This window comes from Psychrobacter urativorans (assembly GCF_904846675.1).
In the GTDB taxonomy this organism is placed as follows: Bacteria; Pseudomonadota; Gammaproteobacteria; order Pseudomonadales; family Moraxellaceae; genus Psychrobacter; species Psychrobacter urativorans_B.
Map to the genome: position 1 here is coordinate 1 of NZ_CAJHBT010000024.1, position 45,526 is coordinate 45,526.

Annotated in this window: 35 protein-coding genes and 1 pseudogene; 11 read left to right on the plus strand and 25 right to left on the minus strand. The window is 43.2% G+C overall.

Going from position 1 to position 45,526, the window contains the following annotated elements:
* Window positions 1-262 precede the first annotated feature (262 nt).
* The gene (locus JMY06_RS10165) at window positions 263-601 is read right to left on the minus strand and encodes a RidA family protein (protein ID WP_201529856.1); all 339 of its coding nucleotides are present in this window, start codon (window positions 599-601) and stop codon (window positions 263-265) included.
* Between the two features lie 61 nt (window positions 602-662).
* Entirely contained in the window at window positions 663-1,922 is a 1,260-nt protein-coding gene (locus JMY06_RS10170; protein ID WP_201618169.1) for an NAD(P)/FAD-dependent oxidoreductase, read from the minus strand.
* A gap of 330 nt (window positions 1,923-2,252) precedes the next feature.
* On the opposite strand from JMY06_RS10170, the gene JMY06_RS10175 reads away from it, so the two are divergent.
* The gene (locus JMY06_RS10175) at window positions 2,253-2,597 is read left to right on the plus strand and encodes a DMT family transporter (protein ID WP_201529860.1); all 345 of its coding nucleotides are present in this window, start codon (window positions 2,253-2,255) and stop codon (window positions 2,595-2,597) included.
* 36 nt (window positions 2,598-2,633) lie between these two features.
* Here the strand turns inward: JMY06_RS10175 and JMY06_RS10180 are convergent, their stop codons facing one another.
* From JMY06_RS10180 to cobT, 10 genes are all read right to left on the minus strand, one after another.
* Window positions 2,634-4,871, minus strand: coding sequence for an ATP-dependent helicase (locus tag JMY06_RS10180; RefSeq protein WP_201618170.1), 2,238 nt, complete (start codon window positions 4,869-4,871; stop codon window positions 2,634-2,636).
* A gap of 80 nt (window positions 4,872-4,951) precedes the next feature.
* Window positions 4,952-5,800: a tetratricopeptide repeat protein gene (locus tag JMY06_RS10185; protein WP_201618171.1), complete on the minus strand. Its 849-nt coding sequence runs from the start codon at window positions 5,798-5,800 to the stop codon at window positions 4,952-4,954.
* A gap of 325 nt (window positions 5,801-6,125) precedes the next feature.
* Window positions 6,126-9,323, minus strand: coding sequence for a type I restriction endonuclease subunit R (locus JMY06_RS10190; RefSeq protein WP_201618172.1), 3,198 nt, complete (start codon window positions 9,321-9,323; stop codon window positions 6,126-6,128).
* Between the two features lie 18 nt (window positions 9,324-9,341).
* Window positions 9,342-10,340, minus strand: coding sequence for a virulence protein RhuM/Fic/DOC family protein (gene rhuM / locus JMY06_RS10195; protein WP_201618173.1), 999 nt, complete (start codon window positions 10,338-10,340; stop codon window positions 9,342-9,344).
* Window positions 10,341-11,756: a restriction endonuclease subunit S gene (locus JMY06_RS10200; protein ID WP_201618174.1), complete on the minus strand. Its 1,416-nt coding sequence runs from the start codon at window positions 11,754-11,756 to the stop codon at window positions 10,341-10,343.
* Window positions 11,746-13,335, minus strand: a complete 1,590-nt coding sequence (locus JMY06_RS10205) for a type I restriction-modification system subunit M (RefSeq protein ID WP_201618175.1) — start codon at window positions 13,333-13,335, stop codon at window positions 11,746-11,748. The genes JMY06_RS10200 and JMY06_RS10205 overlap by 11 nt, the downstream gene beginning before the upstream one ends.
* Window positions 13,336-13,755: 420 nt before the next feature.
* Entirely contained in the window at window positions 13,756-14,166 is a 411-nt protein-coding gene (locus tag JMY06_RS10210; protein ID WP_201528256.1) for a PACE efflux transporter, read from the minus strand.
* 262 nt (window positions 14,167-14,428) lie between these two features.
* Entirely contained in the window at window positions 14,429-15,001 is a 573-nt protein-coding gene (locus tag JMY06_RS10215) for a histidine phosphatase family protein (protein ID WP_201618176.1), read from the minus strand.
* A 49-nt stretch (window positions 15,002-15,050) separates the two neighbouring features.
* On the minus strand, window positions 15,051-15,905 hold the full coding sequence (gene cobS / locus JMY06_RS10220) for an adenosylcobinamide-GDP ribazoletransferase (RefSeq protein WP_201618177.1): 855 nt from the start codon (window positions 15,903-15,905) through the stop codon (window positions 15,051-15,053).
* A complete protein-coding gene (cobT, locus tag JMY06_RS10225; protein ID WP_201618178.1) occupies window positions 15,905-16,993 on the minus strand; it encodes a nicotinate-nucleotide--dimethylbenzimidazole phosphoribosyltransferase in 1,089 nt (362 codons plus the stop codon). Before cobT ends, cobS begins: the two co-directional genes overlap by 1 nt.
* A gap of 372 nt (window positions 16,994-17,365) precedes the next feature.
* Between cobT and JMY06_RS10230 the strand changes: the two genes are divergently transcribed.
* The 5 genes and pseudogenes from JMY06_RS10230 to JMY06_RS10245 all read left to right on the plus strand — a co-directional run bounded on the left by JMY06_RS10230 (window position 17,366) and on the right by JMY06_RS10245 (window position 21,470).
* On the plus strand, window positions 17,366-18,724 hold the full coding sequence (locus tag JMY06_RS10230; RefSeq protein WP_201528246.1) for a GntP family permease: 1,359 nt from the start codon (window positions 17,366-17,368) through the stop codon (window positions 18,722-18,724).
* Window positions 18,725-18,808: 84 nt separating this feature from the next.
* Window positions 18,809-19,957 (plus strand): glycerate kinase, encoded by a 1,149-nt coding sequence (locus tag JMY06_RS10235; protein WP_201618179.1) that lies wholly within the window; start codon window positions 18,809-18,811, stop codon window positions 19,955-19,957.
* A gap of 213 nt (window positions 19,958-20,170) precedes the next feature.
* A pseudogene (locus JMY06_RS10240) lies at window positions 20,171-20,338 on the plus strand (transposase); the annotation flags it as partial.
* 208 nt (window positions 20,339-20,546) lie between these two features.
* Entirely contained in the window at window positions 20,547-20,675 is a 129-nt protein-coding gene (locus tag JMY06_RS11915; RefSeq protein WP_265087890.1) for a hypothetical protein, read from the plus strand.
* A gap of 123 nt (window positions 20,676-20,798) precedes the next feature.
* Window positions 20,799-21,470, plus strand: a complete 672-nt coding sequence (locus JMY06_RS10245; protein ID WP_201618181.1) for an ATP-binding domain-containing protein — start codon at window positions 20,799-20,801, stop codon at window positions 21,468-21,470.
* Window positions 21,471-21,606: 136 nt separating this feature from the next.
* Here JMY06_RS10245 and JMY06_RS10250 read toward each other — a convergent pair whose 3' ends face one another.
* The 4 genes from JMY06_RS10250 to JMY06_RS10265 form a co-directional block, all read right to left on the minus strand.
* The gene (locus tag JMY06_RS10250; protein WP_201618182.1) at window positions 21,607-23,022 is read right to left on the minus strand and encodes a serine hydrolase domain-containing protein; all 1,416 of its coding nucleotides are present in this window, start codon (window positions 23,020-23,022) and stop codon (window positions 21,607-21,609) included.
* 166 nt (window positions 23,023-23,188) lie between these two features.
* A complete protein-coding gene (locus tag JMY06_RS10255; RefSeq protein ID WP_227672288.1) occupies window positions 23,189-23,680 on the minus strand; it encodes a beta-lactamase hydrolase domain-containing protein in 492 nt (163 codons plus the stop codon).
* Window positions 23,681-23,803: 123 nt separating this feature from the next.
* Window positions 23,804-24,721, minus strand: coding sequence for a MaoC family dehydratase (locus JMY06_RS10260; protein WP_201528232.1), 918 nt, complete (start codon window positions 24,719-24,721; stop codon window positions 23,804-23,806).
* A 455-nt stretch (window positions 24,722-25,176) separates the two neighbouring features.
* Window positions 25,177-26,577, minus strand: coding sequence for a 3-oxoacyl-ACP reductase (locus JMY06_RS10265; protein WP_201618184.1), 1,401 nt, complete (start codon window positions 26,575-26,577; stop codon window positions 25,177-25,179).
* Window positions 26,578-27,572: 995 nt separating this feature from the next.
* Here JMY06_RS10265 and JMY06_RS11920 point away from each other — a divergent pair.
* Window positions 27,573-29,216 (plus strand): acetyl-CoA C-acetyltransferase, encoded by a 1,644-nt coding sequence (locus JMY06_RS11920; RefSeq protein ID WP_201618194.1) that lies wholly within the window; start codon window positions 27,573-27,575, stop codon window positions 29,214-29,216.
* A gap of 167 nt (window positions 29,217-29,383) precedes the next feature.
* On the opposite strand, the gene JMY06_RS10275 is transcribed toward JMY06_RS11920, so the two are convergent.
* The 8 genes from JMY06_RS10275 to rsmG form a co-directional block, all read right to left on the minus strand.
* Complete coding sequence (locus tag JMY06_RS10275) at window positions 29,384-29,731, minus strand: PilZ domain-containing protein (protein ID WP_201528228.1); 348 nt, start codon at window positions 29,729-29,731, stop codon at window positions 29,384-29,386.
* Between the two features lie 125 nt (window positions 29,732-29,856).
* The gene (locus tag JMY06_RS10280; protein ID WP_227672289.1) at window positions 29,857-30,978 is read right to left on the minus strand and encodes a DNA polymerase III subunit delta'; all 1,122 of its coding nucleotides are present in this window, start codon (window positions 30,976-30,978) and stop codon (window positions 29,857-29,859) included.
* Window positions 30,979-31,083: 105 nt separating this feature from the next.
* Window positions 31,084-31,932 (minus strand): 3-deoxy-manno-octulosonate cytidylyltransferase, encoded by an 849-nt coding sequence (kdsB, locus tag JMY06_RS10285; protein ID WP_201618185.1) that lies wholly within the window; start codon window positions 31,930-31,932, stop codon window positions 31,084-31,086.
* Between the two features lie 53 nt (window positions 31,933-31,985).
* Window positions 31,986-33,101: a tetraacyldisaccharide 4'-kinase gene (gene lpxK / locus JMY06_RS10290; protein WP_201618186.1), complete on the minus strand. Its 1,116-nt coding sequence runs from the start codon at window positions 33,099-33,101 to the stop codon at window positions 31,986-31,988.
* Window positions 33,102-33,210: 109 nt separating this feature from the next.
* Entirely contained in the window at window positions 33,211-34,998 is a 1,788-nt protein-coding gene (msbA, locus tag JMY06_RS10295) for a lipid A export permease/ATP-binding protein MsbA (protein ID WP_201618187.1), read from the minus strand.
* A gap of 349 nt (window positions 34,999-35,347) precedes the next feature.
* Window positions 35,348-36,472: a ParB/RepB/Spo0J family partition protein gene (locus JMY06_RS10300; RefSeq protein ID WP_201618188.1), complete on the minus strand. Its 1,125-nt coding sequence runs from the start codon at window positions 36,470-36,472 to the stop codon at window positions 35,348-35,350.
* A 102-nt stretch (window positions 36,473-36,574) separates the two neighbouring features.
* Window positions 36,575-37,354 (minus strand): ParA family protein, encoded by a 780-nt coding sequence (locus JMY06_RS10305; RefSeq protein ID WP_201618189.1) that lies wholly within the window; start codon window positions 37,352-37,354, stop codon window positions 36,575-36,577.
* Window positions 37,355-37,387: 33 nt separating this feature from the next.
* Window positions 37,388-38,050, minus strand: a complete 663-nt coding sequence (gene rsmG / locus JMY06_RS10310) for a 16S rRNA (guanine(527)-N(7))-methyltransferase RsmG (protein WP_227672293.1) — start codon at window positions 38,048-38,050, stop codon at window positions 37,388-37,390.
* A gap of 373 nt (window positions 38,051-38,423) precedes the next feature.
* Between rsmG and JMY06_RS10315 the strand changes: the two genes are divergently transcribed.
* Genes JMY06_RS10315 through JMY06_RS10325 form a run of 3 tightly spaced genes read left to right on the plus strand, consistent with a single transcriptional unit; the run spans window position 38,424 to window position 43,000 of the window.
* On the plus strand, window positions 38,424-41,117 hold the full coding sequence (locus JMY06_RS10315; RefSeq protein ID WP_413786914.1) for an AAA family ATPase: 2,694 nt from the start codon (window positions 38,424-38,426) through the stop codon (window positions 41,115-41,117).
* Between the two features lie 58 nt (window positions 41,118-41,175).
* Window positions 41,176-42,291 carry a helix-turn-helix transcriptional regulator gene (locus JMY06_RS10320; RefSeq protein WP_201618191.1) on the plus strand — a complete coding sequence of 372 codons (1,116 nt, stop codon included), beginning with the start codon at window positions 41,176-41,178 and terminating at the stop codon, window positions 42,289-42,291.
* A 55-nt stretch (window positions 42,292-42,346) separates the two neighbouring features.
* A complete protein-coding gene (locus JMY06_RS10325; RefSeq protein WP_201618192.1) occupies window positions 42,347-43,000 on the plus strand; it encodes a TerD family protein in 654 nt (217 codons plus the stop codon).
* Between the two features lie 128 nt (window positions 43,001-43,128).
* Here JMY06_RS10325 and JMY06_RS10330 read toward each other — a convergent pair whose 3' ends face one another.
* Entirely contained in the window at window positions 43,129-44,109 is a 981-nt protein-coding gene (locus tag JMY06_RS10330; protein WP_201618193.1) for an ion transporter, read from the minus strand.
* A gap of 626 nt (window positions 44,110-44,735) precedes the next feature.
* On the opposite strand from JMY06_RS10330, the gene JMY06_RS10335 reads away from it, so the two are divergent.
* Window positions 44,736-45,368: an OmpW/AlkL family protein gene (locus tag JMY06_RS10335; protein WP_201618197.1), complete on the plus strand. Its 633-nt coding sequence runs from the start codon at window positions 44,736-44,738 to the stop codon at window positions 45,366-45,368.
* The last annotated feature ends 158 nt before the right edge of the window (window positions 45,369-45,526 follow it).

Genomic DNA, 45,526 nt, shown 5'->3' on the forward strand with positions numbered 1-45,526 from the left:
TCTTTGTTGTGGTAAACAAGAGTTTAAGGCGTTGCTTATTTTTTTCAACTATTCCCTAATTCTATACAGACCCTAATGTGTAAAAATTGATTCTATCAAAATAATTTTTGGGAACAGATGATCGACTGAGAAGGGCTAAGTATAGTTGAAGAAACCCTAAGCAGTGTAAGCAACTGCACTAAACACTACTAAGCAGCCCACAAAAAAAGGACACGATAGTTAATACCCTGTCCTTTTTATTTTCATGCAAGTCTTAAAACAGCTATTCAGCAGCGATGACCGTGATCTCTACCAACAGCTCAGGACGCGCTAAAGCTGACTCACCGCAAGCACGAGCTGGCGGCTGCATCCCTTCAAACCATTTATCCCAGACCTCATTCATCGCCGCGAAGTCCGACATACTTTTTACCCATACCGTTGCCGAAAGGATTTTTGATTTGTCACTACCGACTTCCTCTAACAAGCTTTGGACCTTCTCTAGGCAAGTTAAAGCTTGGGCTTTGATATCATCTTCAGCATTGCCAACTTGACCGGATAAATAAATAGTCTGGTTATGAATAACGATTTGACTCATACGTTGAGTACTATGTAGCTTTTGCATGATGGTTTATCCTTCTCTCTTTAACTTATTGCTTGATTAACTTTTTCAGATGAGTGAAAGATTATTTAGAAAAACGCTGTGCATTGAACGGAGTAACATCAACGGTTAATGGTTTATCGTGAATCAGCTCTTCAACAAGACGTCCGGTAATCGGCCCTAAGGTAAAGCCTTGATGGCTGTGACCAAAGGCAAACCATAATTTATCATGCTTGCCAGCCGCGCCAATCACGGGCTTCATGTCTGGCATACACGGACGCGAGCCTGCCCACGCCTCAGACTCTACGGCTTCATTTAATGGCAATATCTTTTTAGCAAGCTTCAGTACGGTTTTCAGCTGTCCAAAATTCTTTGGTGCATCCATAGTGGTCATTTCAGCCCCAGTCGTGATACGAATACCTTGCTGCATGGGCCCCATAACAAAGCCTTTATCCATATCAAACATGCTGTGATTGATGGTATTTTTACCATTGGTTTTAAAGTGCTGATGATAGCCGCGCATTGGGAATAATGGCAGATTATATCCTAACGGTTTGATTAACTCATTAGACCAAGGTCCAGCAGCTATTACCAAATCATCGCTATAATAGGTATCACTATCAGTGACTACTTTCCAGCCCCTACCATTACCACTATCATCAGGAGTTATTTCTTTAACATCACTTTCTTTTATCTCCCCTTGCATCTCTTCGAAGCTTTTGGCGTAAGCTTTTACAAGGGCGCTTGGGTTAGAGACTTGCCATGAGTTTAACCAGTGAATCGCACCGACAAAACCAGCAAAATTAGCATTCGGCTCAATCGCTTTTAATTCATCAACGGTCAATACTTTATGCTCGACACCCTGGTCACGGTCACTGATAGCAGCAGCAATAGCCGCTTTCAGAGTCTCTTCAGAACGATGTAGCTGCAGCCAGCCATCACGTCGAATCAACTCATCAGCGTTTGATGCGGTAATCATGGTCTGATGCTCACTGGTACAATGCGCAATCAGGGTCTGCCATTCTGCTTCTATTTGTTTGACCGAGGCTGGCGTAGAATACTTCCAATACTGGAGGAGCGCCTGATGATAACGCAGGATAGCCGGAATACGATAGCGAATATCAGTCCCGCGATTGGGCATGACTCTGACCAGCTCCGTCAGCTGCCGAGGAAAGGGATGCGTATGAATCGCTTCGCGCTGAATCAAGCCAGCATTACCGTACGAGGTCTCGAGTCCCGGCAGCTTCCTGTCTAACAACAAAACCTTAGAGTCGTTTTTTTGTAGATGCCAAGCAGTCGATGTACCGACCATACCCGCACCAATAACAATAACGTCGTAGCGCATAGCATATCCTTTTCACTGTAGGAATAAAAAACCAGTATATTAAGCCCTGATAGTAACGCGAACACGATAATTAATAAACCCATATCTAACAGATTTTTTTGTTATTGAATACTTTTGGTTATTAATATCGAGCGAGGATTTATTGAGAGGAATAGTTGCAATTATTATCCCGTTAATCTGCTGAATAAGAAGCTCAATTTAGGTCGGATTTTCTCAAACGCTCATGTTGTTTAGGATGCATATATCGTTATAATAAGCGGCTTATATTTAATCTGTTATATGCGACCTATTTATGTACAATGCTATAAGTTGGCGCTGGAGCTTTAATGTATGAACCCCATCCTTATTGGCTACGGCTTTTTAATGTTAGCCATTATTTGCGAAGTATTTGGCACGATGTTTTTGATGAAGTCTGAGCAGTTTACCCGTCTGGTACCAACACTTTTAATGACCGCATTATATATCGGCTCATTTTACTTTCTATCGCAAACCCTTAAGACCATTCCTTTAGGCATTGCTTACGCGATTTGGGGCGGTATCGGTATCGTATTAACCGCTATTATAAGTACGGTGGTCTTTAAACAAAGTATTGATACGCCAGCTATCGTTGGCATTGCTCTAATTATCAGCGGCGTGTTTGTAATTAATGTGTTTTCGCAGACAGTTGGGCATTAGGAATTGGTTTATTAAGGCTTAGTGCATCAAAGCCCATCACCACCAAACCGGCTCATCACTCTCGAACACAGACTTTCTAACCGTCTCGACCGCCACCTTATCTGCCGACAGCTCCGCGATAAATCTTGACGGCTTATCGAAGTAGCCTGAATAACTGGCAAAATAATCAGGCGCGGTTAAATACAGACCAGTCTTAGCGCGACTACAAGCCACATAGAACAGCTTACGCTCCTCTTCTAATTCCTCGAAGTCATCCAATGAGCGATGATGCGGGGTCATGCCATCGACCAAGGAATTCACAAACACTATTGGCCACTCCAATCCTTTGGCACTATGAATGGTCGAAATAGTTACTTTATCATTGTCATCGTTACTGCCATCATCAGACTTGCCTATAGCGGCAATAGAATCATTGGGCGGATCAAGCGCTAGGTTTTCTAAGAAGTTATCAAGGCTATTATATTCTTGGGCTAAGTTTTTAAGTACTCGAAAGTCCTCTGAGCGCTCACGCCAATTGTCTTCAATAAACTTGAGTATCGGGATATAAAAATCCAGAATATCATCAATAACTTGTTCAACAGAGTCTGCTTGGCTGGCTTTGGTCAAAACGGCATACAAAGGTTTTAGCTGTTCGCTCTTTTTAGCAAATGGCGCTGCCAATAACGGCTCAAAGGAATTATTATCAGCATTGATCGCTTGGGTGAGCTTAGTAGCAGTCACCGCTCCCACCCCTTTAAATAGGGTTAAGATACGATGCCATGAAATAGTGTCATTGGGGTTATAGAGTATTTTAACGAACGCCAACACGTCTTTGATATGTCGTCTTTCAATAAACTTGATGCCGCCAACGACGATGAAAGGAATATTGCGCTCCATAAACTCTAGCTGCAGATAATTTGATTGAAAAGAGGTACGACACAGTACCGCAAATTCGTTATAGTCATAATCCGGCTTTAACTCAATAATAGTATCAGCAATATACTTTGCCTCTTTACGCTCATCACTTAACCGACAAAATATGGGCTTTTGACCCTCAAACATTCCTTTAGATGCCGCCTCAGAATATAGCTGCTTTTGATAACCCAAAGTAATTTGTTCGGATAAAGCATTGATATAATCCAATATCGCTGGCGTACTGCGATAATTCTGTTCAAGCTTAATCAATTTAGCATCAGGGTAAGTTTCGCCAAACAATAAGATATTCTCATAATTGGCCCCGCGAAAAGCGTAAATACTTTGGTTGTCATCGCCAACTACCATTAGCGATACCGATTCAGGCTGGCAAATAAGGTCAATCAATTGCTTTTGCGGAATGTTGGTATCTTGATATTCATCAACCATGATATAGCGATAGGTCTGCTGTAACAGCTGGCGGAAGGTATCATTGGTCTTTAGATGACGCACCACTTGGCTGATAATATCGTCAAAGTCGTAGAGATGATTGGCGCGCTTATACTCATGAAAATCAATGGCCAACTGCTCAATAACAGGAATATGTACCGTCATATCGGGATAGTTACTTTCGATTAAATTACGAATATGAATACGCCGATTTCTAGAGGTTGAAATAATATTCTGCAGGGTTTTTTTACGGGGAAAGGCTTGGATATTGGTTTGGGTAGGATACTTTTTTTCTTTATTAACCAAGTCAATCGCATCTTCGGCATCGCCAGTATCCAAAATCGTAAAGCGTGGATTGATACCAAGCAGTCCTGAATACTGACGCAATAGCCTATTGCAGAATGAGTGAAAAGTACCGCTGGTGATATCGTTAAGTGCTTTGCTGTTTGGTAAATAGCTATTTGATAAAGTGCTGCCCGATAAAGTACCGTCAGTCGAGCTGCTATTCGAAAAAGAACTTACTAGCAACGTCTTAGCACGGTTCTTAATTTCATTAGCGGCTTTACGAGTAAAGGTCAGCAGTAAGATTTGACTGGGTGGCACCCCATTTTCTATCAAATAACTGGTGCGATAAGTCAAGGTTTTGGTCTTACCCGAACCGGCACCCGCAATCACTAATACCTTACCATCAACAGTCGTTGCGGCTAATAACTGATTGGGATTCAGCTCACGGGCATAATCTACAGTCAAATTTAAGTCATCAGCAAGTCGTTGATTCAGTAGCTTAGAATAAATACCAGTATCAGACTCAGCTTCAATCAAGTTCGCTTCTAACTTTTTAATCGCCTGCTCTAAGCGCTTAAGCTTGGGCTTAATCTCGTTATAATTATCAGGATAGTTATAATCGCGGGTATCAAAAATCGTTGCGGTCATTGCTGAGATTACCTATATTCTTATCGCCTAATACGCAGAAGCGAAAAATTCAATTCATTTAAAACAATATATTAATATTCTTACTGATTGACACTCTTCATAATGGCTATCATGGCATATTGCTTACAGGCTTCTTCTGCGCCGTTGTCACAAGATTGACCATACCACTCTAAAGCCTTGGCAGAATCTTGTTCGACGCCATCGCCATTTTCATACATAGTAGCCGTATTATATTGGGCTTCGGGATCGCCTTGATAAGCGGATGCTTGATACCACTCAAAGGCTTTGACAGCATTGTTCTGAACGCCCTCGCCTTTATGGTACATCAAGCCAAGATTATATTGCGCATCGGCATCACCGCGATTGGCCGCCTCTTGATACCACCCAAAGGCTTTGACCGAATCTTGCGGTACGCCATCGCCATTTAGATACATGGAACCGAGATTATATTGAGCTTCAACGCCGCCTTGCTCAGCGGCTTGTTGATACAAGTCATAGGCTTTGGCAAGGTCTTTGCTCACCCCTTGGCCATCATAGTACATCAGACCCAGATTAAATTGAGCATCAAGGTCTCCTTGCTTAGCAGACTTCTGATACCACTCAGCTGCCTTGCTATAGTCTTGTTCGACACCTACCCCATGTACATACATCCAGCCAACATTATATTGGGCTACGGCTTCGCCTTGCTTGGCCGCCTTTTGATACCACTCAAACGCTTTAGTCGCATCTTTTGGCACGCCGTCACCGATAAAGTAGGCCCGTCCAAGATTATATTGGGCTACGGCATCGCCTTGCTCTGCAAGCCATATTGACATCACAGAGTCTGTGTCTGTGGTGGCTCTCGTAAGGCTCGTTGCCCACGTTGATAGTGTCAGACCAAATAATAATCCTGCAATCATTACTTTATAAATAGAAGTCCGTTTCATCATAGTAGGCTCATTATCGGTAAGCGCATTATTTTTCCTTTTTATCATTAAATCGTGTTTGCTACTTAACCATGGCTCATAGCTCTGGCTCTCACATTAATTAGCTGCTAATGAGATGACCTATCATACAGTCAATCACCCTGATAAGATTAATGCTAAAAAAGTCCTAAAACTATTATTATTTTAGATATAAGCATGTTTCAAAAATGAACATTAAGAATAAAAATAAGAATGAGACTATGATAACCCATATAAGTCCTTTATTTTGTTTTCTTAAAATGCTGACTTAATATGCATTATATAGTTTTATCCCTGTTATAAATAATATCTATTGAGCCGCACGATTCTTCTTAAAGTTCTCCGCTTGCTCAAATATCTCTTCATAGACTTCACCTCGATCAATAGGCGGATAGCCCCATTCATCCAGCAATACCATCAGATCAAACTGTAATTCGGCTTTGATGTCCTCACGCTTGTTCCAGTCGATGTATTTGGCTTTGTCATCAATCACTTGTTTGACGGCTTTGGCCAGTTCCAGCAGCTTGTCTTCAGGGTAGGTAAAATCGTATTTATGCGCCAAAGATAGGAGAATGTCGTAAAACGCTTTTTCCTCAAAGTCGATGCCCATCTCTCCAAAGGATGCCATTTCAGCCCTTAGCTCATTATATAGCTTGATAATTTCATCCGAAAAGTCGCCAATCACTTCAGCCCGCAAGACGTCTTGTTCATCACGCTCATTGTATTTCTCAACCAAGGCGTTCATTTTTTTAGTGAAGTCGACACCCTTAACCTTATTGGTTTTTGCCATCTCACCAATGGCTTTGGATAGCAGTTGCTGGAGCAGTTGCAGCTTAGTATTGGGCTGCTTTATCACTTCTAATTTGGCAAGGTAGTCGTCATCAAACAGGTCAATCTCCCCGTCAGTGTCACCGCCAAGCTTAAATATTTCTTCCACGCCGTCACTGATTAAAGCGTCTTTGACCAAATCGCGTACCTTTTGGTTCATCTGCTCAACGTCAGGGGCACCGCCAGTGGTGATTTTAAAGAGAATGGTACGAACCGCAAGGTAGTAATGGATTTTGTCTTTATGGGCCTCACTCAGCTCATTACTGCCAACACAAATATCATAAGCCGATTTAAGACGTTTGGTTAAGTCCATAAAAGTCTTTTCAAACTTCTTGGTTCTTAAAGTGAAGTCAGCAGCGGCGTTTAGGCAATGCAGCTGCTGGGTAGGCGTACCCGTAAAGTAGAGACTGTCATCAAACTTATGGAATAGCGCGCCAAGTAAGCTCAAGTGGTCTTTGACTACCACTACTGACTCTCTGATGTCGTCGATATCTTGCTCTTGGCCACCGGTATAATGAGACAACGCCTGATTCATCTGTCGTTTGATGCCGATATAATCAACCACCAAGCCGTTTTCTTTGCCTTCAAACTTACGATTGACTCGTGAGATGGTCTGAATCAGGCTGTGCTTTTGTAGCGGCTTGTCGATGTACATGGTATCGAGAAAGGGTACGTCAAAGCCAGTCAGCCACATATCCACCACGATGGCGATTTTAAAGTTGGATTGCCCATTTTTAAACTGGCGGTCGAGCTCTTTACGATAGTCTTTATTGCCAAGCTTGTCCCACAAGGCTTTTTCATCGTCTTGGTTACGGGTCATAATCATTTTGACCTGCTCCATGGGCTTTACTTTTTTCTGATCCGTTAACGATAAGGTGCTGCCGTCCGCACACGCTTTGATTTCATCCCATTCAGGACGCAGCTTGATGACCTGTTTATAAAACTGATAGGCAACGCCGCGACTGCTACAGACAAACATGGCTTTGCCTTTTTGGGTAGCGCCTTCCTCAACTCGCGCTTCGTAGTGTTCTACAAAGTCTTTGGCAATGGCTTCAATACGGTCAGGGTCGCCTAAGATGGTCGACATACTGGCCATATCTTTTTTACTTTTTTCTATCTGATAGTCACTAGCCCCAACATCGCTACTGTCTTGATAGTATTTCTCCACCTCATCCAGCTGACGACCATCTAACAATACTTTGGCAGCGCGGCCCTCATAAATAATCCGTACCGTAATATCATCAAATACTGATTCAGTCATGGTGTAGCTGTCTACCACGGGGCCAAATACTTTAAGGGTGGCGTCTACTGGCGTTCCCGTAAAGCCGACATAGGTGGCATTGGGCAATGAGTCATGTAAATACTTGGCAAAGCCGTAGGTTTTCTTCACCCCATCATCGGTGACGGTGATTTTTTGGTCTAAGTTAATTTGGCTACGGTGCGCCTCATCAGAGATACAGATGACATTGGTGCGATTGGTTAGTAGCGCCAAGTCTTCGGTGAATTTATGAATGGTGGTCAGGAATACCCCGCCACTCTTGCGATTTTTGAGCTGTTCTCGCAAGTCGGCGCGACTCTCCACACTAACGATGATGTCATCGCCTATATAGGCTTTGGCATTGGTAAAGGTGCCTGATAACTGATCGTCCAAATCGGTACGGTCGGTGATTAAAATAATGGTCGGGCTACCAAGCTCAATATCTTTCATAAGCAAACGGGCTAGAAATAGCATGGTAAAACTTTTTCCGCAGCCGGTAGCGCCAAAGTAAGTACCGCCCTTGCCGTCACGTAGGCTATCGGTTTCATCTAGGTTGCCGTCAGCATCCAGCACTTTCATATGACGCTTGATGTTGGTAAATAGCTTGGTTGCTGCATAATACTGCGGATAACGGCAAACTATTTTTTCTGATTTACTTGAGGTGTCCGGTACATAAATAAAGTTACGGATAACTTCCAGCAAACGCGGTTTATAAAACAAGCCGCTAATCATGGTAAATAAGGAATTGATACCGTCTTTACCGAGCTTTTCTTCCCCTGTAATCTTGCGCCATGAGTAGTAGAACTCATAAGGGGCAAAGAATGAGCCCATCTTAGAGTTTGCTCCGTCACTAATCACGCATAGGGCGTTATATTTGAACAGCTCTGGAATATCACGCTGATAACGGGTATGCAGTTGGGTGTAGGCATCGAACATGGTGGCGTCTTCACGAATGGCGCTCTTAAACTCAAACACCACCAGCGGCAGACCATTGATATAAAGAATGCCATCAGGAATACGCAGCTCGTAGCCTTGTATCTCCATCTGATTAACCAAGCGATAATGATTGTTATCAATGGCGTCATAATCCAGCAGCTGGATGTATAAATCCTTTTGCAGATGGTCTTCACGCTTGAGTAGGAATCCATCCGCCACCCATTTCATAATGGCTTTGTTGCTGTCGTAGAGGTCGGATGCGGGCAGATAGTCCAGCTTATGAATGATGGATTCAATCTCATAATCAGTGATGAAATCCGCTTGATAACGAGTTGCCAAAAATTCACGCAAATCAGACTTAATCAGTACCTCATCAGGGCTGCGCGCGCATTCAAGCGTGAGCACCTCGCCATGAGTGTGCGGATAGCCCTCAACTCTCAATAACTCAATGATGGCTTGCTCTAATCTGTCTTCGGTGAATTTCATCGGTTACGCCTCTGTTAATCAGCCCTCTAATGACAGCATATTCATAATGAGTTTAATCAAGGTTTCTTTTTGATTGGGGTCAGACTCTGCGACCAATAAAGTTAAGGCAGCCAGTCCGGTGTTATTAATCACCATATCGCCCTCGCTATTGAGCAAGCGATTATTACGATGCAAGAAATCTACAAACAAGAACGCGCCACTGCGCTTATTGCCATCGGTAAAGACATGGTTTTTGACCATAAAATACAATAAATGCGCCGCTTTGCTCTCAATGGTGGGATAAGCAGGCTCACCAAATACGGTTTGCTCAAGATTAGCAAGCACACTGTCCAAGCCGTCTCCGCGCGGTTTGGCAAATAATTCTGTCGCCTCGCCGCGTTCCATAAGCTGGGCTTTAAGATGGTTCAGGGCTGCCATGGCGTTAGCGGTGCTTGGCAATACCCCGCCAAATTGCCCCGCTGGGTCGTCAAGCAACCCCTCATCATAGCGTTGCAGCCATAAAAAGGTTTGGGTATAACGGCTGATAATCTCAATCAAGCCGCGCCCCTCAGTGGTATTAAGCTCAGGGCTTTGGGATGTCTTTTTAATCAATTTTAAGGCTTGTTTTAGTTCGGCCGCATTTTTATCAAAGCGCTGCTCGTTTACCGTGTAGCCTTGCACCAAATACTCACGCAAACGCTGGGTTGCCCAAATACGAAACTGGGTGCCTTTTTTGGAATTCACCCGATAACCCACCGAGATAATGGCATCCAGATTGTAAAAACGGATGTTACGACGCACTTGGCGCTGTCCTTCTTGGCGAACTACCGAGGATTCCTCGGTAGTTGCTGCTTGGTCTAATTCGCCCTCTTTGTAGATATTTTTCAGGTGCAAGCCAATGGTGTCAGAATCTTTATCAAACAAGGTCGCCATTTGCGCTTGGGATAACCACAGCGTATCCTGCTCCAGCCGAATCTCAATCTGGGTTTGCCCATCATCGGTGACATATATCTCAAATTTATTGTCAGTAACGGTCATCTATGCGTCCTCTACCAATGCGGCAGCGTCTGGAATACGTAGCTCACCTGATAAGAGTTTGGGTAGGAGAGTGTCGCGCAGTTTGGTTAGTGCAGAGGTGTTATCTTGTAGGTCTGAAATTTTCATAAAAACACTCTCTGTCTTTTCAAACCAACTATCAAAAACATTATTACTCGGCTCCGCTAAGATTAAACCTCCTAACTCTGTAAGGCTAAAATTAGCTTGCACAGCCTGTACAATTTTTGAGTGTACGATGTTCTGTGTTTCTTTAGATTTCAGTAATTGAAGTAAAAAATTAGATTTTTTAGAATCTTTTAGTCTGATAAATGCAATAGCTTGATTAACATTAGAATTATCTAGTTTTTTTGGGACAATTGAAGTTCGACCAATCGTTCCAGCAATAGAAAATAAAACGTCACCTTCTTTTATAATAGACCTTTTAAGCGAACCTTCATGAATACTTTTTGGGATATTCTCTAGTTTTTCTGCTTTAATAAATCCATTATTATCAATATTCATGACTTTCAGAAATGGGATACTTGCTTCGTCTTCAGCTTTAGATAAATCAGCTTTGCTAGGGGTAGTTCCTTTAGTTAATTTTTCTGATAAATCCAATACTTTTATTATCTTCCAACCCTTCGGAATCCAATCCATTTCTTCCGTAAATTCAAACGCATCAGGAAATAATGCCCGAATGGCTTGTTTATCATTATCGCTGTGCTGCATCGCTTGCCGTTGTTCGGCACGCTCTAATAGCTCGTCAGGTATGGGATTGCCTGCCGCCAAAGCATTGTCAATCACCGGGTCAAAGTCTACAAACCAACTTTTAAACAACGCTTGCGCCATCGCCTCAAGTGTTTCGTTCATTTGGCGGTTAAGCTCGATTTTGTCATCTAGCGAGCCAAGAATATGGGCAATGGTTTTTTGTTCTTGGAGTGGCGGTAGATTAAAAGTGTATTTAAATATATCTTTAAGTGTAATGCTCGCTTGATTTGCGCTTCCTTGAGCTGTCGAAACGATATAGCTTTGAAAACCTTTATTCTTTAAAAGAAAGAATAAAAACCTTTGATCCATCTCATTTACTGCTCTTAATCTAACTGCATTTTGATTTAATAAAGCACCATCAGCATTTTTTGGAACATTAATGGTTTTACCAACAATAGATGCCGGATTTTTTGGCCATGAACCTACTGTCGCTATCACTACATCTAATACATTCAAGCGGACTGACTGAAACTCACCTGCTCTTGATTTATCGATCTTATTACAGGATGTAATATCAATAGATCTATCCGTAAAGTCACTTACTCTAACTATTAGTTCGCCTTCATCTTGATAGTCTTTGGACTTAAAAATAAATCCTTTCTGATGATCAACAAAATCACCAAGAGATGCTTCTACCCAATCACTCGCCATAACCCAATACCTCCAAGTTTTTACGAATGACCGCATCAAGCTGTTCTGACGCTTGCATTTGACTGTATAGCGTTTGGCTAAGCTCACTCATTTTGGTTTCAAACGGGATTCCGTCATCCTCAATTGGCGCAGCGCCCACATAACGTCCAGGGGTCAGCACGTAGTCGTTGGCTTTGATATCGGTGAGCGTGGCAGATTTACAGTAGCCTGCTTCGTCCGCGTAGGCTTCATAACCGCCTGCTTCTGCCTCGCCACGCCATGCGTGATAGGTCTTGGCAATCGCAGCAATATCATCGCCAGACAGCTCTTTATGGGTGCGGCTAATCATGCTGCCGATGTTACGCGCATCAATAAATAGCGTTTCACCCGTGCGGTTACGCAGTCCACGCTGTTGGCTGTGGGCAGAGGTGGCTTGTTTGTCACGGCTGATAAACCATAGGCACACCGGAATTTGGGTGGTATAAAACAGTTGCCCCGGTAGCGCAATCATACAATCTACCAAGTCATTTTCGATGATTTGTTGGCGAATTTCGCCCTCACCACTGGTGGTGGTCGACATGGAACCGTTTGCGAGTACGAAACCAGCAGTCCCGTGTTCCGACAGCTTGGATATCATGTGTAATATCCATGCATAGTTGGCATTGCCGGTAGGCGGCGTGGTGTAGCCTGCCCAGCGTGGGTCATCAACCAGCTCATCAGCCGCGCGCCAATCTTTTTGGTTAAATGGGGGATTGGCCATGATAAAGTCAGCTTTCAGATTTTCATGCTGGTCTTTTAAAAAGGTATTGGCGGCCACGTCGCCCAAATTACTAGAAATACCGCGAATGGCTAAGTTCATTTTGGCCAGTTTATAAGTGGTGCTGGTGTATTCTTGCCCATAGATAGACACGTCTTTGGTATTGCCGTGATGACTTTCGATAAACTTGATGGACTGCACAAACATACCGCCCGAGCCGCAGCACGGGTCATAAATCTTGCCTTGGTAGGGCTCAATCATCTCTGCAATCAAATTCACCACTGACTTGGGCGTGTAGAACTCGCCGCCGCCTTTGCCTTCACTGGCGGCAAACTTGCCTAAGAAGTACTCATAGACGCGCCCTACGGTGTCTTCCTCTGGGTTACCAATGGTATCAATGTTATTGACCACATCAATCAACGCTGACAGCTTACTGGCGTCTAAGCCCAAACGAGAGAAGTAGTTGTCCGGCAATGCGCCTTTAAGGGCTTTATTAGTCTTTTCAATGGTACTAAGCGCGGTATCAATCTTTAGAGCAATGTCTTCTTGCTTGGCGTTTTGCTGAATAAAGTCCCAACGGCTGTTTTCTGGCAAATAAAACACGTTATCTTTGGTATAAGCCGCCACCATATCGATATGCTTCTCGAAGCCGGTATCAATGAGTTTTTGGCGTTGTGCCTCAAAGGTATCGCTGATGAACTTGAGGAAAATCAGGCTCAATACGATATGTTTGTATTCGGAGGATTCCACACTACCACGCAGCTTATTGGCGGTATCCCAAAGGGCTTCTTCAAAGCGACCCTCTTTAGCTTGGTCATTTTTATTAACTGCGGGTTTTGCCATAATTTTTATTCTCAATAGTTTGATCGGTAACAGGGCGCAATCGTTAAGTGACAAACGTCTTAAAGCGTCCGTGGCTTAATAACCAACAGACCCTTTAAGACGTTTATAAATAGAATTTATCGGAATAATTAACTTCAACTTCAACCTCAATCTTTCATAATCTAAGTCTAAGAGGGTATTGAGCCGTTGCCGCATTAAATTTATTAGACGTTATCTTATTATAAGATATATTGGATGCAGAATGGACACAGAGACCGATACTTTTCAATTTAGTATTTTTAATCGCAAACAAGCGCCCTATTTATAGCAGGTAGCCGACTTTTAACAGGGAGTCGGCTTTTAAGTCTTTCATTATCAGTAATAGGATCGCATAAATAACCGGAATTCAAGACAAGCAAAAAAGTAGTCTCTAACACCAGCTTACGGAACAGGATAAACCTTGTCATAGATTATATTATAGACAAAAGCATACACCAGATAAAAGGTCGCCATAGCGATATCCATCATGAAGGCTTCCCACATAGTAATGCCCAGATACCAAGCAATCATCGGCAGGAACAATAACAGCAGACCGCCCTCGAACAAAAAGGCGTGAAACACTCGTATCAAGACGGTCTTGTGCACGTCCCCTCGCAGTTTCAGCATCGCGTGGTCGAACAATAGGTTATAAAAATAATTCCATACCGTGGCGATGATGGAGCCAACGACAGCCATGCCTCCCATCAGTTGCAGGTCAAAGCCGAATACCCAGCTTGCTAATGGAGCGAATATAAGCAGGCCTATTATCTCAAAGCCCAAAGTATGGCGAATACGATCTTTAGTGGTACGCATGAAACTTCCTGATGAATATGTCATATGAGAGAGTACGCTTGTGACGCTCTCATGTCAGAGTGGGAATGTATAGGATGTAGATAAGGACAACATTAGTAGTGAACGAGGGTATTATATAGCCATCTCAGTAGCTATTAAAATTTTATGAATAGTATTCAGAATAAGGTCCTGTAATCATCGGCTGGCTCTCTTGACACCGGCATCATTACTCAACCCACTACTAAAATAACTTTCAATTAATAGATAGATTTAAATAGGCGAATCAAAGCCCTGATAGCTCCAGAATACTAACTTCTCCATAAGCGACCGAGCGCGGCCAGTCGGCAGCCACTTGCGGTACTTTTTGCCCCGCGTCAATCATCTTAGCCGCATTAATCCAGCCAGCATGACCCACTGTTAATATTGGCACAGCTATAGTATTGGTAACTTGCTCAGCAATATGTGCACTTAACCAGTCTTCAACTCGGATAAAAAACTGCTGCAAACTCTCGCCATTATCAGGAGCGAAGTGGGCAAAATCATTGCACCACTCATCAATTTCTTGCTTGGCAATCTGCTCCCAAGGGCGACCTTCCCAATCGCCAAAATCAATCTCGATAAGCTCAGGGGCAACGTGACATTGAAAGCCTTGCAGTGCCAGTAATTGCCCGACTTTTAATGAGCGCTGTAAGGGGCTGACCCAAATCACTTTTGGCAGCTGATGCAGGCGGGCAAAACGCTGAATTTGATTGGCAAGGCGTTTAAGCTTACGACTATCGACAGCCATATCGGTCTGTCCAAAACAGATACCAACGGCGGCAAGCGGTTTAGGATGACGCCAAATATATAAAGCCATAAATGATAATGTTCCTAATTTTAGATATAAGCAACTTAGAGAAAGCAACTTAAATAAAAGGCAACGATGCCGCAAGCCCCGCATAAATAGCGACTTCACTAAGCTGCTGGGTCGCACCAAGTCCATCACCGGTATAGCCCTGTAAGCGCCGACGTAATAAACGGCGCATATAATCAGTGGCCACTAAAGCCAGCACCAAGGCTAGCAGCCAGTGCCCTATACCAATCTGACGTATGGTATCAGGAAACAGAATCATCGCTAAACCCATGCCTACTAATAGCCAAACACTACTAATTAGTCCTTGTAATGGTGTCATCTGCTGCGCCATAGGTTTGGCCTTAGCATGCTCTACCTCACCGCCATACGGTAGCATGGTAATAAGACTGATCGACAATAAGCGCGAGGCACAATGTCCAATGATTAGCGCAACCAAAGCGACCGATAATGGCATGGATGCGAGCAAAGTAATTTTGAGCAATAATGCCGATACTAGCCCCAACGTACCATAAGTGCCTAAACGCGAGTCTTTCATGATAGTCAAAGTACGCTCACGGGTCAGACCGCCGCCCAAGCCATCGCAAGTATCCGCAAGACCATCTTCATGAAAGGCACCGGTCAGCTTGATACTAAAAGCCGTACTCATCACCGCCGCGACCAAAGGATTAAAGAGACTGCTAGCCAGCCAAAATACCAGCGCACAAAGCAGCCCCACCAGTAAACCTACCGCCGGAAAATGACGACTGCTTTGGTGTAACCACTGCGGTTCATAATGCGTAAACTGAGGAACGGGGATACGGGTTAAAAACTGGGTAGCGACCAACAGCAATCGCCATTCATATTGGATTTTCTTAATAAATGAATGGCGTGGCTGTGATTGATCTGATTGCTTTGATGGATCTAACATCAGTTATTTTTCTCACTGTTGTTTTTCTCATTGCTATTTTTTTCACTAATACCAGCATCACTAAAGCTTGCCATCTCATTAATAATGGCACAAGCCGATTGTAATAATGGATACGCTAGTGCCGCCCCGCTACCTTCACCCAAACGCATTTGCATGTTCAATAGCGGCGTGGCATGTAACAGTTGTAATAAATACTCATGACCAGGCTCAGCTGAATGATGGGCAAATATGGCATATTGACGCACTCCTGGCGCTAAATGCTCAGCGACCAGTAAAGCAATGCTGGCAATAAAGCCATCGATTAATAGAATACGTCGTTGGCTGGCCGCTTGAATCAAAGCCCCAATCATCGTGGCAATCTCTAGTCCGCCCAACGCTGCAAGCGCTGCAAATGGCGTGGTTGCCTCACTATGACGCTGCAATACTTGGGTCAAAATCTGTTCTTTTTGCTGTAATCCGGCATCATCCAAACCCGTACCACGACCAATACAATCTGCAATAGGTAAGTTTCCTAATCTAGCCAGCAACAGACTAGCCGCAGAAGTATTACCAATGCCCATTTCACCAACGATGAGTAAGTTACCCGTCAGCTCCTGAGCAACGGCCATGCCGTTTTTAAGAGCGCTAATGCACTCCTCATCAGTCATCGCTGCTTCTGTCAAGGCATCACGGCTGCCATAGCGGACTTTATAATCGAGCAATTGTGGATGATTTTTAAAAGAAGCGCTGTCAAAATCAGTAGCGACCCCAGCATCGACTACTTTTAGCTCAATATTATGCTGGCGCGCCAACACATTAATGGCAGCACCGCCTTGTAAGAAATTAAGCACCATTTGCGCGGTAACGCTACTTGGAAACGCAGAGGTGCCGTGCTTAACCAGACCATGGTCAGCAGCAAACACCCTGATTTGTGGCTGTTCAATACGCGGCGTAGTCGTTCCTTGAATCAGACCGATTTGTAGTCCTAAAGTTTCTAAGCGCCCGAGTGATCCTAGTGGTTTGGTTTTTAAATCTATAATCTGCTGTAGCTGCTGACGTAAGTTGCTATTTTCTATGTTGGTTATAGCGGGCGCTGTAAATGTATTCAATGAAGGGTTCCTGACGATAATGAATGTAAAATAAAGCCACATACTATCAGATTATGTGGCTTTATCATTTATCAAGTTGTTGTTTGCATTTTTATGGTCATAGCAAGCTTATTCATACGCCAGTTCTATGCAATAAGCTTTTGAAAAATATGATAGCTTAATAATGGTCTAAAAGTTGTATGTGAAAAGGCTCTATGGAATAGCACTAACTACAGAATAAAGAGTCATTAAGCAGATACTTCTCCTAGCAAGCTGTATTTGCTATAAGATATGCACCTTAAAAAATCGTATCGGTATCGATGCGTCACTTATAGACAGTTGCATTGATAATTACCTAAGATATAAACAGATATCAACCCTATAGGGAACGTGATGATAGTATTTTGGCTTGTGCTAACCATTCTTTTTATTATTTTTGCCACAGCAAAGTTGAAGTGGCATCCTTTTTTAGTCTTAATACTTTCCGCCTTTTTAGTGGCATTATTTTATCAAGTTCCTCTTGATACGGTCGCAAAAACTATCTCTGATGGCTTTGGTGGAATCTTAGGTTATATCGGTCTGGTGATTGTATTTGGTACGATTATTGGGTTGATCTTAGAGAAAACAGGGGCTGCTATTGTTATGGCAGAAACAGTCATCAATTTTCTAGGGCCACGCTTTCCGACCCTGACTATGTCTATCGTCGGGGCAGTGGTCTCGATTCCTGTGTTTTGTGACTCAGGTTTCATCATCTTGAACTCTTTAAAAGAGTCTTTGGCTGAGCGCTTGCAAGTATCAAGTGTGGCGATGAGTATTGCCTTAGCGACCGGTTTATATGCGACTCATACCTTTGTTCCGCCCACTCCAGGGCCTATCGCAGCAGCGGGTAACTTGGGGCTTGAGTCGAATCTAGGTCTGGTAATCATGGTTGGTATTGTAGTGACTGCTGTTGCCGTATTGGCAGGCTGGTTATGGTCAAACCGTTTCCTCGATGTCGAACCAGATAATATAGATGCTGACAATATCCCAGCTGATGCCGTACCTGCAAATATGAAAGCTCGTGAAGACTACGATAGTATGCCATCAGCAACTATGGCCTTTTTACCTATTATCGTTCCTATCGTTTTGATATGCCTGTCCTCTGTTGCCAACTTCCCAACGGCACCGCTAGGCATTGGTTTCATCATTGATATATTGGTATTTATTGGTAATCCCCTAACTGCCCTGCTCATCGGTTTGTTTCTATCGTTTTTATTAATAAATAGTGGTAATAAGACCCAGCAAATTAGCGACAGCATTGCTCAAGGCCTAGTGGTAGCAGCGCCCATATTATTAATCACCGGAGCTGGCGGCGCATTTGGTGCGATGCTAAAAGTCACCCCAATAGGTGACTACTTAGGCACTACCTTATCGGCTTTAGGTCTGGGCATATTTATGCCGTTTATTGTTTCAGCCGCCCTAAAAACTGCGCAGGGCTCTACCACGGTAGCGTTAGTAACCACGTCAGCGATGGTTGCACCTCTATTAGGACAGATCGGACTTGATAGTGATCTTGGTCGGGTCTTTTGTGTAATGGCAATCGGTGCCGGTGCCATGACTATCTCACATGCCAATGATAGTTTCTTCTGGATTGTTAGTCAGTTTAGTCACATGAGTGTACCGCAAGCTTATAAAGCGCATTCAGTTGCCACTGGTATTCAAGGTGTCGCCAGCATCATATTCATCTGGTTATTAACGTTGGTATTTATTTAATTTAAGACCAATCAATAAGTGTGTTTTAAACGTTTTAATGATAGATAAACCATAGAAAACTGATAAAGAAATCAAGAGAGAATAATGAATATTTTAATTGCACCAGACTCATTTAAAGAAAGCTTAGAAGCCTTGGATGTTTGCCTTGCCATTAAGTCTGGGTTTAGTCAGGTATTTCCGAATGCTGACTATACGTTATTACCGATGGCCGATGGCGGCGAAGGTACGTCCACTGTCTTGTCTTACGTACTAGGCGGGCAATGGAAAGAAGTGATAGTGCATGATCCACTAATGAGGTCTCTTACCACAAAATACTTGCTATTACCAGATGCTACTGCGGTAATTGAAATCGCTCAAGCATGTGGTCTGCATCTTTTAAACTTAGAAGAAAGAAACCCTTTAATAGCCAGTAGCTACGGGGTTGGTGAACTCATCAAAGACGCTTTAGATAAAGGGGCAAAACGCATTATTATTGGTCTTGGTGGTAGTGCAACTAATGATGCTGGCGTTGGCATGTTAGCAGCTTTGGGAATGGCCTTTTATGACCAGCAAGGAGAGCCTTTAGGACAAGGCGGTGGTCAACTTGCCAACTTGCAACGGATAGACAGCTCAACGTTCAATCCAAACATTCTAAATACCGTCTTTGAAGTGGCCTGTGACGTGAATAATCCGTTATGTGGTCCGTTAGGAGCCAGCGCGATTTTTGGTCCACAAAAGGGAGCAAGTACTGAACAAATTAAGCTTTTAGATAAATCTTTAAGTCACTTTGCGACGGTTTGTCATCAGCATGGCAACCATCACGGTAGTGAAAGTTACCAACATGTTGCAGGTGCAGGCGCAGCAGGAGGCCTCGGCTACGCATTAATGACCTTTTGTGGAGCACGGTTGCAGTCAGGCTTTGATACGGTAGCCGAGGCTGTTGGTCTATCGCAGCATATTACCAATGCTGATCTAGTGATAACGGGTGAAGGTAAACTTGATGAGCAAACTGCAATGGGTAAAGTTGCTGGTGGTATCAGCCAACTGGCTAAGCTGAATCAGACACCTGTTATTGCCATTTGCGGAAGTGTCGATGGGCTTAAACCTACCCAAACCACTCAATTTGAAGTAGTTATGCCTAGTATCCAAAAAGTAGACTCTATCGATAATGTCTTAAAAGAAGCCTATGACAATATCGAAACCACTGCGGTAAATATTGCCGCTGCTATTCGTCTGGGGCAGAATACAAAGTAGTTTTTTTGTTTAATATCCTTGAGTGCTTTAAGTCTGTACTAGATCATTGACCCTTGGTGTACTTACAATGTGAGTGCGCCTTTTTTATTGCTCTAGGTCAAAGTGTAATAGCATAATAAGATTGGACAGCACATAAGAGGTTATACTAACCCAAAGAAGGAAAATAGTATGACCAACAAACGTAAACAGTTTAGCCTATAATTCAAGCTTAAAGCCGTCAATATGGTCATCAATCATAACCGCAAGATAGCAGAAGTCTCTGAATCGCTGGGTATTGGCCACTCAACGTTAGACACTTGGCTACGTCAGTATCGTAAAGAGCTCAATGGAGAAGCACCCAAAGCAGGCAAAGCCTCAGCACTTTCAGTACATTATGGTTGATGAGCTTCAGGATATTGACGAATATCAATCTATTAAACAACTATCGCAGTGCCAACAATATTGTCAGCTTAGCCAATGACTTTATTGAGTCAGCATTGCCTAGCGACTAAAGCAACTTAAGCAACTTAAGCACCAAGTCAAAGCAACCAACCCTTATCCAAATAGTCCTATTCGTCATGCTTTTTATCAACAGACCAAAGGCGTTAATATGGCAGCTTGGGTAGCCGCTGATATTCAACAGCGCCTAAATACTGCTACTAAAACGGCTACTGCGCCAACAATAGCCATACTTGCCCCTAAATGGGCGTATTTCGATGCCATCCAGCATTATCTCTAAGCTGAAAACATTACTAACCAGCGTTTTAATGAAGATGAGCAAGTTATTCCACTTAACAGTCTGATAGGACAAGCTCTATTTCAATATTTAAGTGCCGACCGCTTAACCGTAATCAGTGGCAGCGTGTATGGTTTTTTAGAGAATTGGCGAAAAGAGCAAAAGCTGAACCACTTAGACAAAGCATGGGAAGCGCTGCTTAGCCATACACAAACGCTGCACAATAGCACTTATGAGCAAGTATTGCAGGCACTGGAATATGTATTATACGATGATGACACTCAAGTCATTCTAATCACCTATCATAGCGCAAAAGGCATGGAGTTTGATCATGTTTATATCATCGACGAGCAGTCTGCCTCTAATGATAGTCATAGCGACAGACCGCTATATGTGGCGCTTACCCGAGCAAAGCAAACGCTAACCTTGCTACAAAATCATAAACACCATCATCCTATTCTGGCTAAAATAGCAGCCACTCATGCAGAGTCTATTGCTTTATCTAAGGTCGTCATACCAAAAGTACTAACGTTTCATCGGTTTATGCGCTTAGATGAGATGGTATTAACGCCGCTTGCCTTGGTCAATAACACGGGCCTAGAATTCATTGAGCAGACTTTTGCGCTAATCTTTGGACGGAAAACCGCGATACCATTAGCGAATTATTCAGAGTGCATTGTTATCAGCAAGACAAGCAAAGTGATGGTTTTTATTCTGCTAAAGGACAACAAATTGCCCAACTCTCAATCAGCTTTGCAAAAGAGTATTCAAGCTGTGGTCAAGGCAACCAACATTTAGCCATAGCCGGCTTTACCACTACCTTATTTTACCAACAAGATATCTCTTGGTACGAAAAGGCCGGATATAGCGGTTCTAAAGCCAGCCATTATCTGATTATTCCGTATGTTCAGTTCAGCATAAACTGTCATTAAATCTAATCTATCATGCTTAATAAAGCTTCGGTCAGCGCAAACTGGCGGATATCGTTTAGCATTGTCACATCGAAATTATGGACAAAAGCAAATGACAGTTGCCGCGTAGGGTCGCACCAAGCAACTGAGCCGTTATAGCCCATATGCCCAAAGCCTTGAGCATTTTCTTGGCACAGCGGCCCATCTTGGCACAATTGCACGAGACGATGATAGCCCAAGCGCCAGTCCATATTAGTTGGCATTACAGCATCCATACCAGAGACTTGCGGCGTCGATAACTGCGCAAACGTCGCTGGATTAATTAACGTCTGTCCATGCCACTCGCCGCCATTCGCTAGCATGGCATAAATAGTAGCCAACGCTTTTGCTGATGCAACGCCATTGACTGCTGGCAGCACCGCTTGTAGTGCTCGCGTATCATAATAATCAATAGGCGTCTGGTTAGTAGGTATCAAGGCCGCTTTATAATTTTTAAGATTAAGCTGGCTATGGTCAAAGTATAGGCGATTGATTTGGGTAGAATTAAGCTTAGAGCTATTGGGCGCAAGCTTATATTCTGCGGAAAGCTGTTGCCAACAGGAATAACTGGGTAAATTTGCATAAGTATTTAGGGTCTGCTCAGAATCTGCTTTTAACACCGGCTTACGACGTTTACTGCGTTGGTTGCTATCTGGATTAATTAAATTTACGGTTGCAGAATCGCTGGTAGCAAAGTCCTTTACCAAGGTAGCAACGTCATTTACTTTATCAGCTGGCACGCCAAAATAGCAGCTCTCTGCAATACCTAACGGTTCAGTTAAATAATACCGTAGCGCTGCCGCCAATGACATATCCGTCACCGCCTCTACTAAGCCTCCCAATATCCAACCGTAAATCAGTGCGCTATAAGCGCTGACATATGAGCCACTGGCAGCGGCTTCATCAACATTACGTCCAGCACTACCTTGAAAGTCATCGGGTTTGGTCATAGGCATAGCAGCAACTTTTGTTAGCATAACCTCCCAATCAAGTAGCGTGTCGCTATCGGTCTCAATACTCGTAATAGCGAATAGATTGGCTTGGTGCGACATCAGCGCACGTAAGGTAACCTCTGCTTTGCCGTTAGCCGCAAATTCCGGCCAGTAGCTGGCAATCGGCGTAGCATAATCCAGCAGTTGCTGTGATACCAAAACATGCACCAAAGTCGCAATTACGCCTTTGCCAGTAGAAAAGTTTAATGACAGCGCATTAGGCCCCCACTCAACGCCCGCTTGCGCCATACCTACACTTGCTTGCGCGATACATTTGCCCGCCTGATAAACGGCCAAAGAGCCACCTGCCGGCGCATCGTCTAATTGCAGTTCAGTCAATAACTGCTGCATACGCTGTTCAATGTTACTATTAATATGGTTATGGCTATTATTATGATTGTTTGTCATTATTGCCTCATTTTTTTATTTAGTGCTGCTTTTAGTATGGTATTGAATGCGGCTTATAAATTAGCAGTCGCCATTAAAAACAGGCCACCTAATGGTCGCCTGTTATTCATAACTTACGGTTACTGATAAGCTTACAGTTATTAATAAAAAGTTTATTGCTAAACCATTAACGTGGTACCAATAAGCGATTATGCACTTCTTGCTCAAACTTCTCGGTTAAACCATAACGATGCCCGCACTCCATCGCGGTCTCTATCTTACGTCCCCGCAGCCAGCCTGCACGCAGCGCCATCGCGGCACCTACTCGGCTACCCGACTTACAATGCATGGCTATTTTCTTGCCATGATACTGACGCAACAAGCTATCAAAGGCCAATATATTGAGCTGCTTAAGGTCGTCTGCACCGCCTATAGGCAATTGCTCATACTGCATTCTCGCTTGCTTGACGGCTGACGCCTCATCAAAGCTTAGTTCAGTATCAGGCTGTAAGTTAATCACCACCTCAACCCCAGATTTGGCTAAAGCCGCAACTTTATCATCATCAAGCGCCCCGCTAACAATGCTGTTGTCATCTGGACGAAAATAAGGATTAAGCGTGGCTGCAAGATCAACCCCATTATCAGCATCTATTCTCTCAACAGTAGATTGAATAGCCATTTCGGTTCGTAATTTAGTATCTTTGGTCATGATCATAATTTTGATGTTTAAACATAGTGATTAGAATAAAAAATAAAAGTTAAGGTTATCAATAGAAATTAAAACTGCTAAAACTATTGACCCTTATTCATCTTCAGGAAGCAGCTTAATCGTACCAACTAAATGCGGCTTATCATTTTTGGCGCTATATAAGCCAAAGACACACTTATCATCACTGTTTTCAAGTTTGGCGACTGGCTCTGCAATCAGCTCTACTTCTGAAGGTAAAAAGATAGGCAGTTTGAACGATACTTCAGCAGTGCAAGCATCAGGTAATATACCCATCATTCCCAGACACTTAGCTTTAGACCACATGCCATGGGCGATCGCTTTTGGAAATCCAAACGCCCGAGCGGATAACGGGTGCAAATGAATTAAGTTAAAATCACCTGATACAAAGGCATAACGGCGGCCGATATCTTCTGGCACTTCAAAGACCTTATTAACGCCCTTTTCATCAATCATTGGCTTGACCATCACTGGACGCGGCTTGCTCTTATCGACTGTACTGCTATCGGGCTTTTTACCACGAGCCAAATAAGTCGAGGTGCCTTCCCAAATGACATCCTCTTGCGATTTGACAGTAGTCACAAAGTCAAACTGTTGACCTTGGGTATGATCACGTAAATTATCAAAAGATACCGACATATCAACTGTCTCACGCTCGCCGACAGGACGATATTGGGTCACACTATTGTCCACATGTACCAGACCCAGCATTGCAAACGGAAAAGCTTCCTTAACCATCATATTCATCTGCAGCGCCTGTGAGAGCACCGCAAAGTAAGTAATTGGTATTTTACCATTGTCAGCAAAACCGCAAATCTTACGATAGTCGTTCAGGTTGCCTTCATCAATGTGCAAATCATCCACATAATAGGTCGCTTGCGGCAATTCATCTTTACCGACTTTACGGTTATCACCGATAGGCAACAAGCTTTTGATGATATTGGCGTAGGTGGTATGCGCTTTTGGCAACGCATCATAATGTTTATCTGACATAAATCAATCCTAGGTAAGCCTTGGGCAACTTTTTTTGGGCAGGGGCTGGGTATTTATTTTTCAGTAATTGGTTAAACATTTGCTAGCACTCTGAGCTACACAAGTTACTGGACAAGTAGCTGCTAATTATAAATAGCGGTTAAATAAGTCGCTATTAGATTATAGCAATAAAGCAATTACACAGACTACAAGCATCAAATAATAAAAAGAATATAAAGTAGTAAAAGGCAGTTTGCCTTATTAAGCTTATATTTTTATCATAAAAAAGCCACCCTTGGGCAGCTTTATTACAATTTATCAGCAATTTTTCGTAAGTATTTATGAATTTAATATAAAGTAACCAATATAAAGCAACCATTGGAACCAGATACTCATATAAAAAATAAATCATACATTTTATCTAAAGAGTAACTGTCAAATGCTCTCTATTTAATAACTTACGCTTATGTAATAACTTACGCACCAAGTAAACTTTGACCACAAACACGTACGGTATTACCGTTTAGGCCACCAGATGCAGGAGACGCTAACCATGCAATGGTTTCTGCAACATCAACTGGCAATCCGCCTTGGCTCATAGAGTTCATACGGCGACCGGCTTCACGAATGGCAAATGGAATGGCTTCGGTCATTTGTGTTTCGATAAAGCCGGGAGCAACCGCATTAATCGTCATGCCTTTAGCATTGCCTTCTAGCTGTTTAGCAGTGGCATCGACCAAACCAATCACGCCCGCTTTAGAGGTCGCATAGTTGGTTTGACCTAAGTTACCGGCGATACCCGAGATTGACGAAACGCAAACGATTCGCGCATCCTCTTTTAACACGTCATTATCTAGCAAATAGCGATTAAGCTTAGCAATACTGGCCAAGTTAATGTTGATGACCATATCCCACTTTTGCTCGTCCATTTTGGCAAGGGTCTTATCACGAGTCACGCCAGCGTTATGGATAACGGCATCAAGACCCCCACGTTTTTTAGCAGCATCTGCAATCTCTGCGCCTGCATCCTCACTGGTGATATCAACCATTAAGGTTGAGCCACTAATTTCGCTCGCAACTTTTTGCAAGTCAGCTTGCTGTTGCGGTACATCTAGACAGATTACATGCGCACCTTCACGAGCTAATACCCGTGCAATCGCTTCACCAATACCGCGACTGGCACCAGTAACTAACATGGTTTTGCCACCTAATGGCTGCGTCCAATCTACTTCGACCGCAGTGCCTTTATCAACGCATACTACTTGTCCTGAGACATAAGCTGAACGCGCTGAGGTAAAGAAACGTAGACTTGAATCAAGATTTTTCTCAGCACCTTCTGCCACATAAAGCAGCTGCGCGGTAATACCACGTTTGAACTCTTTACCGACAGACCTTACAAACCCTTCAAGCGCACGCTGCGCTAATGCGGTCTCGATATCATCAATGGCTTCTGGTGGACGACCGATAATAATAACTCGACCTGATTTCTCTACGCGGCGGGCAACAAAGTGAAAAAACTCATAAACTTGCCTCAGCTCATCAGCGTTACTGATATTACTGGCATCATATAATAAGACTTTAAATTTATCATCGCCGCCGGTATTGGCTTTTGCTTCAATGCCGGCATCCGCAAGCACATCTTTAATAGTATCAGGACTATTGACGTACACCTCGGCATGCAGCTCAGATAAAATACGTGCAACAGAAGCACCCACCCGCGTATCTTCACCAGTAGCTGAGCCCACCAACACGCTGCCCCGTACTAAGCGTTGACCACTCTCAAAACGGTCAAGCGTGACCGGCAATGGCAGTCCTAAGTTTTTTGCGACTTTTTTACCGATAGAAGATTGAACAAAATTACCATAACGGTCTGACATAATATAGTCCTGTAGTTGAGTGTTAAATGGTCAAAAATGAGAACATCTATATATAAAAACATTTATATATGAAAATAAGTTATTAAAAGATATAGCTATAAAATAATAGCTAAAAATGGTAATTAGAAAGCATAGTTAATTAATATGACTAAGTATAAAGACTCAAGCACACCATAATTATTAGTATTTAGTAAGCGAGTCTAAATCTAATTCAACTATACACATCCAACACCTACAAGTCTAAAGTCAACCTCTATCCCAAAGCTTCTTAGACAGGCCAGTATAAAATACGGCTACTTTACTGTATTTAAAAAATTGAAGCCTATGCTAAAATCAAACCTATAGGTTATCATTTGTGCTAGTAACGATAACCAACAGTTTATCACAAGCTGCTTTTTATCACATAGCACTTCAAGAACATAGCAGAACGATGTAGCCATCTAAACAGCCGTTTAATATTTACATCTCCTGGCATTCCTTTAACTTTAGTCTCACTTTTTATTAATGTAGGGATGAGTCATCGTTACCTCACTTGCTAAAGACATACAATAAGGTAATAAAAACCGATTATGATTAGGCATTGACTTCATATATATTGATAACAGCTTTTACTTACAAAGCCTTTTTATATTTTGCAGCACTTTCACGCATCTTTTATATACACTTATTTTAAGGATAATTTTATGAGCAATGAAAACAATAACGCCAAGAATCCAATAATTGACAGTGTCGTGGTTAAAACGGGCGATACCGACAGTAATAAAAACGACAACAACAAAGAGATTTCTACCACCAAAGCTAACACAGATACCAATAGTGGCGACGCGCATTACGACTCAATCGCTGAGCTTAAAAAAGCAACCGATATTGTCGATGCTGATGGCAACCCAGTAAAAGATGAATCTGACGATGATCAATCTCAGAAAAAAGCTAAAATCGTAGAAGACTCCATCACTGAGGCAAAAGAGCTTAAAGAAGCCAACGATATAAACGCCATTGATACCAAAGCTGAGTCGAAAGCGGCTGATACTAATGCCGATGAGCCTAAACTCAATAACGTTGATGAAAAAGATGACGCTGAGTCTAATACTGCTAAAAAACCAGCGCAAGACAGCAAAGACAGCAAAGACAGCAAAGACAGCAAAGACAGCAAAGACAGCAAAGACAGCAAAGACAGCAAAGACAGCAAAGACAGCAAAGACAGCAAAGACAGCAAGAATAACACTGCCAAAGCCGAAGAAAAAAGCACTTCCGATAAAAAAGATAAAAAATCTGACAAGCCAGCAGCAAACGATAAGGCAGAAGCGAATAAATCACGCAAAGCTGCAAAAAAAGCCAGCAATACTAAACCTGCCGCGGGTCAGCATCGCGTCGCTATCTTAGGCGGTAACCGTATCCCCTTTGCACGCTCAAATGGTTCATATGTGGATGCCAGTAACATTGATATGCTGACAGCAGCCTTAAATGGTCTTATCGAACGCTACAATTTGCAAGATGAAAAAATGGGTGAAGTGGTCGCTGGTGCAGTTATTAAACTTAGCCGTGATTTAAACTTAACTCGTGAATCAGCGCTGAATACTGCACTAGATCCACATACCCCTACTTATGACATCGCCCAGGCTTGCGGCACCGGTTTACAAGCAACGTTTGCCTCTGCCAATAAAATTGCACTGGGTATCATCGACTCAGCTATTACTGGCGGTGTTGATACCACATCAGACGCGCCTATTGCAATTGGTGATGGTCTACGTAAAGTACTGTTAAAACTTGGTGCTGCTAAAAATATGAAGCAACGTTTGCATGCCCTAACCAGCTTCGATCCTAAGGACCTAATCGATGCGCCAGCGAATGTCGAACCTCGCACTGGTCTATCAATGGGTGACCATCAAGCGATTACCGCTCTTGAGTGGAATGTGAGCCGTGAAGATCAAGATGAGCTCGCATTTAATAGCCATAAAAATCTAGCGCGTGCTTATGATGAAGGCTTCTTTGACGATTTGATTACCCCTTATAAAGGACTGACACGCGACAACAACTTGCGCCCAGACTCGACCTTAGAGAAGCTAGGTAAGCTCAAACCTGTGTTTGGTAAGAATAATGCCAATCCAACTATGACAGCAGCGAACTCGACCCCGCTAACCGACGGCGCGTCTTGTGTACTATTGGCTAATGATGAATGGGCAAAAGAGCGCGGTCTCAAACCCTTAGCCTATATCGTACATCAAGAAACGGCTGCTGTAGACTTCATCGGTAAGTCTGGTAATAAAGAAGGCCTACTCATGGCACCAGCCTATGCCGTACCGCGTATGCTTGAGCGTGCTGGTCTGAGTCTACAGGACTTCGACTTTTATGAGATTCATGAAGCCTTTGCCTCACAAGTATTATCGACGCTAAGCGCCTGGGAAGATGAGACTTTCTGCCAAGAGCGTTTGGGTCTTGATGCCCCGCTAGGTTCTATTGACCGTAGCAAACTTAACGTTAATGGCTCATCACTTGCCGCAGGACATCCATTTGCTGCAACCGGTGGTCGTATCTTAGCCACTGCCGCTAAACTACTGGATCAAAAAGGTTCAGGTCGCGCCCTTATTTCTATCTGCGCTGCTGGTGGACAAGGCGTCACTTGTATCTTAGAGAAATAAAAAGAAATAGTTAACCGATACCGTATAGACTACGAAACCCCTTTAATCCATAGATTAAAGGGGTTTTTTGTCATCAATTATAAACTGAGAATATGAATAGATAGAGTCACTTTGTTATATTTGCAAGTATGATTAGGCAGGCAAGATGATGTGGTTAATTGCGAAAGCTACATGGTATAAGTCGATTGCTGGCTATCAATTTTGCCAACCAATAAGCGCTCGACCTCATTCTTTATTTTTTGTCCTGATAAATCCGTACCAATCTGTACCGCAAAACCCGCTGGGCGGTTGGCTTGCGCCTTATGATTGACCCAAACTACTTTACCATTCATCGGTAAGCGTTCACTAGAATTGGGTAAGGTGACAGCAATAAACACCTCATCACCTAGCTTCTGCACACGGCTGCTGGGCACAAACAAGGCCCCATTTTCCACAAAGGATAAATAGCTGGCATACAGGGTTGCAACATCTTCAATATGACAGGTAAGAACTCCGCCACGTCCGGGCATAGCCATGGTCGGCTCCTTATGTGAAATTTTAAATATAAAACTGGGGTTAACAACAACAATTTATAAGATAGGTTTAAATTAGGCCTGGTTATAAGTCAGTATCTTACAATAAATGCTTTAAAGACGATATTTTATAACTGCGCCAACTGTTGCATCAGCTTATCATAGACGAATTTTTCTTGTACGTTTTGTTGCAAGGCCATTTTTATCTGCTGCAAGCTGTTAGCTAATGACTCTAATAAACTATTGCTAGGTTGATAACTTTGTAGCGCCGTTGTTAAATCAACGTCTTTTTGGCTGCTGCTAAGCCCTAAATTAATACGCCGAATATCGAGCAGCATCAGCTCAGTCAATTGAACAAACTCGCCAATACTTAACTGAGATTGCCAATAGTCACTTGCCGCAATGGCACTACGTTTGCCACTACGCAGCGCCTGCCAAGTCGTCAGCCACAATGCACGCTTACTATACCAAGGAGCCCCAGCCAAATCTATTGCCGCTAAAGGTGCGCCATTTGCCAATTGCAGCAACTGCTCGATTTGGCTTGAGCTAACTGCTTCACGATTAACAATACTGCCAAGCATATGAGTGACATAATCACGAGCCAACATGGAATCAATATTCTGTAATGGCAATTGTTGTACGCGACTTTTAATGGTTGGTAAGAGCTTAGCTGGAGTGTCGCTAATAAGGAATAAATGAACTTGCGCTTGCGGCTCTTCCAATGTTTTAAGTAGCGCATTGGCAGCAGCAATAGTCATTTGCTCGGCATGGTCTAATACGCATATGCGCATGCCCTGCCCGCCCTGATAAATAAAGGGTTGCAACGCGCGGATATCATCTATCTTAGTCGTGAGTGCCGCTTTATCAGTAGCCTTGCTGGACTTAGTATCTGCCTTGGTTTTTTTATTGGTACTTTTTAAGGCTTCTTGACTGTGACTACTCGCAGTACTAATAGGCATACTAACGCTAGGCAATACTTGCAAACTTGGATGAGTACCTGATTTTAGCCATTGGCAGCTGTCACAATGACCACAAGCGCCAAGCGGATGCTGTTCGCGCTCACGGCACAATAACCATGCCACCAACCGCCAGACAAACGCGCGCTTACCCAACCCTTGCATGCCAGCCGCTAACAGCGCATGTGGCAATGATTGCAGTGGCGTTACTACTCGTGCAGTCAGTTGTGTCCACAATGTTTGTTGCCACGGTAAAAGTGGTGCAAAGTAGATACTGTCGCTGGTGTCATTCACGCCTGCCGCCTTATATATTCAATTTACTGTCTAATTGGTGCTTTAACACGAACTATATTACTTAGGCTGTTTAGATTTACATAACTAGTTTATGATTATTTATGGCTAGTTATAACTTTGAAATTCAGCCAAGCTCATAGTATTTAAGCGTGCTAAATCCTCGGCAGTATCTACTCCTGCTGGCAATTGCAAAGCTGCCGCTGCAATTGCAATATTACTACCATTTTCCAAAATTCGCAGTTGCTCTAAACTCTCAATAGTCTCAAGTGGCGTTTGTGGCCAATGCACAAATTGCTGCAATAAGCTGACTCGATACGCATAAAGACCCAAGTGCCGATAAGCATTTTTTGGCGCAGGCAATATTGATGCTGATGTTAATGTTGATAAGGAATTTGACTCTTCAGCCTCTAACGCTAATACCATATCGCGGTCACAAGGAATCGGGGCACGACTAAAATAAAGCGCCCGCTGTTTATCGTTAACGGTGGCGCTAACTACTTTTACCACTGACGGACGCATAAAAGTAGGATAATCGTCGATAGGCTCATACAAAGTTGCCATAACGCTGGTACTGTCTTGCACCAATAAATTTTTGACCTGCTCCAACAATAACGGCGGTACTAACGGCTCATCGCCTTGCATATTAATGACAATATCATCCTCTGACCAGCCTTTAATTGCCGCAACTTCAGCCAAGCGATCTGTACCGGATACATGGTCGGGGCTTGTCATCACCACCTCATAACCTGCATCCGTACAAACTTTAGCGATGTGTGCATCATCTGTAGCGATACACATATCATCAGCAAAATGCGCCGCTTGTGCTTTTTCAGCCACCCAAAGTATCATAGGCTTACCATGAATCATTAATAACGGTTTACCGGGTAAGCGAGTGCTTTTAAAACGTGCAGGAATAACTATATGAGTTTTGACGGAAGCTGGTAAAGTTGGCATAAATTATTCCTTTTTCTAAAGAAAGATAGCGAGTATTTTGATAATTATTTATTTTATTTATCAGCAATATCAATGCCCAACGCTATCAATTGCTGCTGCAACGTCTGATAGCAATTAGGAGATAAAATAGCCGTTACCGGCAATACCCATAATCGACTTGCTAATTCTTGCCAGTCAGCGTCAAGCGCTTGGCTGGTATCTTGTTGCAAAAATAATGCCCGGATTTTTACGGCATCTTTGCTGGTAACAATAATAGGATATTCAGTATATCGCAGCAGCTCAGTAAGACTAAAATCATAGTGGTCAGGATAAGGGTGCGCTATCACTTCAAAACCTAAGCTGCTAAGGGTGATAAAAAAACGTTGCGGATAGCCAATACCGCTGACTGCATGGACCTTACTACCATTAGGTGGTGCGACAGCTTGAGCGTCATTGTTCTCTCGAACATCAAGTAGATTAAAAAACTCAGGCAACAAGGGTTGTAAAGTATCAGGATGCAGTTGCATCGTTAAGCGTTTAGCTAAAGGCGAGTCATTATTTGCCTTTGATACATCATCTGATTTTTCATGATAGATAACGGTCGCATTTTTTAGTCTTGACATCGGCTCACGCAAAAATCCTGTCGGTAATAGCTGCTGGCTACCAAAACCGCGTGCAGCATCTACCACAATCCATTCAATATCCCGCTGTAAAGCATAATGTTGCAAACCATCATCGGCAATAATAAGTTCTAGATTAGGATGCGCTTGTAATAAAGTCTCAATGGCTTGCTTACGGTTAGGGCAGACTGCCATCGCCACGCCAGTTGTACTGACAATCAAATAAGGCTCATCACCCACATCGCTGGGTAGACTGTCAGTAGTGACCAATGCTGGCATCTTACTGCTATCGCCGCCATAACCACGGCTGATAACACCGACATGTATGCCGCGCTGCTGTAAATAACTGACCAAGGCCATAATCAATGGTGTTTTTCCACTGCCACCAACCGTGATATTACCAATCACCAGCACTGGAATGGGCGCACGATAACTTGAAAACAGACCGATTTTATAGGCTCGCCGCCGCAGCTTTGTCAGCAGACCATATAACCAACTAACAGGCAGCAACAACCATAACCAACCTGCTTGGCGCTGCCATGCGCGGGTAACTGCCGTCTCCATATTCATCAGTGAACGCTCATATATCGCTGCTTATTTATTAAAATTCATCTATAGTCTTTCTATTCCATATTCTGCTTACAAGGCAAAGGCTACATTACTAATGCTATTTAACGTACTACTTAAAATCACGGGCATACATTTGCGCGTAGTGGCCATGTTTTCGCATCAGCTCATCATGGGTACCAAGCTCAACAATCCGCCCCCCATCTAACACGGCAATACGATCAGCAGATTCAATGGTCGTTAACCGATGGGCGATGACCAGTGTCGTACGATCTTTCATCACATTATCTAGCGCTTGCTGAATATAAAATTCTGACTCATTATCGAGGGCACTGGTGGCCTCATCTAAAATCAGAATAGGCGCGTCTTTTAATAGTGCCCGAGCGATTGATAATCGCTGACGCTGACCGCCTGATAACTGGAGACCTTCAGCACCAATTTGACTTTGATAGCCATTTGGCATTTTCATAATAAAGTCATGGGCAAAGGCATCTTTTGCAGCGCGTTCCACTTCTGCTTGCGGCTTATCCGCCAAGCTGCCATAAGCGATATTATTAAACACAGTGGTATTAAACAGCGTTACTTGTTGATTAACCATCGCAATCTGCGATCGCAAACTCTCCAAGGTAATGTCATCAATTGATAACCCATCTATCATGATTTGACCGGATGTAGCCGTGAGCGTACGCGTTAGTAAATTGACGAGCGACGACTTACCCGCGCCACTACGACCTACCAGTGCCACCGTCTCGCCTGCCCGCACGTTTAAACTAAAATCTTGTAATGCCACCGTCGAGTCTGGATATACCAAGCTGACGTTATCGAGATGAATATCGCCTAGTAATGTAGGGTGCAATACACCGCTATCTTGTTCTTCCGGCTCATCTAGCAAGGCAAAAATTGACTCACCAGCGGCGATACCTTTTTGCAGCTTTTGATTGACATCAGTAAGTGACCGCACGGGCTTACTTAGCAAGCCTGCTGCGGCAATATAGGAGATAAACTCACCGGCTGAAATATTATCAATGACCGCTGGACGTAGAGCAAGCCATACCACTATTGCCATCGCTATTGCCATCAATAGCTGTACGGCTGGGGTATTGATACTATTGGTGACCACCACCTTCATACCTTGGCGTAAATTTTTTAGCGAAGTTGCATCAAAGCGCTTGGCTTCATAGGCTTGGCCACCGTAGTTTTTAACTACTTGGTAGCCGCCAATCACCTCATTAGTGATGTGACTGACATCACCCATCGTCTGCTGAATACCCTTGGACAGCTTTAAGTAGCGCTTAGAGGCAATACGTATCAGCCATAATATCGGCGGTAGTACCAAAAATAAAATAAAGGTCAAGCGCCAGTTGCTATATAGCAAAAAGCCCATCAACGCCACTACGGTCAAACCATCACGTAATAAGGTTTTCATTGAGTCTGTACTGGCAGCGGTCACTTGCTCGACATCAAAAATAAGCTTGGATGAAATAGTACCGGCCGGATTCGCCAAATAGAACGAGCTTGGCAGGCGCAGTAACTTGTTAAAAACTTGAATCCGCAGCTCATATACTAAATTGCGCGAGACTAAAGCCGTATAATAGTTACCCAAAAAGCTACCCACACCACGCACAAAGAACAGCCCAACAATGATAAACGGAAATAAATCTTGCTTGCTTTGATCGTTTTGGTTAATAGCATCAGTGATATATTGCAATAATTTAGCAATCCAAATCTCGGTTCCCGCATTGATAGCAAAACCAATAACGGTCAATAACAGTGCCCACCAATAAGGCTTAAGATAGCTAAGTAAACGAAATAAGGTCTTGTGTTTAGGCGTGATGATGGGCAGCGCTGGTATTGGAGTAGCAGAAGTTTTTGTAGAGTCAGATTGATAAGCTTGGCCCATAAAAACCTCAATTTAGATATAAATAGGTGGGTTTGTCACACTGGTAAGGTGGCGATATTGGACGTCAGTAGCAAATAATCACTATTTAATAAGCAGTGTTAAGGAAGAGTCCTATTAAATAAGTGCCGTCAGACGTTTAGATAAATTCCTTAAATAAAGGGTTAAGATAAAACAATTAAAAATAATAATCGGCGGCAGAGTATAGCATTCCGCCGCCGATTATAGGCATATTTTCTTAGCGTATGCTAGGGACAATATATATATCGAAATCATAAGCTAATATAACTTTTGTACACCACTCCAATTTATACAACCTTAACTTCTACGCAAAACCATCGGCTAAAATAAATTAACCTTTCGCCTCTAACTGCTGAATTAAAGCAGCAAGCTGGTCTTGATTATGGAAGAATATCTCAACGCTACCTTGACCCTCTTTTTTATGTTTGAGCTTCACTTCTGCGCCTAGAGCATCCGTTAGACGTTGAGTCAAACGCTCAACATCGCGGCTTTGTGCTTGTTCAGTACGGTTGATTTTAGGAGCAGGGTGTAAGATGGATTTGACCAGCTTTTCGGCCTCACGTACTGTCATGCCACCATCGATTATTTTTTGGGCAATGATAGGCTGCTGCTCAGAAGATAGTGCTAGTAAGGTCCGCGCGTGGCCCATATCAAGGGTGCTGTTGGCCAAATGATCTTTAACCGTGTCATGCAATTGGTTAAGACGTAGCAAGTTCGATACCGTAGTACGCGCTTTGCCAACCACTTCTGCAATCATAGCATGACTCATACCAAATTCAGTATGAAAACGTTGCAGCGCCGCCGCTTGGTCAATCACTGATAAGTCTTCGCGTTGGATGTTTTCAATCAAAGCTAAAGCAATGGCCAGCTCATCAGATAACGCCCGTTCAATAGCAGGAATAACTGATTTTCCCGCCATTTTTGCCGCACGCCAGCGCCGTTCTCCAGCGATAATCTCATGGGTAACATCAGCCGTGCTTTTGTCTTCGCTTGCTAGTAATGGACGGATGACAATAGGCTGCATGATGCCATGTTGCTCAATAGACGATGCCAGTTCCATCAAAGCCGTCTCACTCATATCACGGCGCGGCTGGTATTTACCAGCTTGCAAGCGCATAACATCAATCTGTACTAGACTGATTTGGTCTTCAGCACTATCGCTATTCATAGTACTGTTACGAGAAGTGCTGTTACGCGATTTAATACTGTTACGCTTTTTAATATCATTGCTAGCCGAACGTGGTATACGGCTGCTAGCAGTAACAGATTTTTCGGCAGTTCTTGTTCTAGTGTCTGATGCTTGCGTCGCCACTTTTGCTGTCGTATCGGTCGGATTGGCATCACGCACAGCCATATCGTCTTGTAAGGCAGAGGCGGTAATTTGCTTTTCTTTTTTGATTGATCCCAATAAGGCATCTAAACCCCGATTGGCAGCCAATCCTCGTTTCTTCGCCATGATTACCTATCCTCTAACGCCAAAAAAAAGCCAAATGAGTATTAATAAGTGCTTACTTATAAATATAATAATTCGTTGTCTAGCTACTGTTTTTAAACCCAGTTAGCGGCTTTGTTTAATCACTTCATCCGCCAGCTTTTGATAGGCTCGAGCACCTTTTGACCATCTTTCATATGCCAATACCGGCATGCCGTGTGCGGGTGCTTCTGCTAAACGGATATTTCTTGGGATATGAGTTTTATACATGATATCGCCAAAATGTTTTTGTAGCTCAGCCGATACATCACGGGCCAAAGTATTACGCGCATCAAATAGCGTTCTAACAACACCGCGAATAGTTAGCTTAGGATTGAGCTCAGTTAGACGCTCAATCGTCTGTGACAAGTCCGCTAAACCCTCTAACGCATAATACTCGCATTGCATCGGAATAATAACGCCATCCGTTGCTACTAAAGCATTAATAGTCAGCAAATTCAAGCTCGGCGCACAGTCCATAATGATGTAATCATAAGGCTTTTTTTGTCCAGCAGCTTGGTCGGCAACCAATTCCGCCATTGCAGTCTTTAGCAACTCATGGCTATTAGTCTGCCCCATCAAAGTAATATCAATACCGGCTAACTCTCTATTGGTACCAATGACATCGAAGCCAGCTGGACTTTCTACAATAGCGTCTGCTAACGATACGCCATCAAGCAAAACATCCGCCATAGTCAAGGCCAAATCATTTTTATCGAGACCAGTACCGGTAGTAGCGTTACCTTGTGGGTCTAAATCAATCAGCAATACCCGTTTACGCTTAGCAGCTAGGCTAGCAGTCAAATTTACCGCCGTCGTGGTTTTACCAACGCCGCCTTTTTGATTGGCAATAGCTATGATTTCCATACATTCACTCAATTTAATTAATATAGTGCTAGCTTATATATTGTTGCGTGATAGCTCAATTAAGTGCCGGCTATCCTTTAGTCGTGGTACGTCTAGTTTAATGGCTTTAATCTGCCAAGTATCTTGTAGCGCTTGTAACTCTTCAGCATCTGGAGCTTTGCCTTTCATCGCACATAAATAACCCTTGTCCGCTAAACGTGGCTGAGCGGCTTCCACAAAATCTATCAGGCTAGCAAAAGCTCTGGATGTGACAACGTCGTATTGTCCTTCGTGGGCTTCAATACGTGCCGCAATCGGTGTTACATTGCTAAGCCCAAGCTCACTACTGACCTGTTTAATAAAACGGATTTTTTTCTGATTACTGTCTAAAGCGCTGCAATGTCGTTCAGGTTGGCAAATTGCGATAATCACTGCCGGTAGCCCAGCACCCGTACCGATATCCAACAAAGACCCAGCGGGTAAATGCGCTATAATAGCCAGGCAATCAATGACGTGCTTAATCAGCGCTTCTACGGGGTCAGTAATAGCAGTCAGATTATACGCTTTATTCCATAATAGCAGCTTATCTAAGTATAATAATAGCGTTCGCTGCTGCATATCACTGAGCGGTAGCTCTAATGTTTGCACGGCCTGTGCTAAGATATCAGCCAATACTGGCAGCTGAGCACCAAGCTTAACAAAACCAGTCGCATCCATATGAGAATGAGTATTGCTAGTCGTTGTAGCAGTGGACTTATTAGCAAAGAGCTTAGCAGATGCTGACATAGAACAAATTATCCCATTTTGGCGTGTAAACCGGCTATTTTATCATGTGCTCTGCAAGTTGAATAGTTACAGATTGCGCGAATGTCCGCCATCTTATACTATCTAGGGCAATATTAATGATTTATTCAGCCTTAATCACACTAAAACGTCATTAACCCTGCTATTAACTTTGCCATATCTAACTTTTGAGATGACCAACCATACGCCTATGACTGAACAGAAAAACGCCCTTATGACTCAAAACTTAACAGATATTGATAGTTATCAATCCACAGCAACTGCTACCAAAAAAACGGCAGCCCAAATGCCAGCGGTAGAGAATAATAAACAAGAGGCGCCGCATCCGATATTAGCGGAAGTTAATCAACGCTGTCTAATTACTGCTGAGCAGCTCAAGCGCTATAGCAACCCTGAAGAGCTGCCGATAGATACGCGTGCCGTACCAGATTTAAATGTTGGCTTTGGGCAACAACGGGCGATAAAAGCCCTACAAACGGCATTAGATATCCATGCCAGCGGCTATCACGTGTTTGCAGCCGGAGAGAATGGTCTGGGCAAGCGTACCATTATCACTCGCTTATTAAAGCGTATTGCCGCTGATGCACCGACCCCTGATGATTGGGTTTATGTGCATAATTTCGTTGACCCGCGTACCCCAGTGGCACTGCATCTGCCAGCGGGACAAGCCGTACAACTACAGCAACAAGTTAATAACTTGTGGCAACAAGCTAAAAAACGCTTAAACCAACGCTTTCGCAGTGATCATTATCAAAGTAAAATCGAAGCGATTAAAAATGCTACCCATCAAAAAGAACACCACGCCTATGACGCCTTAAATGCGGAAGGTAAACAATACGATTTGGCACTTACCTTTAGAGCGTTTGATAATAAAGCAGTATTTGTCCATCCTAGCGAACTGCCAACAGAAGATGGCATTAATAGTAATAGTAGTGATGCACAAAACAGTGATAATGATAAAAGAACCAGCAAAGATACTGCAAACAATCACGACCAAAATGATAATATTAGTAGTGACAATGATAATAATGAATACGAAGCTGAGCTCAATAACTTCGAGCAAAAAAACCATATGCAAAAGCGGCTTAATCAACTAACGATTGCTCTAGAGCAGTTAGAAGATGAGGCCAATGACGAGATTGAAGCGCTGCATCGCGATATCGCCCGCCGCACTCTCCAGCCCTTATTTACGCATATTCGTGAACAATTCAAAGATATTGCATCGGTTCTCGACTACCTACAAGCCATTTCTACCGATATGGTCTCCCATGTCGAGCGTATCGTCAATGGCGATGATGAAGAGTTTATTGCTGCCGTATTAGCCACAACGCCCAGCCGTTACGCAGTCAATGTCATGGTCAGCCATGAGCCTGATGGCGGCGCACCGGTAATCTTTGAAGACCTGCCCACCCATTTAAATTTATTAGGTCATGTTGAGCAAATCACTCAACTCGGCACCGTGACCACCGATGTTAGTATGATACGTGCCGGCGCATTACACCGTGCCAATGGCGGCTACCTGTTGTTAGAAGCCAGCCACGTGCTTGAATATCCATATGCATGGCAAGGACTAAAACGGGCCCTGCAATCACGCAAAATCAAGCTGTCGAGCCTTGAGCAAATGCTGACTTTAACCGGCAGCTTATCCTTAGCGCCCGCCCCGATTGACCTAGATATCAAAGTCATTTTGTTAGGGGAACCGGATTTATATTACGAATTATTAGAGCTAGAGCCGGAGTTCGATGCAGTCTTTAAAGTACGCGCTGACTTCCATGATGATGTCACTCGTACAAGCGAACACGAATTAGCACTGGTCACTAAAATGGCTGATATTATCGATTATGCCAAGCTCTATCCTTTTGATAGTAATGCCCAAGCGGCTCTGCTTGAACATTTGAGTTTGCAAGCGGAAGACCAAGATCGACTAAGTCTACATAGCGATCTCTTAATCAAACTTTTGCATGAGTCTAATCGCCACGCGCGCCTAGATGGACAGAGTATCGTTAATGCTAGTCACGTCACTCAAGCGATTAATGATATGGATGAGCGCTCAGGATATCTGCGCGACCTCTATTGGCAAGAGCTCAAAAATGGTCAACAGCTCATCAATACTCACGGTCACGCGGTCGGACAAATTAATGCTTTAACGGTAGTTAGCTATGCCGATAGTGAGTTTGGCATGCCAGCGCGCCTAACAGCAGTGATTCAGCCCAATGTCGGTACCGGTGAGATTCTTGACATTGAACGTGATGTCGATTTGGGCGGCAGTTTACATGCCAAAGGTATGCTGATTATGACCAGCTATCTACGCGCTTTATTCAGCCAGCATCATGCACTTAATTTTAGCGCCTCATTGGCCTTTGAACAAAGCTACGCTCATATCGATGGCGATAGTGCTACTGTGAGCGAAGCCTGCGCATTGCTATCAGCCCTAGCCAACGCCCCGATCAACCAAGCTTTTGCTATTACCGGCTCTATGAATCAGCTGGGTGAGGTGCAAGCGGTCGGTGGTATCAACGCCAAGATTGCAGGCTTTTTTGATGCCTGCCGTGAGCAAGAATTAACCGGACAACAAGGCGTGGTCATTCCCATGGCCAATGTGAAGCATTTAATGCTACGTGACGACATTATCGATGCCGTCGAAGCCGGGAAATTTCACATTTACGGCGTGCACACCCTCAGTGAAGCGTTAACGCTCATGACAGGATTGCCTATTGATACCATGAACAAAAAAGGCTGTTATCGTAAAGAGACTTTATTTGGCAAAGTATTGCAGCGTCTGATGCTATGGGATGAAAACCAAGATGCAGCAGAAAATGCTGAAGATAAAAAGGCCAAGAAAAAAGCCAAAAAGAAACGTAAAGCTAAGCGCCAGAAAAAAGACGATAAAAAGAAGAAAGAACCGGTGCTTGTAAATAATATTACAAAAGACGATAACTTAGAAAATGATAGTATAGAAAGCAATGAAGTAAAAAGGTAATTTAAATTATTTTTGATAGTGCTATAACTTAAGATTCATTTATATAGGTTATCTCTTAATGACTGTGCAAAAATCAACTGAACAACAAGCTAACGCCTCTACTATTATTGATACTAATATTGCGGATAAAGGCATTGCCGATACTGAGAGCGACACTGTGGCCAGCCGTCATGGCGCAGCAACTACCGCCCGGCAATGGCAAGTATTATCACAGCTACAGCGTAATCGCTGGGTCGGCACGACTCATGTTTATGAGCAGCTTATATTAGCCGGCTTTGATATTAGTTTGCGCACGGTTCAAAGAGACTTAAATGCTCTGGCAAAACGCTTTCCTATCGAAAAAAATAATGCCAATCCGCAAGGTTGGCGCTGGTGTGATGATGCGCCACTACAAAGCTTGCCACATATGAATTTGTCGCAAGCGGTTGCTTTTAATATGGTCGAAGCCAACCTGACTCAATTGCTGCCCCCTGCTATACTGGATGAGTTATTTCCCTGGTTTGATTTGGCGCGGCGGCAGCTTAAAGACAGTAAAGTTACACATTCATGGATTGATAGAGTGCGTATAGAACCGGCAACTCAGCCCTTAATCGCCCCGCATATTGATTTGAACAGTAAAGACAATATTTATCATGCCCTATTTTATCAGCTACAAATTAACGCTTGCTATACCCGCAGCAATAAAACAGAAGCCAGCAAATATATTCTAAACCCCATTGCTATCATTCAGCGCGGCGTCGTCATTTATTTATTGGCGACTCGCACCGATGATCCAGAGGCTATTATTCGTACCTTTGCCTTGCATCGTTTTACTAGCGTTGAATTATTAGATAGCGTCGCGCAAACGCCCGCTAACTTCCAACTTGACAGCTATTTGGATGGCGGTAGCATGGGCTTTACCCATCCACTGCTCAGCCAATTACCCGACCACGGTAAAAATACGGTTATCGAACTACACTTTACCAAAGTAGCAGGCAGAAGCCTCACAGAAAGTAAACTGAGCGACGACCAAACGGTCACTATCAACAGCGATGATACCCTTATTATTAAAGCCAGTGTGAACCTGAATTCACAATTGGTGTGGTGGCTGCGCGGTTTTGGCAAAGGGTTATTAGATGCTAAGCCGCCGTTATTGTATCAAGCGGTATTGGATAACGCTTTCCAACAAGAATAGAAATAAAAAATAATGATCCATTAAAAAAACAACATAATCATAAACAAGGAATATTATGTCAACCACTCCTTCATCATCGCTAGTTTCAGACAGCTTAACGGCTCTTGGCTTAACGGCTGACACTTTATTTTTTGCCTTAAATTATGATTTTACCCCCACCAAACCTAAAGGTATGCTGAAGCGCTTTAAAGAAAATCAGGGCGCGATTGATCTTGACCTAGCGTGCGTGCTATATGATGACGATTGCACCATAAGCGATTTGGTATGGTTTAAGCAATTGCGCGATAAGACGGAATCGGTGCGCCACCAAGGTGATAGCCTAGACGGTAGAGACCGAGGCGAGCAAGCGATGTATCATGCACCGCTAGACCAAGAACAAATCCGCCTGTATTTGGATAAAGTCCCAGCACACATTAACCACATCGGTCTCATTGCCAGCTCATACTTTGGGCAACCATTCACTGCCGTCGACAAGGGTGAAATACACCTTAGTGATGATGAGGGCAACCGCGCTTTTGAAGTCACTTTAAAACACCTACCTAACGACTGTAACTCGATTTGGATAGCCAGCTTACGCCGCGAAGTTGATGATTGGCACTTAACGCTACAAAACTTACCATTATCAGCCACTGACCTGCAAAAAGCGGCACAGCAAGTTGCTCATGAGCTTGCTCGCGCTCTGCCAACACCGCAAACAGCGCGCGGATAATAAGACGTTAATCATTTATTAAATAAAGAAAGGGAAAATAAGCCAATCATCGGCTTATTTTCCCTTTCTTTATTCTATTACCAGTTATCACCCTAGGCATCATTTCTAGAGCTTTATTTTTTAGGAATTTACTCTAGCGCCTCTCCACAATGCGGACAAAAATTCTTTTTACGCACTTCTTTTTCGCGACGATCAAGCTCTTGCTCACGTAATACTTGTAGCACGATATCTTGCGCCTGCTCTTTATCCAGTCCCAGCTCACGACGAATCTTATCTATCATGCTTTGGTTCTGTACCAAATCAAAGTCACCATCGACCAAGTACTCACGGAATTGCTGCTCCAACTCATCACGACGTTGCGCAAGCTCATTGGCCAGTCCCGTGGCTAAAATACCAGCAGGCAGTGCTGCCAAACCCACACCCAAGATGGTAATGACCGCACCCAATATCTTACCCGCACTAGTAATAGGCGTTACATCTCCATAACCAACGGTTGTAAGCGTGACCACCGCCCACCACATGGCTTTCGGTATCGATTCAAACTCCTCCGGCTGCGCATGGTTCTCTACCAGATAAATACCACTAGATGCCGTTACAATCATAATAATTAAAATAAAAATAACCGCCTGAAACGAGCCTTTTTCTTTGCTAATCACCACCAATAAAATGCGCATCGAGGCAAAATAACGGGTCAGTTTTAGAATTCTAAATAGACGTAAAATCCGTAAGAAACGTAAATCAATACTGACAAAGAAGTTCAAAAAGGCTGGGGCAATAGCAATTATATCAATCAACGCCGACGGACTCTTAAGCCACTGCCAACGCTGACGCCATGTCGTGTTATCAGGTTTAGCTTCAGCCACACTCCATAAGCGCAGCAAATACTCAATAGAGAACACCACGATAGAAAAGTTTTCAAAATGGGTAAAGTAGCTTTGGTAAGGGTAATACCACTGATCGACAGACTCAAAGATGACTGCTGCCACATTGGTCATAATCAAAAAAATTAAGAAATAATCAACGTAACGACTGAACAGAGTGTCATGATCGTCATTTTGCAAAATATTATAGACAAAATGACGAAAGCGCCGTATAGACTGGAATAGCATGCCGTCCCTTAAGGGTATAACACCGATAGCATATTGGTTAATTCATAACTCTAAGTTTTAGAGCTTTGAATTAACCAATATGCTATAGCGATAATGAAGATGAAGGTGTCAAAATTGATAATAGCGGCAATTATACAAAATTTGCGTAGTGAATGTAGACCAATACCAGCAATAACAATAACGTAAGGCCCAAACCTAACTGCAAGATTCGCTGTTCTATCAGCAAGCTACTGCTTAGACTGTTAGAAGGCACCAATGACATTCCGCACTGCAGACAGATATTGTCTGCACAATTTAATACTGCCATTGAGCGTGCGTGGTAACAGCGTAGTGGTGAATTACTACAATAGCCCGTCATATATTATCACCACCTTTGTTATAAATACTGTCTCTTATCGTTAGACTTTTAATTGGAATATTGATAAGCATTAATCACGAGGCCTGTAAATTTTTTATAAATAAGTTTCACTTTCCTATCTAATTCACTACTGTTTGTAAGGAATATGTATTATAATCTTTCCAAGAGATTAGCTGTCATTTTATGGCTATAACTTTGCCAATCAGTAACGGATGTCATCCCTCATCTGTACTACTGATAATCATTGATTACGTTAAGGAACCAAATGATGAAACTACAATCCCTAGTTTTAGCTACTGCCGCTGCACTTACTATGACTACTGCTATTGCTGTGCCTGCTGGTACTTGGTCAGTAGCTGCCGGTGCTCACTATGTTGACCCTAAAAGTGATAATGGTAATGTAACTGTAGGCGGTGATAAATTCTCTGTTGATGTTGACGGCGATGTACGTCCAACAGTCAGTGGTGAATATTTTATCGCTAATAACGTAGGTATCGAATTACTAGCTGCGATTCCATTTCATCATGACTTTACATTAACTAATGCAGATGGTGTTAAAGTTAGTGGAAAAACCCAGCATTTGCCACCTACTCTTTCACTACAATATCACTTTGATGGCTATAACATGCCTATGAATGTGAAGCCATTTGTTGGTGTTGGTGTGAACTATACGACTTTCTTTAAAGAAAGAGTTGCTACTGGGGGTGATTTAGATCTTGATGATAGCGTTGGCGTAGCTGGCCACATCGGTCTTGATATTCCATTTGCACCAACTGAATCTTTCCGTATCGACGCCCGCTATATGGACATCAAAACAGATGCTACCTTAGATGGTAACGATATTGGTGAAATCGATATCAGCCCTTGGGTTTACGGCGTTGCTTTTGTAAAACAGTTCTAGGGCGTGTCATCAATTAGAAAGTATATTTTAGAATAAGTTATACTTATTTATGTTTAGGAACATGAGACTAGCGACCATGATAAGACGGCATGCCCTACGCGATGACCAATGGGAACGAATTAAAGACATTCTGCCTGGTAAATCAAGTGACGTCGGAG

Bases quoted from the DNA above. Each gene is read 5' to 3' on its own strand.
- JMY06_RS10165 (WP_201529856.1), bottom strand. From the start codon at position 601: ATGCAAAAGCTACATAGTACTCAACGTATGAGTCAAATCGTTATTCAT.
- JMY06_RS10170 (WP_201618169.1), bottom strand. From the start codon at position 1,922: ATGCGCTACGACGTTATTGTTATTGGTGCGGGTATGGTCGGTACATCG.
- JMY06_RS10175 (WP_201529860.1), top strand. From the start codon at position 2,253: ATGAACCCCATCCTTATTGGCTACGGCTTTTTAATGTTAGCCATTATT.
- JMY06_RS10180 (WP_201618170.1), bottom strand. From the start codon at position 4,871: ATGACCGCAACGATTTTTGATACCCGCGATTATAACTATCCTGATAAT.
- JMY06_RS10185 (WP_201618171.1), bottom strand. From the start codon at position 5,800: ATGATGAAACGGACTTCTATTTATAAAGTAATGATTGCAGGATTATTA.
- JMY06_RS10190 (WP_201618172.1), bottom strand. From the start codon at position 9,323: ATGAAATTCACCGAAGACAGATTAGAGCAAGCCATCATTGAGTTATTG.
- rhuM (WP_201618173.1), bottom strand. From the start codon at position 10,340: ATGACCGTTACTGACAATAAATTTGAGATATATGTCACCGATGATGGG.
- JMY06_RS10200 (WP_201618174.1), bottom strand. From the start codon at position 11,756: ATGGCGAGTGATTGGGTAGAAGCATCTCTTGGTGATTTTGTTGATCAT.
- JMY06_RS10205 (WP_201618175.1), bottom strand. From the start codon at position 13,335: ATGGCAAAACCCGCAGTTAATAAAAATGACCAAGCTAAAGAGGGTCGC.
- JMY06_RS10210 (WP_201528256.1), bottom strand. From the start codon at position 14,166: ATGCGTACCACTAAAGATCGTATTCGCCATACTTTGGGCTTTGAGATA.
- JMY06_RS10215 (WP_201618176.1), bottom strand. From the start codon at position 15,001: ATGGCTTTATATATTTGGCGTCATCCTAAACCGCTTGCCGCCGTTGGT.
- cobS (WP_201618177.1), bottom strand. From the start codon at position 15,905: ATGTTAGATCCATCAAAGCAATCAGATCAATCACAGCCACGCCATTCA.
- JMY06_RS10230 (WP_201528246.1), top strand. From the start codon at position 17,366: ATGATAGTATTTTGGCTTGTGCTAACCATTCTTTTTATTATTTTTGCC.
- JMY06_RS10235 (WP_201618179.1), top strand. From the start codon at position 18,809: ATGAATATTTTAATTGCACCAGACTCATTTAAAGAAAGCTTAGAAGCC.
- JMY06_RS11915 (WP_265087890.1), top strand. From the start codon at position 20,547: ATGGCAGCTTGGGTAGCCGCTGATATTCAACAGCGCCTAAATACTGCT.
- JMY06_RS10250 (WP_201618182.1), bottom strand. From the start codon at position 23,022: ATGACAAACAATCATAATAATAGCCATAACCATATTAATAGTAACATT.
- JMY06_RS10255 (WP_227672288.1), bottom strand. From the start codon at position 23,680: ATGGCTATTCAATCTACTGTTGAGAGAATAGATGCTGATAATGGGGTT.
- JMY06_RS10260 (WP_201528232.1), bottom strand. From the start codon at position 24,721: ATGTCAGATAAACATTATGATGCGTTGCCAAAAGCGCATACCACCTAC.
- JMY06_RS10265 (WP_201618184.1), bottom strand. From the start codon at position 26,577: ATGTCAGACCGTTATGGTAATTTTGTTCAATCTTCTATCGGTAAAAAA.
- JMY06_RS10275 (WP_201528228.1), bottom strand. From the start codon at position 29,731: ATGGCTATGCCCGGACGTGGCGGAGTTCTTACCTGTCATATTGAAGAT.
- kdsB (WP_201618185.1), bottom strand. From the start codon at position 31,932: ATGCCAACTTTACCAGCTTCCGTCAAAACTCATATAGTTATTCCTGCA.
- lpxK (WP_201618186.1), bottom strand. From the start codon at position 33,101: ATGAATATGGAGACGGCAGTTACCCGCGCATGGCAGCGCCAAGCAGGT.
- msbA (WP_201618187.1), bottom strand. From the start codon at position 34,998: ATGGGCCAAGCTTATCAATCTGACTCTACAAAAACTTCTGCTACTCCA.
- JMY06_RS10300 (WP_201618188.1), bottom strand. From the start codon at position 36,472: ATGGCGAAGAAACGAGGATTGGCTGCCAATCGGGGTTTAGATGCCTTA.
- JMY06_RS10305 (WP_201618189.1), bottom strand. From the start codon at position 37,354: ATGGAAATCATAGCTATTGCCAATCAAAAAGGCGGCGTTGGTAAAACC.
- rsmG (WP_227672293.1), bottom strand. From the start codon at position 38,050: ATGGATGCGACTGGTTTTGTTAAGCTTGGTGCTCAGCTGCCAGTATTG.
- JMY06_RS10315 (WP_413786914.1), top strand. From the start codon at position 38,424: ATGCCAGCGGTAGAGAATAATAAACAAGAGGCGCCGCATCCGATATTA.
- JMY06_RS10320 (WP_201618191.1), top strand. From the start codon at position 41,176: ATGACTGTGCAAAAATCAACTGAACAACAAGCTAACGCCTCTACTATT.
- JMY06_RS10325 (WP_201618192.1), top strand. From the start codon at position 42,347: ATGTCAACCACTCCTTCATCATCGCTAGTTTCAGACAGCTTAACGGCT.
- JMY06_RS10330 (WP_201618193.1), bottom strand. From the start codon at position 44,109: ATGCTATTCCAGTCTATACGGCGCTTTCGTCATTTTGTCTATAATATT.
- JMY06_RS10335 (WP_201618197.1), top strand. From the start codon at position 44,736: ATGAAACTACAATCCCTAGTTTTAGCTACTGCCGCTGCACTTACTATG.